This window comes from Ornithinibacillus bavariensis, assembly GCF_018333235.1.
GTDB classification, from domain to species: domain Bacteria; phylum Bacillota; class Bacilli; order Bacillales; family Amphibacillaceae; genus Ornithinibacillus; species Ornithinibacillus bavariensis.
Map to the genome: position 1 here is coordinate 173,015 of NZ_BORP01000002.1, position 57,671 is coordinate 230,685.

The 57,671-nt window shown below is 37.4% G+C and carries 49 protein-coding genes and 1 riboswitch (1 of these 50 cut by a window edge); of the genes, 36 read left to right on the forward strand and 13 right to left on the reverse strand.

The window, feature by feature from the left end:
- Positions 1-31 precede the first annotated feature (31 nt).
- The 8 genes from KI338_RS06715 (at position 32) to KI338_RS06745 (ending at position 10,550) form a co-directional block, all read left to right on the forward strand.
- Positions 32-625, forward strand: coding sequence for a superoxide dismutase family protein (locus KI338_RS06715; protein ID WP_212920238.1), 594 nt, complete (start codon positions 32-34; stop codon positions 623-625).
- Positions 626-804: 179 nt separating this feature from the next.
- On the forward strand, positions 805-1,554 hold the full coding sequence (locus tag KI338_RS06720) for a DeoR/GlpR family DNA-binding transcription regulator (protein ID WP_212920239.1): 750 nt from the start codon (positions 805-807) through the stop codon (positions 1,552-1,554).
- A 17-nt stretch (positions 1,555-1,571) separates the two neighbouring features.
- Entirely contained in the window at positions 1,572-2,870 is a 1,299-nt protein-coding gene (locus KI338_RS06725) for a four-carbon acid sugar kinase family protein (protein ID WP_212920240.1), read from the forward strand.
- On the forward strand, positions 2,867-3,883 hold the full coding sequence (gene pdxA / locus KI338_RS06730) for a 4-hydroxythreonine-4-phosphate dehydrogenase PdxA (RefSeq protein WP_212920241.1): 1,017 nt from the start codon (positions 2,867-2,869) through the stop codon (positions 3,881-3,883). Before KI338_RS06725 ends, pdxA begins: the two co-directional genes overlap by 4 nt.
- 89 nt (positions 3,884-3,972) lie before the next feature.
- Positions 3,973-5,373 (forward strand): GntP family permease, encoded by a 1,401-nt coding sequence (locus tag KI338_RS06735; RefSeq protein ID WP_212920242.1) that lies wholly within the window; start codon positions 3,973-3,975, stop codon positions 5,371-5,373.
- Between the two features lie 262 nt (positions 5,374-5,635).
- Positions 5,636-5,710, forward strand: a complete 75-nt coding sequence (locus tag KI338_RS17725) for a hypothetical protein (protein ID WP_244853483.1) — start codon at positions 5,636-5,638, stop codon at positions 5,708-5,710.
- 249 nt (positions 5,711-5,959) lie between these two features.
- Positions 5,960-7,165 carry an MFS transporter gene (locus KI338_RS06740; RefSeq protein ID WP_212920243.1) on the forward strand — a complete coding sequence of 402 codons (1,206 nt, stop codon included), beginning with the start codon at positions 5,960-5,962 and terminating at the stop codon, positions 7,163-7,165.
- 211 nt (positions 7,166-7,376) lie between these two features.
- Complete coding sequence (locus tag KI338_RS06745; protein WP_212920244.1) at positions 7,377-10,550, forward strand: DEAD/DEAH box helicase; 3,174 nt, start codon at positions 7,377-7,379, stop codon at positions 10,548-10,550.
- A gap of 59 nt (positions 10,551-10,609) precedes the next feature.
- Here the strand turns inward: KI338_RS06745 and KI338_RS06750 are convergent, their stop codons facing one another.
- Positions 10,610-11,902, reverse strand: a complete 1,293-nt coding sequence (locus tag KI338_RS06750; protein WP_212920245.1) for a hypothetical protein — start codon at positions 11,900-11,902, stop codon at positions 10,610-10,612.
- 221 nt (positions 11,903-12,123) lie between these two features.
- On the reverse strand, positions 12,124-13,743 hold the full coding sequence (locus tag KI338_RS06755; RefSeq protein WP_212920246.1) for a long-chain fatty acid--CoA ligase: 1,620 nt from the start codon (positions 13,741-13,743) through the stop codon (positions 12,124-12,126).
- A gap of 306 nt (positions 13,744-14,049) precedes the next feature.
- On the opposite strand from KI338_RS06755, the gene KI338_RS06760 reads away from it, so the two are divergent.
- The 7 genes from KI338_RS06760 to KI338_RS06790 all read left to right on the forward strand — a co-directional run bounded on the left by KI338_RS06760 (position 14,050) and on the right by KI338_RS06790 (position 21,416).
- Entirely contained in the window at positions 14,050-14,994 is a 945-nt protein-coding gene (locus KI338_RS06760; RefSeq protein WP_212920247.1) for a TAXI family TRAP transporter solute-binding subunit, read from the forward strand.
- Positions 14,995-15,086: 92 nt separating this feature from the next.
- On the forward strand, positions 15,087-15,617 hold the full coding sequence (locus KI338_RS06765; protein WP_212920248.1) for a DUF1850 domain-containing protein: 531 nt from the start codon (positions 15,087-15,089) through the stop codon (positions 15,615-15,617).
- Complete coding sequence (locus tag KI338_RS06770; RefSeq protein ID WP_212920249.1) at positions 15,610-17,625, forward strand: TRAP transporter permease; 2,016 nt, start codon at positions 15,610-15,612, stop codon at positions 17,623-17,625. Before KI338_RS06765 ends, KI338_RS06770 begins: the two co-directional genes overlap by 8 nt.
- A gap of 98 nt (positions 17,626-17,723) precedes the next feature.
- A complete protein-coding gene (locus tag KI338_RS06775; RefSeq protein WP_212920250.1) occupies positions 17,724-19,076 on the forward strand; it encodes an MATE family efflux transporter in 1,353 nt (450 codons plus the stop codon).
- 134 nt (positions 19,077-19,210) lie between these two features.
- The gene (locus KI338_RS06780) at positions 19,211-19,813 is read left to right on the forward strand and encodes a lysozyme family protein (protein ID WP_212920251.1); all 603 of its coding nucleotides are present in this window, start codon (positions 19,211-19,213) and stop codon (positions 19,811-19,813) included.
- A gap of 39 nt (positions 19,814-19,852) precedes the next feature.
- Positions 19,853-20,227 (forward strand): RidA family protein, encoded by a 375-nt coding sequence (locus KI338_RS06785; protein ID WP_212920252.1) that lies wholly within the window; start codon positions 19,853-19,855, stop codon positions 20,225-20,227.
- Between the two features lie 16 nt (positions 20,228-20,243).
- Positions 20,244-21,416: an iron-containing alcohol dehydrogenase gene (locus KI338_RS06790; protein WP_212920253.1), complete on the forward strand. Its 1,173-nt coding sequence runs from the start codon at positions 20,244-20,246 to the stop codon at positions 21,414-21,416.
- 129 nt (positions 21,417-21,545) lie between these two features.
- Here KI338_RS06790 and KI338_RS06795 read toward each other — a convergent pair whose 3' ends face one another.
- The 3 genes from KI338_RS06795 to KI338_RS06805 form a co-directional block, all read right to left on the reverse strand.
- Positions 21,546-21,743: a hypothetical protein gene (locus tag KI338_RS06795; protein WP_212920254.1), complete on the reverse strand. Its 198-nt coding sequence runs from the start codon at positions 21,741-21,743 to the stop codon at positions 21,546-21,548.
- A 94-nt stretch (positions 21,744-21,837) separates the two neighbouring features.
- Positions 21,838-22,083: a YuzB family protein gene (locus KI338_RS06800; protein WP_212920255.1), complete on the reverse strand. Its 246-nt coding sequence runs from the start codon at positions 22,081-22,083 to the stop codon at positions 21,838-21,840.
- Between the two features lie 98 nt (positions 22,084-22,181).
- Positions 22,182-23,378 (reverse strand): MFS transporter, encoded by a 1,197-nt coding sequence (locus KI338_RS06805; protein ID WP_212920256.1) that lies wholly within the window; start codon positions 23,376-23,378, stop codon positions 22,182-22,184.
- A 230-nt stretch (positions 23,379-23,608) separates the two neighbouring features.
- On the opposite strand from KI338_RS06805, the gene KI338_RS06810 reads away from it, so the two are divergent.
- The 17 genes from KI338_RS06810 to KI338_RS06890 all read left to right on the forward strand — a co-directional run bounded on the left by KI338_RS06810 (position 23,609) and on the right by KI338_RS06890 (position 44,349).
- Entirely contained in the window at positions 23,609-24,517 is a 909-nt protein-coding gene (locus tag KI338_RS06810) for a DUF1002 domain-containing protein (RefSeq protein ID WP_212920591.1), read from the forward strand.
- 299 nt (positions 24,518-24,816) lie between these two features.
- On the forward strand, positions 24,817-26,490 hold the full coding sequence (locus KI338_RS06815; RefSeq protein ID WP_212920257.1) for a peptide ABC transporter substrate-binding protein: 1,674 nt from the start codon (positions 24,817-24,819) through the stop codon (positions 26,488-26,490).
- A 319-nt stretch (positions 26,491-26,809) separates the two neighbouring features.
- The gene (locus tag KI338_RS06820) at positions 26,810-27,745 is read left to right on the forward strand and encodes an ABC transporter permease (protein ID WP_212920258.1); all 936 of its coding nucleotides are present in this window, start codon (positions 26,810-26,812) and stop codon (positions 27,743-27,745) included.
- Positions 27,745-28,668 (forward strand): ABC transporter permease, encoded by a 924-nt coding sequence (locus KI338_RS06825; protein ID WP_212920259.1) that lies wholly within the window; start codon positions 27,745-27,747, stop codon positions 28,666-28,668. Before KI338_RS06820 ends, KI338_RS06825 begins: the two co-directional genes overlap by 1 nt.
- Before the next feature lie 13 nt (positions 28,669-28,681).
- Entirely contained in the window at positions 28,682-29,710 is a 1,029-nt protein-coding gene (locus KI338_RS06830) for an ABC transporter ATP-binding protein (protein WP_212920260.1), read from the forward strand.
- Positions 29,703-30,680 (forward strand): ABC transporter ATP-binding protein, encoded by a 978-nt coding sequence (locus tag KI338_RS06835; RefSeq protein WP_212920261.1) that lies wholly within the window; start codon positions 29,703-29,705, stop codon positions 30,678-30,680. Before KI338_RS06830 ends, KI338_RS06835 begins: the two co-directional genes overlap by 8 nt.
- Before the next feature lie 516 nt (positions 30,681-31,196).
- On the forward strand, positions 31,197-32,210 hold the full coding sequence (locus KI338_RS06840) for an ABC transporter ATP-binding protein (protein ID WP_280530734.1): 1,014 nt from the start codon (positions 31,197-31,199) through the stop codon (positions 32,208-32,210).
- Positions 32,197-33,129 (forward strand): ABC transporter ATP-binding protein, encoded by a 933-nt coding sequence (locus tag KI338_RS06845; RefSeq protein ID WP_212920263.1) that lies wholly within the window; start codon positions 32,197-32,199, stop codon positions 33,127-33,129. Before KI338_RS06840 ends, KI338_RS06845 begins: the two co-directional genes overlap by 14 nt.
- A 4-nt stretch (positions 33,130-33,133) precedes the next feature.
- On the forward strand, positions 33,134-34,096 hold the full coding sequence (gene opp4B / locus KI338_RS06850; RefSeq protein WP_212920264.1) for an oligopeptide ABC transporter permease: 963 nt from the start codon (positions 33,134-33,136) through the stop codon (positions 34,094-34,096).
- 28 nt (positions 34,097-34,124) lie between these two features.
- A complete protein-coding gene (locus KI338_RS06855; RefSeq protein ID WP_212920265.1) occupies positions 34,125-35,033 on the forward strand; it encodes an ABC transporter permease in 909 nt (302 codons plus the stop codon).
- A gap of 95 nt (positions 35,034-35,128) precedes the next feature.
- Complete coding sequence (gene opp4A, locus KI338_RS06860) at positions 35,129-36,943, forward strand: oligopeptide ABC transporter substrate-binding protein (RefSeq protein ID WP_212920266.1); 1,815 nt, start codon at positions 35,129-35,131, stop codon at positions 36,941-36,943.
- 482 nt (positions 36,944-37,425) lie between these two features.
- Positions 37,426-38,442, forward strand: coding sequence for an ABC transporter ATP-binding protein (locus KI338_RS06865; RefSeq protein ID WP_212920267.1), 1,017 nt, complete (start codon positions 37,426-37,428; stop codon positions 38,440-38,442).
- Complete coding sequence (locus tag KI338_RS06870) at positions 38,429-39,361, forward strand: ABC transporter ATP-binding protein (protein ID WP_212920268.1); 933 nt, start codon at positions 38,429-38,431, stop codon at positions 39,359-39,361. The genes KI338_RS06865 and KI338_RS06870 overlap by 14 nt, the downstream gene beginning before the upstream one ends.
- Before the next feature lie 4 nt (positions 39,362-39,365).
- Positions 39,366-40,328, forward strand: coding sequence for an oligopeptide ABC transporter permease (opp4B, locus tag KI338_RS06875; RefSeq protein ID WP_212920269.1), 963 nt, complete (start codon positions 39,366-39,368; stop codon positions 40,326-40,328).
- A gap of 26 nt (positions 40,329-40,354) precedes the next feature.
- A complete protein-coding gene (locus tag KI338_RS06880) occupies positions 40,355-41,263 on the forward strand; it encodes an ABC transporter permease (protein ID WP_212920270.1) in 909 nt (302 codons plus the stop codon).
- A 218-nt stretch (positions 41,264-41,481) separates the two neighbouring features.
- The gene (gene opp4A, locus KI338_RS06885; protein WP_212920271.1) at positions 41,482-43,353 is read left to right on the forward strand and encodes an oligopeptide ABC transporter substrate-binding protein; all 1,872 of its coding nucleotides are present in this window, start codon (positions 41,482-41,484) and stop codon (positions 43,351-43,353) included.
- 279 nt (positions 43,354-43,632) lie between these two features.
- The gene (locus tag KI338_RS06890; RefSeq protein WP_212920272.1) at positions 43,633-44,349 is read left to right on the forward strand and encodes a LysM peptidoglycan-binding and 3D domain-containing protein; all 717 of its coding nucleotides are present in this window, start codon (positions 43,633-43,635) and stop codon (positions 44,347-44,349) included.
- Positions 44,350-44,410: 61 nt separating this feature from the next.
- Here the strand turns inward: KI338_RS06890 and KI338_RS17825 are convergent, their stop codons facing one another.
- Entirely contained in the window at positions 44,411-44,542 is a 132-nt protein-coding gene (locus KI338_RS17825; protein ID WP_280530735.1) for a hypothetical protein, read from the reverse strand.
- Between the two features lie 249 nt (positions 44,543-44,791).
- Here KI338_RS17825 and KI338_RS06895 point away from each other — a divergent pair, with 249 nt between their 5' ends.
- The gene (locus KI338_RS06895) at positions 44,792-45,982 is read left to right on the forward strand and encodes a glycine C-acetyltransferase (RefSeq protein ID WP_212920273.1); all 1,191 of its coding nucleotides are present in this window, start codon (positions 44,792-44,794) and stop codon (positions 45,980-45,982) included.
- Positions 45,983-46,082: 100 nt separating this feature from the next.
- Positions 46,083-47,027: an NAD-dependent epimerase/dehydratase family protein gene (locus KI338_RS06900; protein WP_212920274.1), complete on the forward strand. Its 945-nt coding sequence runs from the start codon at positions 46,083-46,085 to the stop codon at positions 47,025-47,027.
- Between the two features lie 324 nt (positions 47,028-47,351).
- Here the strand turns inward: KI338_RS06900 and KI338_RS06905 are convergent, their stop codons facing one another.
- Positions 47,352-48,977 (reverse strand): ABC-F family ATP-binding cassette domain-containing protein, encoded by a 1,626-nt coding sequence (locus KI338_RS06905; RefSeq protein ID WP_212920275.1) that lies wholly within the window; start codon positions 48,975-48,977, stop codon positions 47,352-47,354.
- 229 nt (positions 48,978-49,206) lie between these two features.
- On the opposite strand from KI338_RS06905, the gene KI338_RS06910 reads away from it, so the two are divergent.
- Positions 49,207-49,818, forward strand: coding sequence for a hypothetical protein (locus tag KI338_RS06910; protein WP_212920276.1), 612 nt, complete (start codon positions 49,207-49,209; stop codon positions 49,816-49,818).
- Positions 49,819-49,893: 75 nt separating this feature from the next.
- Here the strand turns inward: KI338_RS06910 and KI338_RS06915 are convergent, their stop codons facing one another.
- From KI338_RS06915 to rarD, 6 genes are all read right to left on the reverse strand, one after another.
- Entirely contained in the window at positions 49,894-50,523 is a 630-nt protein-coding gene (locus tag KI338_RS06915; RefSeq protein ID WP_212920277.1) for a YpmS family protein, read from the reverse strand.
- Between the two features lie 18 nt (positions 50,524-50,541).
- Positions 50,542-51,420, reverse strand: coding sequence for an SGNH/GDSL hydrolase family protein (locus KI338_RS06920; RefSeq protein WP_212920278.1), 879 nt, complete (start codon positions 51,418-51,420; stop codon positions 50,542-50,544).
- 222 nt (positions 51,421-51,642) lie between these two features.
- A complete protein-coding gene (locus KI338_RS06925; protein WP_212920279.1) occupies positions 51,643-52,653 on the reverse strand; it encodes a homoserine dehydrogenase in 1,011 nt (336 codons plus the stop codon).
- A gap of 25 nt (positions 52,654-52,678) precedes the next feature.
- On the reverse strand, positions 52,679-53,722 hold the full coding sequence (metX, locus tag KI338_RS06930) for a homoserine O-acetyltransferase MetX (RefSeq protein ID WP_306345299.1): 1,044 nt from the start codon (positions 53,720-53,722) through the stop codon (positions 52,679-52,681).
- 25 nt (positions 53,723-53,747) lie between these two features.
- Entirely contained in the window at positions 53,748-55,448 is a 1,701-nt protein-coding gene (locus KI338_RS06935; RefSeq protein WP_212920281.1) for an O-acetylhomoserine aminocarboxypropyltransferase/cysteine synthase family protein, read from the reverse strand.
- A 102-nt stretch (positions 55,449-55,550) separates the two neighbouring features.
- Positions 55,551-55,668: riboswitch (SAM riboswitch) on the reverse strand.
- A gap of 65 nt (positions 55,669-55,733) precedes the next feature.
- Complete coding sequence (gene rarD, locus KI338_RS06940) at positions 55,734-56,651, reverse strand: EamA family transporter RarD (protein WP_212920282.1); 918 nt, start codon at positions 56,649-56,651, stop codon at positions 55,734-55,736.
- Positions 56,652-56,875: 224 nt separating this feature from the next.
- Between rarD and megL the strand changes: the two genes are divergently transcribed.
- Positions 56,876-57,671: the 5' portion of a methionine gamma-lyase gene (gene megL / locus KI338_RS06945; protein WP_212920283.1), read on the forward strand. It continues 425 nt past the right edge of the window; 796 of the gene's 1,221 nt are visible here — the first part of the coding sequence; its start codon is at positions 56,876-56,878; its stop codon lies off the right edge, out of view.

A 57,671-nucleotide genomic window follows, 5' to 3' on the forward strand; every position in this document is an offset into this window, starting at 1 on the left:
AAATGATTACCATACAACTGGAGGGATTTACATGAAAAAACATTTGTTTGCTTTAATAATTATTGCTGCTGTTGTAGCGATAGCAAGCTATGGCTATTCAAAAGCAGATAATAAACGAGCTATAGACAAAGAGAACCCGAGTATTGAAACAGTAGGGCCACTTAAAGAAGAAGGTAAAAAGGTATTAGTAACCATGATTAATACAAAAGGGGAAACGATAGGTGAGGCTAGACTAGAGCAAACCCCGAATGGCGTTAGTATCAGCCTTGATGCTTCAAAACTGCCCCAAGGTACACATGGGTTTCATATTCATGAGAATGGATCCTGTGAGTTGCCAAAATTTGAATCTGCTGGTGGACACTTTAACCCAACAAATGCCAAGCATGGATTCAATAATCCAGATGGTCCGCATGCAGGAGATTTACCAAATATTGAGGTAAAGCCATATGGATTAGTTTCAACAAACGTAATTGCTGAAATGGTTACCTTGGAAAAGGGTAAAACTAATTCTTTATTAAAAGAAGGCGGAACTTCCTTAGTTATTCATTCACAGGCTGATGATTATACATCACAGCCAGCCGGCAATTCAGGTGAGCGAATAGCCTGTGGCGTAATAGCAGAGTAATGATGATAAAATGACCCTCTCAAATGAGTGGGTCATTTTATTTCTTAAGATGTTAACTTTGAACAATTTGTGATAAATATTAACAACTTTTTATTGACAAATTTGTTAACGAGTAACATAATAAGGTGGAAGACAATAAAGGTAATGTTTATCGTTAACCTATAAAAAGGATTGATGTCATGCAGCCATCTGATCGTAGAAAATGGATATTTAAAAAAATCACTACTGAAGGAAAGGTTGAAATTGACCAGTTATCAGAAGAACTCGATGTTTCTTCGATGACAATTCGGAGGGATCTTGACCAATTAGAAGGTTCAGGTCAAGTTATTCGTGTTCACGGTGGAGCAGTAGCTGCTAAATCACTCATTACTGAAACCCCTTTTACTACGAAAGAAAGTCGATATATCGTCGAGAAACGAGTTATCGCACAAAAGGCATTAGCATTTATCAAAGAGGGACAAACGATTTTGCTGGATTCCGGAACAACTACTCGCGAATTGGCAAAACTGTTAACTACATGGCAAAACCTTACTGTCATAACTAATGATATTAAAATAGCTTCCGAGCTAGTTGATAGTAAGTTGAAAGTTATTGTTACTGGTGGAGAGTTACAAAGTGAGGTTGGTGCTTTATTCGGACCGCAAACCCATCATCTACTAAAGCAAATCCATGTAGATGTATTCTTTTTAGGTGCACATGCAATTGACGTAAACGAGGGTGTAACGTCTCCGACTTTTGAAAAATCATTTGTAAAGCAATTAATGATAGGAGCAGCTGAGAAGACTTGGCTGGTCGCAGATTCAAGTAAGTTAAACCAAAGAGCTTTTTCTAAAGTATGCGATCTAAAGGAATTGAATGGTTTTATAACGGATGACTCCTTATCCGATGAGGATAGTAAAAAGTTATCAGAAGTAATTAGGATCTTCTAACAAAGAGGTGAAACATCATGAAGGTTGGCGTGGTTGCAGACGATTTAACAGGTGCCAATGCAACAGGAGTACGTCTTAGTAAGGAAGGGTTTACAGCTGCAACAGTAGTGTTCGATGGGGATATTCCAGATACCGCTGAACTCAATGCGATCTGTATAGATACTGATTCACGATATGCACCCGATCAATTAGTTGTAAGAAGGGTCAAAAAAGCAACAAAGCAACTTCGCGAATGGGGAGCAAAGGTAATTTGTAAACGGATTGACAGTACGGTTCGCGGAAAAATAGGATTGGAAATTGACACTGTTTTAGGTGAATTGGGAGAGAATAGTGTTGCAATTGTTGTCGCTGCTTTTCCTGATTCGGGACGTGTTTGCTCAGGTGGATATCTACTAGTTGATGGTATACCTGTACAGGACACGGATGTTGCAAAGGATCCTGTAATGCCTATTACCGCATCCTATGTTCCAGCAATAATTCAAGAGCAAAGTGAATTCCCTGTAGGCCATATTGGTCTAGATATTGTTTTAACAGAATCCTATCAAATTAAAGAGTCCATTGAAGCAGAAATAAAAGAAGGAAAACGGATTATTGTTATTGATGCTGTTACAGATGAGGACATTGATACAATTGCAGAGGCAATGGCATATATAAAAGGAATTAATTTAGTACCAGTTGATCCAGGACCACTGACAGCAGCATATTCAAAAGCTTATACACATCAGCATTCTGAACAAAGCAAAATTATTGTAACAGTTGGTAGTGTAACAAGCTTAACAGGTCATCAGCTCCGCTATTTAATGGATAAGACGGACTCAAAGCCAGTGTATGTTTCAGCTGAGAAGCTTGCAACAATGGGACAGAGCTGGGAAAAAGAAGTGGAGCGTGCGGTTGTAGAAGCACTTGAACAAATTAAGCGAGATGATGTTCTTATCATTACTACGCATAAAGAGGGCAATGGTCTTGTTGATTTTAAAACAATTGCAGCGACCGAAAATACAACACAAGATGCACTCGCAAAGCGGATCACAGATGGCCTTGCAAAAATCACTAGATTAGTTATGGAACAAACAAACTTCCCAATTCACGGCTGTTTCACAAGCGGTGGGGATGTAACAGCATCCTTATGCGCGCTGAGTATGGCTTCGGGAATTAAGCTAGAGGATGAAGTTTTGCCTCTTGCAGCATATGGAACCTTGATTGGCGGTCACTTTCCAGACTTACCAATTGTCACAAAAGGCGGAATGGTTGGTGACAAAAAGGCTATATTTGCGAGTGTAAAATACTTAAAAACAAAAAGGAGCAATGCAAAATGACACAACTTAGAGAAATCATTGCAATACCAATGGGAGACCCTGCAGGTATTGGCCCTGAAATAACAGCCAAATCACTAGCAAACAAAGAAATTTATGATATGTGTAAGCCAGTTGTAGTTGGTGATGCAAATGTATTCAAGAAAGCAATTGAAATTGTAGAGAAGGATTTACAAATAAACATCATCGCTTCCCCTGAGGAAGGGAAATATGAGTATGGAACAGTGGATTTAATCGATTTAAACAATATCGATATGAATGAATTACAGTATGGAGTTGTCCAAGCACAATGTGGTAAAGCAGCATTTGCCTATATTGAAACTTCTGTAAATCTTGCTAAAGAAGGAAAAGTAAAGGCATTAGCAACGACACCAATTAATAAGGAATCGTTAAAAGCAGGTGAAATTCCGTACATTGGCCACACTGAAATGCTGGAGTCACTAACTAATACACAAGATCCATTAACCATGTTCCAGGTTCGTGGCATGCGTATCTTTTTCTTAACTCGTCACTTATCTCTTAAGGATGCGATAGCCCAAATGACTAAAGAACGTGTTCGGGATTATTTAACACGTTGTGATAAGGCACTTCAGCGTCTTGGTGTTGAAAGCCGTAAGATTGCTGTTGCTGGTTTAAATCCACATAGTGGTGAGGGTGGCCTATTTGGAATGGAAGAAGTTGATGAAATTCGACCAGGAATTGAAGCAGCAATTGAGGATGGAATTGATGCGGTAGGTCCTGTTCCAGCAGACTCTGTATTTCATCAAGCATTACATGGTAAATACGATGCTGTCTTATCTTTATACCATGATCAAGGTCATATCGCGGCGAAGATGACTGACTTCCACCGCACTATTTCAATTACGAATGGCCTTCCTTTCCTAAGAACATCTGTTGATCACGGTACAGCATTTGATATTGCTGGGAAAAATATAGCTTCAAGTGTCAGCATGGAGGAATGTATCAAGCTGGCAGCTCAATACGCACCACGATTTACTGCTGAAACAATGGAATAAAGAAAAGGTTTTACTTAGCTAGGGATAATTATTCTATCCCTAGCCATTCCATAAATAATGAAAGCCATTACAAATTGGGGGGAAAGAAAATGGAAGTTTCAGGAACACAAATGATAATAGGGCTAGTTTTAGGAATTGCATTATTAATTTTCTTTGTCTTAAAAACTAAGATTCATGCTTTTCTAGCCTTATTAATTGCAGCTTCAGTAACAGGTATTGTCGGCGGAATGAAGCCGACTGATGTTGTCACGTCCATTACAGGTGGATTTGGAAGTACGCTAGCATCTATCGGTATTATCATAGGTCTAGGGGTAATGATGGGTAGAATACTTGAGGTGTCTGGTGCCGCCGAAAAACTAGCATACACCTTGGTTAAAAAGCTTGGTAAGAAAAAAGAAGAATGGGCTCTAGCGGTAGCGGGTTATATTGTTGCGATTCCAATTTTCGTTGATTCTGCATTCGTAATTTTACAGCCGCTCGTGAAAGCGTTGTCTCGAAAAACTGGTAAATCTGTAGTTGGCTTGGGTGTTGCATTAGCCATAGGTCTTGCTGCCACTCACCATGCCGTACCTCCAACTCCAGGTCCGTTAGGTGTTGCAGGAATCTTTGGTGCTGATATTGGTTTAATGATTATTGCAGGGCTATTATTTTCAATCCCAATTGTAATTGTAGGTATCCTCTATGCGAAATGGATTGGAAAACGAATAAATCAAGTACCAGAAGAAAATGGAGATGGATTTGTCAGACTAGAAGAGGGGCAAGTTTATCAAGAATTTTTGGATGCTGTTGACGAAAGAGAAAAAGCTTTACCATCGTTTATGAGGGCAATAATGCCAATTTTATTTCCGATCATCTTAATTTTCTTAAATACCACATTAGGTGCTCTAAATAGTTCAGGCATATTATCGATAAATGATACAACGCTTTCTTATGTTCAGTTCTTTGGTAACCCTGTAATCGCTGTTGCAATTGGTTTGATCGTTGCAATTTACACACTTGCAAACCATTTACGTCAATCCGAAGCATTGGAGCGTATGGAAGAAGGAATTACCTCTGCAGGAATTATACTACTAGTCACAGGTGCAGGTGGCGCATTAGGTAATGTGCTTCGTGAGAGTGGAACAGGTGACTTCATTGCCGAACAAATTGCATCCTGGTCTATTCCAGCGATATTAATCCCATTCTTTATAGCGACTTTTGTACGCTTAGTACAAGGAAGTGGAACTGTTGCAATGATAACGGCAGCATCAATTTCTGCTCCTATTATTGCAACACTAGATGTTAACCTTGTGCTAGCTTCTCAGGCAGCTGCTTTAGGTGCGATGATATTCTCTTACTTTAATGATAGCTTATTCTGGGTAGTTAATAGGATGTTAGGTATTAAAAATGTAAAAGAACAAATTATGGTGTGGTCTGTTCCGACAACAATCGCATGGGGTGTATCCCTCGTATCCTTAGTTATCGCTGACTTTGTTGTTCGTATGTTTTAATCTAAGCTCCCGAGCGTATGCTCGGGATTTTTTTTCTTTTGTTTAAAAATTATTGAATACCAAATAGGATGTTAATTATCACAAAGCGTTACTGAAAAGCTGTAATTACACTAAAGCTTTTGTTAATATGTTTAAAAATAGGAATATGTGTTCGTATAATTGGGAAGGATAAGTTATATCAACAACTAAATAATGTTCTCTTTAGGGTATTGGTTAAGCTTTGGATAGGAGGTGATGCTTCCTGAGAATGTATGAGGTTATGATGGTACTCGGAAACTTTGGTACACTACTTCTCTCACTTCTCGCTTTGGTGATTTCGATGATGAATAAAAATTAGATCCTTTCCAACTTGAACTGGCAAATAGGAAGTGACTAAACTGATAAAGCTGATATCCTTAGAGAACCGCTTATTCCTTTCCTAATGAGTTCAGTCTACAGCTGGACTCATCTCTTTTTTACGTTGCCATTAGTTTTGTTTCTAATAGTCGATAGGACTGAAGTCTATAAATATTTCCTATTATCCCATTCCCTTTCGTTATAGACTCATGTATAATGTATTTCGAGAATCGAAAGAAAGGGGAAAACAATGAGCGCACAACTCGAGGAAGAACAACAAGTTCAAATGAAGCAAGAGAAGATTTGGACACGGGACTTTATATTAATCTGTCTTGCTAATTTCTTTATCTTTTTTGGATTCCAGATGACATTGCCAACCCTTCCATTATTTGTAAAGGAATTAGGCGGTAGCGACCAAATGGTTGGTGTAATTGTAGGGATATTTACGTTTTCTGCATTGCTGCTAAGGCCATATGCTGGTCATGCCCTGGAAAATAAGGGACGACAATTCGTTTATATGCTAGGGTTAGCGATATTCGTTGTTTCTGTTGGGTCGTTTGCGTTTATAGGAAGTATCGCCTTTCTACTAATTATCCGCGTTGTTCAAGGAGTAGGCTGGGGCCTTTCTACTACAGCAACGGGAACGATTGCAACAGATATAGTACCGGCAAGTCGCCGGGGAGAAGGATTAGGTTATTTTGGGTTATCCGGTAATATAGCGTTGGCCTTTGGACCCGGTTTAGGGCTAGCTTTAGTTGGTAAAATTTCATTCCCTTCATTATTTCTTATATGCGCTGCTTTTGGACTCGTAGCTCTTCTGTTATCTACAAGAGTACATTATAAAAAAGCGGAGCAATCGCCTGATAAATCGGTAACACCACGTTTTGATATCTTTGAAAAAACGGCAATTCAACCGTCTATACTAGTCCTGTTTATAACTTTTACATTCGGTGGTATAGCGACCTTCCTGCCATTACATGCGATAGAAAGAAATGTTTCCGGTATTGAAATTTACTTTATTGTATATGCAGTCTTTCTATTAATCTCGCGAACATTTGCTGGAAGAATATATGATAAAAAAGGGCATTTATATGTATTTTTACCTGGTACTGTCATGATTTTTGTTGCCATGATGCTATTGGCTTGGCTTCCAAATACTTCTGTACTGTTAGTTGCTGCTGGTCTTTATGGTTTAGGGTTTGGTTCCGTACAGCCTGCACTCCAAGCCTGGGCAGTAGAAAAAGCTGCAGGAAATCGCAAAGGAATGGCAAATGCCACCTTCTATTCCTTTTTCGATTTAGGAATTGGATTAGGAGCATTAATTTTTGGCCAAATTGCATTTTTATTTAACTACAGTACGATTTATGCTACAGGAGCAGGGTCAATTTTGGTCTCCATGATCATTTATGTTGCATTAGTCTTACGAGCTAAGAAACTTCAAGAAGTGAACGAATAACAAATGAAGCAATATTTTGTGCTATGCTTCCCTTATGGTATACAGATTAAAAATCAGAAATCTGTTTTATCCTAGGGGATTTTTTTATGCTTTACTACGTATAATCTAAAGGAGTATAAGCCATCCTAATGATAGATTAGAAGTTTTGAAATTTGACTCAACTCATATACAATAAAAGTAAAGTCTTGTATAGAAGGCAGGTTAATAGAATTTGAGAAGACTCAGTGATATTAATATCCAAAGGCTTTTCCCTTCTTTAATCTATAAGCGGGGATTAGAATATTATAAACGTGGTCAAGTATCTGATCTTACATACGATAAAAATTACAATGTGTGGACAGCAACGGTTCATGGTACGGAGGATTATTTTGTAGAAATTAATATGAAAAACTTGGATTCGGGTTCTGTCGATACGTATTGTGATTGTCCGGCATTTGAAACATTTGGCTCTTGTAAGCATATTGTGGCTACATTAATAGGCATTATGGATCAAGAGTCACCTTCAAAGACGCAAGCCTTCTCTTCCTATGATTATGAAATGACGAATCGGTTTATCAGAGCACTTAGCAATATAAGTGGATCAGCAACAGTTACAGATATTGTTCCAGAAAAGACACCACTCCATGTAGAGTACATCTTGAAGTGGTCGTATGATAAAAATATTTTAATTGAATTAAAAGCCGGTGAAAGTAGAAGCTATGTTGTTAAGGATGCTCATCAATTTATTCAAGATGTATTGGCAGGTAATGAGCACTTTTTTACAAAGATGTTTACGTACTCACCAACTCAACATTATCTATTACCAGAAGATAGGGAAGTATTAGAAATCCTTGGATCGATACAGAAAAACGAAAAAATATATGACGGTTACCATGTTTATCATTATCGGGGGAATGTGAGTGATAAGCGTGCAATTATCATTCCACCCCTAGTTTTTGAATCCCTGTTAGAAAAGTTAATGGAGCGAAACTTTATAGTCGAAGCAAATTCAAAGACCTATTCAGAGGTAAAAATGGAAAAAGGGAATCTGCCATTTCATTTTGCATTAAATAAAAACGAGCAGAACGATTTATTATTAACGATGCATGATGTGGAGGATAGTATTTATTTTAAAAACTATGAAATTCTCTTTTACAACGGAATATTCTATTTTCCGCTAAAAGAACAAATTCCGATATTAGAGCTAATTAGTCAATTTGGGAGAGTCGATCAGCAGCTGCCTATTTCCAAAAAGCAGGCAGATGCATTTCTTTCCGAAGTACTACCATCTTTAAAGAAGGTCGGAGAAGTTACCATTGCGGATGATGTCTCCTCCGGTATAAGCCAGTTTCCTCTTCGCGCTAAAATGTATTTAGAAGCAAAGGGAGATTGGATTATTGGAAAGCTAGAATATCATTATGGTGAATATGTAGTAGATCCATTTAGCGGTCGTGAGCAGTATGAGGTAATTATTATACGTGATGTTGAAAAAGAAAAGCAGATTATGCAGCTCATTGAGCATGCTAATTTTCATTATAATGGTAGGGAATTATTTATCGATGCAGATGAAGAGGAGCTATATGAATTCCTATATAAGGTGTTACCTGTTTTAGATGAATATGTAGAGCTTTTTCTAACGCAAGAGGTCCGTAGCTTTATCATAGAAAATGAGCCAACACCTAGGACCAATGTTACCATGGAGTCCTCAACGGATTTACTGGAAATTGGCTTTGATATGGAAGGGCTAAATGATGAGGAAATCAATAGGATATTAGACGCTGTCATTGAGAGAAAACGATATTACCGACTGCAAAGTGGGGAGATTCTCTCCCTTGAGGGGGAAGCATTTACTTCCATTCAACACTTCTTTGCAGACTTAGATATTCAAAAAGATGATGTACACAACGGAAAAATTCAAATGCCAGTTTATCGAGGAACACAAATAGATGAACTGATTGAAACAAAAAAGAATTATAGTCCAGCTTTTCGTCAATTATTACACCAGCTTACAGAACCAGAGGAACAGAATTATGAGCTTCCGAGCACACTGGAGGCTTCCCTTAGAACCTATCAGCTGACAGGATACAGATGGTTTAAGTCACTTAGTCATTATCATTTGGGTGGAATATTAGCAGATGATATGGGATTAGGAAAAACCTTGCAAAGTATAGCTTATTTGGCCTCCGAGCTAGGTGAACACCCGCATCTTATTGTCGCGCCGTCATCTGTTGTATACAATTGGAAGAATGAATTTGAAAAGTTTACGCCAAGCCTTACTGTGGCAGTGATGACTGGTACACCTCAGGAACGTCATGAAAAAATTAATACATTGAAAGATGTGAATGTGTGGATCACATCGTATGCAACACTAAGACAGGATATCGAGCTTTATCGCGAATGTATCTTTAAAGTACTAATATTAGATGAAGCACAGTATATTAAAAATTATGCAACAAAAACATCCAAAGCGATTCGCCAAATTAAATCAAGCAGACGTTTTGCTTTAAGTGGTACGCCAATTGAGAATTCCATCGAGGAGCTATGGGCAATTTTTCAGGTGGTCTTACCAGGTCTAATGCCAAATCAAAAGACCTTTAAGCAGCTTTCTCATGAAAAAATTGCATCAATTACAAAGCCATTTATTCTCCGCCGTTTAAAAAAGGACGTTTTAAAAGAACTTCCTGAAAAAATTGAGACGGTAAGTGTTTCAGAGCTTACAAACCAACAGAAGGAACTATATGTCGGTTATTTAAGGCAGTTGCAGCAAGAAGCGGCTCAGTCCATCAAAGAATCTGGTTTTCAACAAAATCGAATGAAAATATTAGCAGGCTTAACACGTCTCCGCCAAATATGCTGCCACCCTTCCTTATTTATTGAGAACTATGAAGGGGAATCAGGTAAGCTAGAACTATTGATGGAGACTATCATGACAGCTTTAGCCAATGGTAAACGGATGCTAATTTTTTCCCAGTTCACAACGATGCATGAGATTATTATGCAAAAGCTTCAGGATGAGGGTATCGATTATTTTTATTTAAGTGGTAATACTCCATCTAAAGAACGAGTAGAAATGAGTGAACAATTTAATCAAGGGGAAAAAAGTATATTTTTAATTTCTTTAAAAGCAGGTGGAACGGGTCTCAATTTAACTGGTGCAGATACGGTAATCTTATATGATCTATGGTGGAATCCTGCTGTAGAGGATCAGGCTACTGGAAGGGCTCACCGTTTTGGACAAAAAAATGTTGTTCAAGTCATTCGTTTAATTACAGAAGGAACTATTGAAGAAAAAATATATGAGCTACAGCAAAAGAAACGGGAATTAATTGATAAAGTGATTCAACCAGGAGAGACAATGCTCTCAAGCCTAAGTGAAGAGGACGTTAGAGAATTACTGAATATTTAATGCTTCTTATTATTGTAAAGAATTTGAGGGGCCGCCTAAATAGCGTGCCCCTCAAAGCTCTACATATTAATTTGAAATAACTTCCTTGGCCTTCCTTTTTGGTAAGGTTTTTCCTCCCCAACTACTTTAATGACTTCCCCAACTAAGAGTTTATTTACTGTACGTTCGGCGCTTCTTTTGGTGACACGATAGTAGTTAGCAATATCATTGGAAGAAAATGGCTCATTATTACGTAGTTGAACAAAATCAATAAAATTATAGGACAGCTCATTATTAAGTTTTGCCTTATGAATAAGCGCTTGATAAAGTCTTGAAGTGTCAAAATGTTTTTTAACGCCTAACGGTCCAATGGTTTCCTGGCGATCATTCACAATATAACAGCTGCTATTTTGATTATGTAAACATGCATCCATTGCAAGCCGTGCATGATCTTCTGCCTGCTTGGCTGTTAAGCCTAAACCAAACCCGATTTCGATAGGAGTGGCTAATGCCTTCTCTATTTCCTTAATAAGTGGGAAATCGCGATAATGGTTGGTAATATGATCTAAAACTCCCCTAGTACCAAAAATGACGTATTGGTTTTCACTATTCGTCAGTACAGAAGCATATGTTTTATGGCCAAACTTTAGTAATATTTCATAAAGCTTTTGCTGTAATTCCTGTAGAAATTCTACTCCCTTTTCTTCCCTTACTTTATCTATATCCTTGATTCTAACGTAGCCAGCTACAATCTGGGCGCTTTGACTTGTGTTTAAGCGTGCAATGGACTTGCACTGGGCAATAGCGTGATCAATATTAATCTTCGGTATTACCATTAAGTAAGAGGGGATGTCTGCATCTTGAAGCCTACTTTCTACTTCCTTCAAGGAGGTTAATACATAATCAATCTTTCCTTCTGCAAATAGCTGCTTATGAAAATCTACAACGTTACTAATATTTACTTCTTTATCATTACCATAGCTTAATGTGTAAATATCATCATGATTAATTGCTAGCTCAGAAAGTACTTCGCAAACATGCTCTTCCTTTGGTACATCAATGGCTAAACGTCGAAGCTTTACTTGATGTTTGTTTTTTAAATGGTAGAAGGAAGTTAATATCATATATTCGTCAAAAGCAACTTGAACAGCTGGCAATCGCTTCTTTTTTATTTTTTGTTGAACATAAAGATACGGAAGCTCCTCTAGGAATAAATACACATCACACATAAAGGCTTTGTCAATTAGTTCAACCGTATCACTTGCTTTTGTATAAATAAATGGGACAACTTCAACATCATCATGACTTTTTAAAAATTCATCAAAGTAATCAATTAGCTCACTCCGCCCGAATATCGCAACTTTTATTTTCACTGTCTTCCCCCCTAAATGAAGTAAGTAAATTTAACTCCATGTAACTACAGATAACTGTAAAGAAAATTCTGTCTATTATATGTAAAAAATAACGTTAATTAGCGAACTAATTAACGACATGTTCGGTAATTTCTCTTAGTGTAGGTAATTTTCATAATATTGTCAAGTGGGTAAAGATTTAATATATGTTGAAGAATAACCAGTGGAAACTGGCTATTCTTCTATTCTTGAATGCTAAAACGTTCTCTTACTTGTTCACGTAACTCTCGTTTAAGAAATTTCCCTACTGATGATTTTGGTATTTCATCAAAATATAAAACATCATCTGGAAGCCACCACTTTGGAAATTGGGCTGCAAGAAAGGCTAGAATATCCTCTTTCTTTACTTTACCTTCAAAGCCTTCATGTAATACAACACAGGCAATTGGTCGTTCCTGCCATTTATCATCCGGAATGGCAACTACACAGGCTTCAAATACAGGCTCATATGCCATGATGGCGTTCTCAAGCTCAACCGAAGAAATCCATTCCCCGCCACTCTTAATCAGGTCTTTTGTACGATCAACAATTTTAATTGTACCTTCTTCGTCGACCGTGACAACATCTCCCGTATGGAACCAACCATCTTTAAATGCATCGTTACTACGTTCATCCTTGTAATATTCATTTGCTATCCATGGGCCTCTTAGTAATAGCTCTCCCATATCTTTACCATTCCATTCAACTTCTCCCTGGTCACTTATCACTTTCATTTGCAGGCCAGGAACAAGAATACCTTGTCTTGCTCGTTCTTCAAATTTCTCTTCCTGAGTAATCGTTTGTTGGTAGCTTTTTAAACGAGAAATGGTAGCTAATGGTGTGGTTTCAGTTGCCCCATAAGCGTGATAGAATGGAATGTTATGTTTTTCTTCAAAGGCCCTTATTAGTCCAATTGGAGCAGCAGATCCTCCGCATAAAACCGCTCGTAAACTGGATGTATCATAATTTCCTTGCTCCAACTCCCGCAATAATCCAAGCCATATAGTTGGTACACCTGCAGTAATCGTTACTTTAAACCGTTCAATGAATTCGGCTAGTCGCTTTGGTGTAAAGCGAGGACCGGGCATGACTTGAGTTGACCCAAACCAAGTACAAGCAAAGGGAGTACCCCAAGCATTGACATGAAACTGAGGTACAACAGGCATGGAAACATCTGATTCGGAGATAGCAGCAGTATCAGCAAGGCCTAAAGCAAAGCTGTGCAATACAATCCCACGGTGAGTATAGATTACACCTTTTGGTTTTCCAGTTGTAGCGGATGTATAACACATACCCGCAGGTTGGTTTTCATCAATATTGGCTGCAAATGCATATAACGGATCACCAGTCGAAATTAATTCCTCATAGGAGTAAAGTGGTTGGATGCTAGATTCTGGAAGGTCAGCTTTATCAGTCATTACTACAAAAGCTTCTACAGTGGTTAAATGTGTGTGTATGTGTTCAATCAGAGGTAAGATGTCTTCGTCAATAAATAAGATTTTATCTTCTGCGTGATTAATAATGTAAATGATGTCTTCCGGGGATAAGCGTATGTTTATCGTATGTAGTACTGCCCCCATCCCTGGTGCAGCAAAGTAAATCTCTAAATGGCGATGATGATTCCATGCTAACGTACCCACCCGATTTCCTTGCCGTATTCCCATTTCGTTTAAAATACTCATAAGTCTTCTAGTACGTTGACCGATTTCTCCATAATTTAATCGGTGAAGTTTATCATGTGTCTGTGAGATAACTTCCTTCTTGGGAAAAAACTGTTCAGCATGCTCCATCATTGACCCAACCGATAAAGGGATTTGCATCATACCTATTACCATCTCCTTTTATAATTTGGCTATTATTAAATAGATTATTAGATACAAATTATCATGATAGGACTAATAGCATAGGAAAATAATCTAATTAATCATAGCAAAAAGAAAGTAAGTAGCTGAGTCAATAATATCATATTATTTTGATAATTTAAAATAAAATTATAATACATCGATAAAGCCTTATTTAATAGTGTTTTCAGTAATTATAGCGCTTCCAGTTTCAACAATAGTTTGACAATTGTACGGATTGTTCAGTAGAATAATAGTCAGGTTATTAAATAAAGGGGGAGAATTTCTATGAAAAAGAAGTATATTCTTTCTTTCGCTATATTACTAGTTCTATCGTTAGCACTAGCAGCTTGTGGCGGAAGTAAGCAATTAACGATGTTAACAGGCGGTACTGGTGGTACTTATTATCCATTAGGTGGAGAAATTTCTAATATTATTTCAGATCAAACAGATACAACAGTAACACCTTCTACTTCAAATGCTTCAGCTGAGAATATTGAGGCATTAGCAGAAGGGGAGGCTGATATTGCCTTCACGCAAACAGATGTTATGTCAAATGCGGCAGATGGTATTAACGCCTTTGAAGGAAAGGCTATCGACAATGTATTAGCAATTGGTTCTTTATATCCAGAGACTATTCAAATCGTAACAACGAAGGATTCAGGGATTACCTCTGTTGAGGATTTAAAAGGTAAGGCGGTTTCTGTTGGTGCACCAGGCTCTGGTACCTATGTTAATGCAGAGCAAATCTTAGCAGCTCATGGCTTAGATATTGAAACAGATATTAAAGCACAAAAGCTAGACTTCGATGAGTCTACTGGTGGAATCCAAGATGGTAACATTGATGCTGCCTTCATTACAGCTGGTACGCCAACTGGTAGTGTAGAAGGTTTATCTGCAACGAATGAAATTACGATTGTTCCAATTGCCCAGGATAAAATCGATGAGCTAGTGAAGCAATTCCCTTACTATGCAGCAGATACAATTCCTAAAGGTACTTACGGATTGGAAAGCGATGTTACAACTGTAGCTGTTCTTGCGATGCTAGCTGTAACAGATAGCTTATCAGAAGATGATGTATATGAAATTACAAAAGCAATCTATGAAAATACAAGTAAAATTACGCATGCAAAAGGTAAGTTAATTTCTTTAGACACTGCTCTTAATGGTATTGGTATTGACTTACACCCAGGTGCAGAAAAGTACTATAAGGAAAAAGGTCTATTAGACTAAATAACTCGTAATTTAAATTTGTTGGAGGGTGGCCGGCTGCCTGCCTATTTAGGGCTTGAAGCCGGTCTGTCCATTTTTTAGGTTGTGACAGCATGCAAAAGCTTTTACAAAAACGATTCATTATTGGTTTTCTCCTACTGTTTATCCTGTCATTGACACTTTTTGTTCCATTTCGAACTGCCTTAGTATTTTACAGAGAGAATACAAGTCATGTTGAGGCATACCTTCCAATCGAGGAAGGTGACACATTTCAAGTTATTTACACTCATTCCATCCACCTAACTGATGTAGTAGAAATATACGAAGCTTTACCAGATCATTCCATCAAACAAACGGAGCTTATTTATGAACATTATGGTATTGGGATGCCTTCGGATGCTGATGAAGGTGGAACTATTATATATGAGGATGGGAAAATTCATATTAAAGATATGGACCGGGTCTTTCCTTTTATTAATTTACGGAATGGAAAAACTGTTCCCCGTCATCGATTAGTGTGGGGAGATGATTTTAGTCATATGGTGTGGTTTAAAGATTTCTTTGAGCCTGGGGCACGTTTTACGATAAAAGTTGATAAACTTTCTTTATGGCAACTTTTGAAAGGAGTGAAAATCCATGAGTAAAGAGAAAAAACTCGTGACAGAACAATTGACACTGGAAGAACAAGAGGCATTAATGCAAAAGTATGATACAGAATCCAATCAGAGAAATGTTACTGGTATTGCTGCTATTATTATATTCACGCTTCTGATATCATTTTCATTATTTCAGCTATATACAGGTTTCTTCGGTGCATATACTGCCTATATTCAACGAACGATTCACTTAGGCTTTGCCTTAGTTTTAATTTTTCTATTGTTTCCTGCAAGTAAAAAAGGAAATAAGAATCGAAATAGGATTGCATGGTATGACTATGCCTTAGCATTAATTTCTTTTATCGTTTGTTTATACTGGCCTATTTTTTATGATTCACTTGTAAAGAACATTGGATCGATTAGTACTGTTCAAGTTATCATAGGTGGCCTTGCTATATTACTTGTATTAGAGGCAACTAGACGTGCGGTCGGTCTACCGATTACGATAATAGCTGGTGTTGCATTGCTATATGCTTTACTAGGCCCGTACATGCCAGGCATGTTTGCACATAGAGGATTAAATTTGAACCAATTGGTAAAAACAATGTTCTTTACCACAGAAGGTATTCTCGGTACACCTCTTAAGGTATCATCGACATTTATTTTCCTATTCTTGTTATTTGGAGCATTCTTAGTGAAGACTGGGGTAGGAACCTATTTTAACGACCTTGCAATTTCAATAGCAGGGAGGAGGACTGGTGGCCCGGCAAAGGTTGCAATCTTCTCCAGTGCATTAAACGGAACGATATCTGGTAGCTCAGTAGCGAACACGGTAACGACTGGGGCTTACACAATTCCGTTAATGAAAAGACTAGGGTATAAAAAGGAATTCGCTGGCGCTGTTGAAGCCGCCGCGTCTACCGGCGGCCAAATTATGCCACCGATTATGGGTGCTGCAGCATTTTTAATGATTGAATTTGCTGGGGTTCCTTATTGGGAAATAGCGAAGGCAGCGATTATTCCAGCTATTTTATACTTCTCTGGTATTTGGATTATGACACATCTAGAAGCGAAGAAGACGGGATTGGTTGGACTACCGAAAGAAGAATTACCTTCAAAGAAGGAAGTATTTAAAAAAATACATTTACTAATACCGATCTTTGTCATTATTATTTTCCTATTCTTGGGTTACAGTATTGAGAGAACAGCTCTTTTAGGTATTCTCTCCGCTGTAGTGGTTAGTCTTTTCATGAAGGAAACAAGAATAACACCAAGAAAATTCGTTGACGCGCTAACTTCTGGTGCAAGAACTGCTTTAGGGGTAGCGGCAGCAACAGCCTGTGCTGGTATAATCGTTGGGGTAGTGACGAAGACTGGTCTTGGCCTTAAGCTTGGAAATGGGATAGTCGATATGGCTGGTACTCTAACAAGTAATGTGAATGTCCAGCTCTTACTGACTCTTTTATTTACGATGATTACATCGATCATTATCGGTATGGGCTCACCAACAACAGCTAATTATATTATTACATCAACAATTGCATTACCGGCAATACTAGCTTTAAATGATCAACTTGATTTTGCAATTCCAGTTTTAGCTGCGCATATGTTTGTCTTTTATTTTGGTATTGTGGCTGATATTACTCCACCGGTTGCTCTTGCAGCATTTGCGGCATCGGGTATATCTGGAGGGGAACCAATTAGAACTGGTATTAACGCCTCGAAATTGGCGATAGCTGCGTTCATAATTCCATATATGTTCGTTTTAAATCCACAAATGCTTATGATTGATGCATCATGGTTAGGTATAGTCTGGATCTTTATTACAGCATTTACAGGAATGATAGCAGTGGGTGCCGGTTTAATTGGATACTGGTATAAAGGCCTTAATTGGATAGAACGTATCTTATCTGTTATTACTGGATTATTATTGATGTATCCAGAAGGGTATTCTGATGCGATAGGATTAGTCTTATTTATTGGAATGATTGCTTACCAATTTATCTTTAAAAAAGATCAAGGTGTTGGTCAGCCTGTGGAAGCCAAGGGTGCATAAGGAAAGAGGGTAGAATCTCCCTGAAGGAGGATTCTACCCTTTTTGTTATTTCATGTTAAAATATTTATTAGATTAAATAGGAGGAAGGGTTGTTTGAAATGAAACGGCAACATGATTTTACACAAGGGAATATTTGGAGGCAGTTAATTGTCTTTTCTTGGCCAATCATGTTGGCCAATTTATTGCAAACTTCTTTCCAATTAATCGATAGTCTATGGGTTGGTAATCTTCTCGGAGCACATGCACTAGGAGCTGTTGCCGTTTCTGGGACGATAATTTTTACTGTTCTTTCGTTTATTATTGGGTTAAATAATGCAGCATTAACCATTCTATCCCAGCAAAAGGGGAAAAAGAATGAGGATGGATTGAAACGTTATTTGAATGCATTTGTTGTACTAATGTCAATAATGTCGATTGGATTAGGAATAGCAGGTTTTTTTGGTGCAAAGGGATTGCTTCAGTTACTTGGTACACCAAGAGAATTGTTACAACTAGCTACTGCTTATCTACAGATTAACTTCCTTGGGATGCTGTTTTTATTTGGCTATAATTTCATTAGTACCGTACTTCGTGCTTTGGGAGACAGTAAAACACCTCTACGGTTTGTTTTTATTGCAGTTTTAGTGAATTTAGTAATGGATCCATTGTTTATAGCTGCATTTGACTGGGGTGTAAAAGGTGCAGCATATGCTACCATTATTTCACAGGGATTTGCCTTTATGTATGGGGTTTTCTATGTGCTTCGGAACAAACTAGCACCATTTATGATACCAAGATTACCAAGCTGGAATGAAATAAAACTAATATTAAATTTAGGTATCCCATCTGGCCTTCAAATGTCTGTAATTTCGGCTGGCTCAGCTGCAATTATGAGCGTGGTTACTTCTTTTGGACCATCAGTCGTAGGAGGTTTTGGTGCTGCTGGACGATTAGATAGTATTATTATGCTCCCAGCACACGCTTTAGGTACTGCTGTCGGCAGTATGGCTGGTCAAAATATTGGTGTGCGAAACTGGGACCGTGTAGCTAAAATTGCAAAGAATGGGGTCATCTATAATTTTGCAATAATGGCTGCTATTGGGGTGCTTGTAGTTTTATTCGCTGAATATGCGGTGAAATTATTTATACAAGAGGAAGCGGCAGTTCAGTTTGCTACGAAATATTTACGAATCATCGCACTTTGCTATCCTTTTTTAGGTATTAATTTTATTTTGAATGGTGTAGTCCGGGCGGCAGGTGCTATGTATTCCGTACTGATATTAAACATTATTTCTTTCTGGATTTTAAGATATCCATTATCTTATTTGTTTTCCAAACTGTATGGAGATACAGGAATTGCAATCGGGATGGGCTTAAGCTTTATCATTAGTAGTGTTTTTGCTTTTCTATATTTTCGTTATGGAAAATGGAGAGATAAGGTGCTATTTAAGAAAAAGACACAGCATCATTAATTTATCCACATTTTGTGGATAGGTTGAGGATAACCCCAATATTTTGTATGGAAAAATAAAAAATAATACGAGATATTGACATGTTCTGTCGAAGGGATTGTGGATAACCATGTTAACAGATGGGAAGAGGGAGAATGAAAAGGAATACGAAGAAGGCATGGAAGCAGACAGTTTTATTAATGCTAACGATAACCGTGGTTTTTATAATGCTATCGGTTTTGACAAATCGTCCGAATGAACAGCCAATAGTACATCATGCAGTTCTTACCTATAAGCCCACTGTAGAAAAGTATGCGAAGGTGTATGATGTTGAGGACTATGTTGACATAATCCTGGCTATGATGATGCAAGAATCGGGAGGCAGGGGAAATGATCCAATGCAGTCTTCAGAAAGCTACTGTGGAAGCATTGGCTGTATTCAAGATCCGGAATTGTCTATCAAGCAGGGGGTATATTATTTCTCTGAAACATTAAAAGAAGCAAATTATGACTTGAAGCTTGCCATACAATCCTACAACTTTGGCAAAGGATTTATTCAATATGTTAAGGACACTGGGGAGCAATTTAATCAAGAAGTTGCAATTGAGTTTTCAAGGAAGATGTATCAGAATGCAAAAGATCCTTCCATATATAGCTGTCTACGAAAAGAAGCAAAACAGTATAATGCCTGTTATGGAGACATATATTATGTACAATCTGTGATGAGATACGCAGATGAAATGACGGAAGAAGAGTAATCTTAAAAAAAGAATAATACCTTTCAAGGAGGATAAATAATGAGAAAAGAGATTCATACAGAAAAAGCACCAGCGGCAATTGGGCCGTATTCACAAGCGATAGAAGCAGGGAATATGCTATTTATTTCAGGGCAAATTGGAATCGAACCAGCAAGTGGTCAGATTGTATCGGGTATCGAAGCGCAAACGAAGCAAGTGATGGAAAATTTAAAGCATATAATGGAAGAAGCAGGGACAGACTTTTCTAATGTAGCGAAATTTACTATTTACTTATCCTCAATGGATGACTTTGCTACTGTTAATGAAATTTATGGTAGCTATCTACAAAAACCATATCCAGCACGTGCAACCGTTGAGGTTAGTAGGTTACCGAAGGATGTTTTAGTTGAAATTGATGCGATAGTTGTTAAATAAGAAGGAGGAACACTAATTGGACAATTTTACATATTACAATCCTACAAAACTTATTTTTGGTAAAGGACAATTAGATGCCCTGCCAGATCAAGTAAAGCAATATGGAAAAAAAGTGCTTCTTGTTTATGGTGGCGGTAGCATAAAGCGGAATGGGATTTATGACAGCGTAATGGCTAAACTAGCTGAAATAAATGCAGTGGTGTTTGAGCTCCCGGGAGTTGAACCCAATCCAAGAATCTCTACTGTCCGTAAAGGAGTGGAAATTTGTAAGAACGAAGGAATTGAGATTATTCTAGCTGTTGGTGGAGGAAGTACCATTGATTGTACGAAGGCCATTGCAGTTGGTGCAAAAACAGAAATCGATATGTGGGATATCATCACTAAAAAGGAATCAGCACATGATGCACTTCCATTTGGGACTGTCCTAACTATCTCAGCAACTGGATCAGAAATGAATAGTGGCTCTGTTATTACAAATTGGGAATTAAATGAAAAGCATGGCTGGGGAATCGCCCCATATACGTTTCCTAGATTTTCTATTCTTGATCCGGTGCATACCTTTTCTGTGCCAAAGGATCAGACGATCTATGGAATTGTAGACATGATGTCTCATGTACTAGAGCATTATTTTCATCTTGAGACTAATACAAAAGTTCAGGACCGATTCTGTGAATCCATCCTGATTACAGTGATGGAAACAGCACCAAAGCTGTTAGCTGATTTAGAAAATTATGAGCTAAGAGAAACCATTATGCTATCTGGTACATTAGCACTTAACAACATGTTGAACATGGGATTCCGTGGTGACTGGGCAACCCATAATTTAGAACATGCAGTAAGTGCAGTTCACGATATCCCACACGGTGGAGGACTTGCTATTTTATTCCCTAATTGGATGAAGCATGTATTAGATGAAGAAAATGTTGGACGATTTAAGCAACTAGTAGAGCGAGTATTTAGGGTGGATGCTAATGGTAAATCTGATCATGAGGTTGCAATTGAAGGAATCAATAAACTCCGTGAATTCTGGAATAGCATCGGTGCACCATCTAAGCTCTCTGACTACGGTATCGACGAAAGTTCTATTGAATTAATGGCAGACAAAACAGTTGTTGCTAGACCAGAATATGGCGTATTTAAAAAGCTTACCAAGCAAGATTCCATAGCCATTTTTAAAGCGAGTCTATAATAAGTGTTTCGACAAATTATTTCCTAGGAAATAATTTGTCGATTTTTTGTGTGGAAAAAGATAGCCGGAATGTAGAAATGCTGTTCCGCAAATCGGCTTAGTCATGAGAAACAGTAATTAAAGCGAGGATTACCTACCGAAAATCACATCCAAGAAAAATGGTAACCAAAGCGCATATTGCTTCCCAAAAACTGGCTCAGCCATAGAAATCGGTAACCAAAGTAAGTATTGCCACCCAAAAATCAGCACAGCCAAGAGAAACGGTAACCAAAGCGCGTATTGCCACCCGAAAATCAGCCCAGCTATAAAATAAAGTAGCCAATACAATTTTATCACCTAGATTAAGACAATAAAGTGCTCTCACACCACAGGAACGAGTTGCAACAAATGATCACTAAAAAAAATCAAAAAAAGAACTAGCCTATTGATAAATGGCTAGTTCTTCTTTGATTGCTGTGCGAATTTTATCTAAACACTCTTCCGGAGTCTTTCCGAAAATACGTCTGTTATTTACGATAGCATATGGCTTTACTCGGCATAATCCACAAAAGGATAAACAGTCACTAGTAAGTACTGCAACCTCGGGAAACTCTTTTTCCAGTATTTCTTCTATATTTAATGTTGTGATCGCATTTCCATCACATACTTCGACTACGACAATACCCATATGGCATCACTTTCTTTCAGAATTAAATAGGAATAGGACTGAATCATATCATTATCATTAGATTTTATCAATTTTCATGCTTTATACATAAACTATAATCAATAACGGGTAGAAAGTGAACGTTTTTGGTCTGTATACTCATGCTTATACCAAGCAGCTAATAAAAATATACCACTCAGAATTAGTATGGCACTCGTTACAAAAAATACGGTAGATATACCATAAAATCCTGCAATTAACCCGCCAAGTGCTGGACCAATAATGTTACCTAGGAAACGTAGGCTTGTATTATAGCCTAGCACCTCTCCTTGCATGGAAAGAGGTGCTTCTTGACGAATATAGGCAATTCGTAGGGGGATAATTCCTCCGATCGATACACCTAATAAAAACCGCACGATAACTAGCTGCCAAATAGAGGTGACAAATGCACCTGGTAGGTAGACAATACCTGCCATAAATAATAACCCGATCAATATTTTAATATATCCTCGTTGATCACCTAACTTTCCCCATCTGCGAGACATGAGTAAATTACCAGCACCAGCTGCTGAGAACGCGATTCCAGAGAAAAATGCAATACTAGCTGGACCATGGATCTCCTCTACATACAAGGAAAGTATGGGTTGAACACTAAAGTGTGCAATCTGTACAAGAGTCGAAATAATCATGACCACTAGTAAAACTGGGTGCCTAATAATATGGAGTAATACTTCCTTCCGTGAATAGGATCGATGATCATTCCCTTCTGCTGTTTCTAAACGATGTTCCTTTACACCGAAGGCTACAATAAGTGCAGAAAGAATAATCGTAATCGCAGTCCATTTAAACGTAGTTGAAAAACCTAACATATCCGCTAATGCACCACCCAATAGAGGTCCCATTAACGAACCAGTTATACTACCGGTCTGCAATGTTCCTAGTACCCTCCCAGCACTTTTCCTAGGAGTTTGTGTTGCAATAAGTGCTTGAGACATAGGTATAAATCCCGTGAAAATCCCCATTAATAACCGTAGAATAAATAATTGCCAAACACTGGTAGCAAACCCCATTAAAAATACAGAAAGACCAATTCCACTAGCAAAGAAAATTAATAGTTTTTTCCTTCCGTATTTATCTCCAACCCTTCCCCATACTGGGGAAAAGAAAAATGCAGCGATAAAAGTTACTAAAAATACCCACCCTGCCCAATTTTGAATATAAACATTTGAAAAGTTTCCAAGGGAAGCAATATATAAGGATAAAAATGGGATAACCATTGTGGTGCTTCCGGAGATAAAAAAGTTTGCAAACCACATGATGACTAAATTCCGTTTGACGTCTACTTCAGTATTAATTTGTATGTCCTTCCTTCTGTAAAATTATTTCGTAACCTAAATATAACGAAAACCGAAATAAATTTAAAGTATTATACTTATAGTTTAGGAGTGTTATTTTTTTGATATTGGGTATAATCAAGATAATAAGTTAATATTTTAATAGACAAGCAAGTGAGTAAATAAAATGGAAGGAAAAGGAGCTAACGATGATGAAACAATATATAAAGCTAACAGCTCTGTTTACTTTAATAATAAGTTTGCTAACAGTGTTCGTGGTGCCAGTAAGTGCTGATGAAGGCATTAATGAAAAGCTAGGGGTACCGATTGTTGTTTATGGAGGAAATCTAACAGACGATCAGAAAACTCAGACGAAAAAACTATTAGAAGTTACAGATTCAAATATGGTGGATGAATATACAGTAACAGGGGAAGATTTGGCAAAATATATAGGGGGAAATTCCAAATCAAGGATGTTCTCTTCTGCTAAGATAACGATAGAGGAAGAAGGGAAAGGACTAAATGTATCGATTATTACCCCTGAGAATATCACTGAAGTTACGAGTGAAATGTATGCCAATGCTCTGCTTACAGCAGGGGTTGAGAATGCTAGCGTAGTTGTAGCTTCACCGGTAAAGGTATCAGGTCATTCGGCCCTAACTGGAATATATAAAGCATATGATGAAGAAGGTGCACAGCTTGATAAGGAACGGATGGCGCTTGCTAATGAAGAGCTTAATGTAGCAACGGATTTAGTTTCTAGCGCTGGCCTTAGCAAGGAACAAGTAAGTGAATTAATTACGCAGATTAAACAAGCAATTGCTGAACAAAATCCTGCAACTGTAGATGATATAGAAAGAATTGTAAAAGAACAATTAGATAAACTAGAAATCTCTTTAAGTGAAAAGGATCGTCAAATGTTGATAGATTTGTTTGAAAAAATGAGAGATTTGAATATTAATTTTGATCAAGTGAAAAGTCAATTAAATGATATTGCCTCTAAAGTCCAAAATAAAATTGAAGACTTAATTGCAGATGAAGGATTTTGGGATAATATTGGAAACTTTTTTAAACAACTATTCGATGCTATAAGTAAATTTTTTGCTAATATATTTGGGTAAATACAGTTATATACTAATGTTTTATCTTATTACTAGAAGGTCTATTTCTAAAATGCAGCCGATTAAAGGGTATATTTTGGAAATAGCCTTTTTTTCGGTAAAAGGTCCTGGGAATAAATAACTAATAATTCCACCTATCATGATTATTTAGTCATATATGAATAAATGAAATAATATTAATTAAATAAATATTTTAAAAAAACAGATGAAATATTTTATAATAGGTTGTATAATAAAAACCAAGTTCAAGTTTTGGACTGAATTGTTAGAACATTTAATTAATAGGAGGGTCTAAACACATGAATTGGAAAAAGTGGTCATTACTATTTGCTCTTATTCTTGGTCTAGGTTTAGTCTTAGCTGCTTGTGGCGGAGACAAAACTGGTGGTGAAAAGAAGAATAATAATGAGCAAAGTGAAAATTCTGGTGAGAATGAAGGAAGCGCTTCAGAAGGTGCGGAACAAGTTCTAAATGTCAATATAAAGAGTGAACCACCTTCATTGCATCCTGGTCTTGCAACAGATACTACTTCTGGTGCAGTTCTTTACCAAGTATTTGAAGGGTTAATGCGTATTAATCAGGAAGGTGTGCCTGAGCCTGCAATGGCAGTGGCAGAACCAGAAGTTTCTGATGATTTATTAACGTATACATTTACGATTCGTGATGATGCAAAGTGGTCTAACGGTGACCCAGTAACAGCTCATGATTTTGAATATGCTTGGAAATGGGTATTAGACCCAGCTAATGCAGATACAGATTACGCTTATCAATTATATGTAATTAAAGGTGCTCAAAAAGCGAAAGAAGAAGGCGGATCATTAGATGAAGTAGGGGTTAAAGCGAAAGATGACAAGACTTTGGAAGTTACACTAGAACAACCAACTCCATATTTCCTTGATCTAACAGCATTTTATACTTATTTCCCTGTTAATAAAAATGTAGTTGATGGGAACGATAAATGGGCTCTTGAAGCAAGTGATGCTTATGTATCAAACGGTCCATTCTTGTTAGAATCCTGGTCTCACAAAGATAAAATTGTACTTAAGAAGAACCCAACATATTGGGATGCTGACACTGTGAAACTTGAAACAATTAATATGTATATGATTGAAGATGAAAATACTGCTCTAGAAATGTTTAATGCTGGTGACTTGGACTGGGTTGGATCTCCAACTGATTCAGTACCACTTGCAGCTAGACCAAAGTTGAAAGAAGAGGGTAAATTAAACATCACTCCTCTTGCAGGTGTGTATTACTATGCATTTAACACGGAAGAAGCACCTTTCGACAATCCAAATATTCGTAAAGCATTTGCTCTTGCAATTAACCGTCAAGGTATTGTAGAAAACATCACAAAGTCAGAGCAAATACCAGCAATGGCGTTAGTACCACCTTCGATTTGGGAAGAAAGCAAGGAAGGATATTTCGCTGACAATGATGTAGAAAAGGCGAAGGAATACTTAGAAAAAGGCTTAGAAGAGCTAAACTTAGATAAGTTACCAAAAATTAAGCTTTCATACAACACTGATGAAGCACATGCTGTTATTGCTCAAGCGATACAAGATATGTGGAGTAAGGGCCTAGGTGTTGAAGTTGAACTGAATAACGAAGAGTGGAACGTATATCTCGACACAATGGGATCTGGTAACTTCCAGGTTGGACGTATGGGATGGTTAGCAGACTTTAACGATGCAATCAACTTCTTAGAAATATTCCAGTCTGTTGGTGGAAACAACTATACAAACTGGGAGGATGCTGAATACAAGGAGCTTTTAGCGAAATCCAGAACAGAAACAGATCCTGCTGCTCGTAAAGCTATTCTAAGAGAAGCAGAAGCAATTTTCATGGAAGCTCTGCCAATCGCACCAATTTACTTCTATACAAATGTATGGACTGCAAAAGACTATGTCAAGGGTATAGAAGTATCCGGACTTGGAGATGCACAGTACAAGTGGGGATATATCGAAAAATAGTAGCTTGATATAAAAATGCTGAAGTTAAACCAAGATAGGAAACAGATATACTGTTCTCTATCTTGGTTACTTCCATTAATAGCATAACAACCCTTTTGTAACTTGTAAGGACAAGGCTTTTCAAGAAATTTAGAGAATTATACTGAATATATGTATACATGCAAAAAGAAACAATTACTCCTTTTTAGAAATGCAAAAGAACTGTATTTTTGCATAAACACAAGGTTATTATTCTCTTTTCTTGAAATGGAAAAGGGAATGGTCAAGGGGTGGATCGTTTCACCTCTTTTTTAGGTTCACGTTACTTGGAGGTGTTATTGTGGGAAAGTATATTTTGAAGAGAATCGGTTATATTCTGCTTTCTTTGTATTTAATTATAACTGCAACCTTCGTACTAATGCGATTAGCGCCAGGAAGTCCCTTTGCATCGGAAAGAAGAATTCCACCCGCTTTAGAACAGCAAATGAATGAAGCCTATGGATTAAATGATCCAATTCATAAACAATACATTGAGTATGTTGTTAATGCATTTACATTTGACTTTGGCCCTTCCTTTAAATTTGTTGGACAAGAAGTGACAGATATTATATTTAGAAGTTTTCCTTATTCATTAGTTTTAGGACTGGAGGCAATGTTTATTGCACTTGGGATTGGTGTCCTGCTGGGTGTGATTGCGGCAATAAGACACAATAAGTTTAGTGACTATATAGCAATGGTAATAGCGGTTTTAGGTATTTCTGTCCCCAGCTTTATCATGGCATCTATCCTACAATACGTTTTTGCAATAAAGCTAGAAATGTTTTCAGTTGCAAGGATGGAGTCCTTCGCAGATACTATTTTACCAGCCGTGGCACTAGCTACAACTCCTTTAGCATTTATAGCTCGCTTAATGAGGTCTAGTATGCTAGATGTTTTAAACTCAGATTATATTAAAACTGCAAAATCAAAGGGTATGAGTCAACGCGTTGTCACCTATAAACATGGACTCAGAAATGCTATGTTACCGGTTATCTCGTACATGGGTCCATTAATAGCAAGTATTCTAACGGGTAGCTTTATCATCGAGACAATTTTTGGTATTCCTGGTCTAGGAAGTGAATTTGTAACTAGTATTACAAACAGAGACTATACCGTAATTATGGGGACGACCGTATTCTTTGGTATCTTATTACTCTTTTCTGTATTAATCGTAGATTTAATTTATGGATTAATTGACCCGAGAATTAAACTTACAGCAAAGGGTGGTGAAAAGTAATGGCACATCCACAACTTACCAGTACAGATTTCGAACCACTACTGACGAACAAGGCAGAGCTAGAAAAAATTTCTGGCAAAAGTACATCTTATTGGAAGGATGCATGGAGAAGATTCCGTAAAAATAAATTAGCCCTAGCAGGAATTTTTGTCATATTGTTACTTGGAATTATGGCTTTTAATGGCGCAAAAATGTCAGGTCATAACTTTAAAGATAATGATTTAATGGCAACAAACCAGACAATGTCAAAGGATCACTGGTTTGGAACAGATACACTAGGAAGAGATATCTTTGCTAGAACCTGGGAAGGAGCAAAAATCTCCTTATTTATCGGTTTAATGGCGGCGTTTCTAGATTTAATAATTGGTGTGATCTGGGGTGCCGTTGCTGGATATTTTGGTGGAAAAGTGGATGAGTACCTGATGCGAATAGCGGACATATTGTATGGATTACCATATTTACTTGTAGTAATTTTGTTAATGGTTTTAATGGGACAAGGAATTTGGACAATGATAATCGCAATGGTCATAACGGGATGGATCAATATGGCGAGAATTGTCCGCGGTCAGGTGATGCAGCTCCGTTCGGAAGAGTATGTACTAGCCTCCCGTTCTCTAGGCGCAAGTAATTCCAGATTACTATTCAAGCATCTTATTCCAAATACCCTAGGGCCAATTCTTGTTACGTTAACTTTAACAGTACCTAATGCCATTTTTACTGAAGCATTTTTAAGCTTTTTAGGGTTAGGTGTTCCAATGCCACATGCAAGCTGGGGAGTTATGACTAGTGATGCAATAGGAGCATTTCAATATTATCCATACCAGTTATTTTTCCCAGCATTCTTTATTTGCTTAACGATGCTGGCATTTAATGTAATTGGTGATGGTATGCGTGATGCACTTGATCCGAAAGGGCGAAAATAGGGGGAGATACGTAATGAAGAAAATACTAAGCGTTAAAAACCTTTCCGTATCATTCGATACCTATAAAGCTGAGGTAAAGGCGGTTCGTGATGTATCGTTTGATTTACATGAAGAAGAGACATTAGCTATCGTGGGGGAATCGGGCTCGGGAAAAAGTGTAACCGCACAATCGCTTATGCGCTTAATTCCAATGCCACCAGGTAAATTTGTGGGTGGATCCATTCTATTCAATGGAGAAGACATTACACAGAAGTCCGAAAAACAAATGGAAAGTATTCGCGGTAAAGAAATTGGCATGATTTTTCAAGATCCAATGACTTCACTAAACCCTACAATGACAATTGGAAAGCAGATTGCTGAGGGACTTATTAAACATCATAGCATGGCTAAAAAGGAAGCATATAACCGTGGTGTAGAACTACTTAAATTAGTAGGAATTCCAACTCCAGAAAAACGAATCAATCAGTATCCCCATGAGTTTTCTGGGGGAATGCGACAGCGTGCAATGATTGCGATTGCTCTAGCATGTAATCCGAAAATACTTATTGCGGATGAACCGACTACAGCACTTGATGTAACCATTCAAGCGCAAATCCTAGACTTAATGAAAGAATTGCAAAAGGAAACTGGAACTGCTATTATTCTCATTACTCATGACCTAGGGGTTGTTGCCAATGCAGCACATCGTGTAGCAGTTATGTACGGTGGGAAAATTGTAGAGACTGGTACAGTTGATGAAATTTTTTATAATCCTAGACATCCATATACCTGGGGACTACTCGGGTCTATGCCAAGATTAGACAATCATGATGAGGAGTTGAAGGCAATTCCTGGATCACCGCCAGATTTAGCAGATCCACCAAAGGGTTGTCCTTTTGCAGCTCGTTGTCCATATGCAATGAAGGCGTGTGGATCACATATGCCTGAATACTATGAGCTTTCAAGCACTCAAAAAACCGCATGTTGGTTATTGGATGAACGTGCTCCAAAAGTAGAACCACCAGAATTTGCAAATGTAGGAGGTTCGAAGGTAAATGGCTAAGACAAAGGAAACGCTAGTTGAGATAAAGGATTTAAAAAGACATTTTAAAGTAGATCGCAAAAATATTTTAAAGGCTGTCGACGGCTTGACCTTCGATATATATAAGGGTGAAACCTTTGGGCTCGTCGGGGAATCTGGCTGTGGTAAGTCAACTGCTGGAAGAACAATAATGGGGCTCTATCAGGCATCTGCGGGTGAGGTTCGGTTCAAGGGTGCAAGTGTACATGAGAAAAAGTCAAAAAGAGAATTAAAGAATTTAACTCGAAGTATGCAGATGATTTTTCAAGATCCGTATGCATCACTAAATCCTAGAATGACTGTAAAGGATATCATAGCTGAGGGTATTGATATACACGGTTTAGCAAAGACAAAGGAAGAGCGAACAAAGCGAGTAAATGAATTATTAGAAACAGTTGGATTAAACGCTGAACATGGTAATCGCTATCCGCATGAGTTTAGTGGTGGTCAACGTCAGCGTATAGGTATAGCAAGAGCTTTAGCGGTAGATCCGGATTTCATTGTTGCAGATGAGCCTATTTCTGCACTTGATGTTTCGATTCAAGCACAGGTTGTTAATTTAATGAAAAAGCTACAGAAGGAAAGAGGCCTAACTTATCTATTTATCGCGCATGATTTATCTATGGTGAAGCACATAAGTGATCGTGTAGGCGTAATGTATTTAGGGAACCTAGTTGAAGTGGCACCTAGTAATGAATTGTACGAAACACCTCTTCATCCATATACACAAGCATTATTAAGTGCAATACCTATAGCCAATCCGCAAATTGAGCGTACAAGAGAAAGAATTATTGTAGAAGGGGACGTACCTAGTCCGATTAATCCACCAAGCGGATGTCGTTTCCGTACGAGATGCCCTATGGCTATGGAAATTTGTTCAAAGATTGAACCTAAATTTATAGAGCATGAACCAGAGCATTGGGTGGCATGCCATCTTTATGGCAAAAACTAAAAAATAATTATAGTAGTATATGAAGAAAGTGGTTTCTTGTTTAAAAGAAGCCACTTTTTTTGTTTTCATCAAAGTTAGCAACATTGGTTAATAATTTTATAGATAGTTAGGAATAGAAAATGTTTTTCAAAACGAACAAATCATTTAAATAATTTTAAAAAACTGATATTTAGCGACACGAACATTCTGATAATTAAAGAGACGGAAATTTGAAATGGCTATAATCATTTAATGTAAGCACTAACAATCCTTATAGCGCCTGTATACTGAGAAATAAGAAATAAATACAAATAGATATTTCCGATAAATTTAAACAATTTTTTATAAAAAAATGATGCAATATAAAAATAATAGTAGTATAATAAGTTCCATCATCTTATTTATATAACACTAAATTATCAGAATAATTTAAACAATAATAAGATTATATAGTCTCATAAATACACCACGAAAAGTGTACCCTAAAAAGACTAAAGTAAGTCTTGGATCTAAATAATTTATAGGGGGATGGAAGTTGTGGCTGAGAAGCTTTTAGAAATTAAAAATTTAACTACTTCATTTCGCATTAAAGATGATTATTATGCAGCAGTGGATAATTTATCATTAACGGTTAACAAAAATGAGGTACTTGCTATTGTAGGAGAATCAGGTTGTGGAAAGAGTGCTTTAGCATTTTCTATTATGGGTCTTCATACACGTGCAAAAATTGACGGAGATATTCTATATAAGGACAAGAATATTGCAAAAATGTCTCCAGCTGAAATAAATAAAGTTCGCGGCAAGGATCTAGGAATGATTTTCCAAGACCCGCTTACTTCACTAAATCCATTAATGGAAATTGGCGATCAAATTGGAGAAACATTAATTCTTCATAATAAAAATCTATCTAAGAACAAAATTCGAGAAAAGGTGTTAGACCTTTTGAATAAAGTAGGAATTCCGCGTCCGGAATATGTTATAAATCAATTTCCGCACGAACTTTCTGGTGGTATGCGTCAGCGTGTGGTTATTGCTATGGCGATTGCGAATGAGCCCGAGCTTCTAATTGCTGATGAACCGACAACTGCTCTTGATGTTACGATTCAATCACAGATTTTAGAACTAATTAACAAGTTAAAAAACGAAATGAATTCAGGTATTATCCTTATTACCCACGATCTGGGCGTTGTTGCAGAAATGGCAGATAGAGTAGCTGTTATGTATGCAGGGCAAATTGTTGAACTTGCAGATGTGAAAACATTATTTGAAAATCCGCTACATCCTTATACTAGATCGTTATTAAATTCAGTACCTAATGCAAATGAAGAACAGGACAAGCTTCATGTTATTCAAGGTATTGTTCCTTCGCTGCAAAATCTTCCAAGAGAAGGTTGCCGCTTTAGTGCGAGAATACCTTGGGTAGATGAAACAGCTCATGAAGCTCATCCAGAACTAAAAGAAGTAACACCAGGGCATCTTGTACGTTGTACTTGCTATAAGCATTTCAGTTTCCCTGATGACTCAAAGGAGGAACAACATGTCTTATCTTGAGGTAAAGGACTTAAAAATCCACTTCCCGATTAAAGGCGGTCTTTTCAGTCGAACAGTAGGCCATATCAAAGCGGTTGATGGGGTATCTTTCTCACTAGACAAGGGTAAAACATATGGTTTAGTTGGGGAATCTGGTTCTGGAAAGACGACTACAGGAAGATCCATTATTGGATTAAACAACATTACTTCTGGTCAAGTATTATTCGATGGTGTTGATATTACGAATATCAAACGTGCGAAATCGGATGTGCGCAAAGATATCCAAATGATCTTTCAGGATCCTTATTCATCTTTAAACCCAAAGAAACGTGTTATTGATATCGTTTCTGAACCATTACGAAACTTTGAAAATCTTACTAGAAAAGAAGAACGTAAAAGAGTTCAAGAGTTAATGGAGCTTGTAGGCCTAAGTCCAGAGAGTATTTTAAAATACCCACATGAGTTCTCTGGTGGACAACGTCAGCGTATTGGTATTGCTAGAGCAATTGCATTAAAACCGAAGCTAATTATTGCAGATGAGCCAGTATCAGCCTTGGACGTATCTGTACAAGCACAAGTGCTTAACTTTATGAAGGATATTCAAAAAGAACTTGATTTAACATACTTATTTATCAGTCACGACTTAGGAGTAATCAAACACATGTGTGATCAAATTGGGATTATGTATAAAGGTCGTTATGTGGAAGAAGGGACAGCAGATGATATCTTTTTCAACCCACAACATATTTATACAAAGCGCCTTGTGGCAGCAATACCAGATATTGATCCAAACAAACGTGAGGAAAAACGTAAATTCCGTGAAGAAGTGAAAGCGGAATATGAAAAGTCCTATAATGATTACTTTGACGAAGAAGGTTTAGCCTATAAATTGCAGCCAGTTTCTGATACTCATCTAGTGGCTTTACCAGAGAAAGGTTGATAATATGTGGAAATTTTCAGTACGACGTACATTAATTATGATTCCGCAATTAATATTGCTTAGTATCATCATTTTTGTTCTTGCACAATTAATGCCTGGTGATGCATTATCTGGACAAATTGGTCCGGACGTTGACCCGGCAAGACTTGACGAGATTCGTGAAGAGATGGGTTGGAATGACCCTTGGTATGAACAATATGGAAGATGGGTTGGCGGTGTTGTTAAAGGTGACTTCGGAGATTCATTCCGATTTAAAATGCCAGTTTCTGAATTAATTGGACAACGTATTATGAATACGGTTTGGTTATCGATAGTCACACTAATCCTAACCTATTTGATAGCAATTCCATTAGGTATAGTAAGTGGTCGTTACAATGACACTTGGAAGGACCAACTAGTTACTGGTTATACCTATGTTGGATTTGCGACACCATTATTTATCTTTGCACTGGTGATGCTTTGGTTATTTGGCTTTAAATTAGGATGGTTCCCTACGAGTGGTAGTGTGACTCCGGGGCTGGTATCTGGAACATTTGAACACTTCATGAGTAAAGTTTATCACTTAATTTTACCTGCATTTTCTATGGCACTTATAACTACGTATAGTACAATTCAATATTTACGAAATGAAATTGTAGATACAAAGCAAAAAGATTTTATTATTACAGCAAGAGCAAAAGGTGCTTCAGAGAAAAGAGTTTATAACCGTCATATCTTAAGAAACTCACTTTTACCGATTGCAGCATTTTTTGGATATGAGATTACCGGATTAATTGGTGGTTCTATCTTTATTGAGAATATTTTCGGTTTTCCAGGCATGGGACAATTATTAGTAGAATCGATCACATTACGTGATTACAGCGTCTTAACGGCAACTACATTATTATTCGGTGTTGCATCTATAGTAGGTGCATTAATCTCAGATATCATTTTAAGTATTGTTGATCCAAGAATTCGAATTAAATAAAAAGTAGGTAAACAGTGAGGTGATTAAATTGGGAAAGAAAACAGAAGCAGGAGCATTACAAGCACAAACTCCAATTAAAAGTCCCTCAGGCTTTAGCATAATTTGGAGAGAGCTTGTTCGAGATAAAGTTGCGTTAATTTCATTAATATTTTTAATTCTAATTGTTTCGTTTGTATATGGGATTTCACTTATATTAGACCAGGATGAAATTGTAAAGGTAGATTTGTTATCGATTTATCAACCACCAAATGATCAATTTATTCTAGGAACAGATTATGGCGGCCGTGATATCTTTGGACAATTAATTATTGGTACTAGAAACTCATTGTCGATAGCAATACTTGTTACGTTAATGACTGGAATAATTGGAATAGCATATGGTCTAATCTCAGGCTATTTTGGCGGACACATCGATAACATGATGATGCGTGTTTTAGACTTCTTTAACATTCTTCCATTTACAATGATTGTTATTGCATTCGTTGCAATTGTTCCGAAATATAGTGTTACGACGTTTTCACTTATTATGACCGGATTTCTATGGATGGGTATTGCCAGATTGATTCGTTCAAAAGCATTGCAAGAAAAGGAATTAGACTATATACAGGCTTCCAAGACACTTGGTAGCTCAAATTTCAAAATTATTTTTACACAGCTTTTACCTAACTGTAGTTCATTAATCATTGTAACGATGACGCTGAACCTAGCTGCTAATATCGGACTTGAATCAGGGCTATCCTTCTTAGGATTCGGTTTCCCTGAAAGTACACCAAGTCTAGGAACACTTTTAAGCTATGCAACGAATCCACAAACTCTAGAATTTAGATGGTGGATTTGGGTACCTGCTTCGATTCTAATCCTACTTCTAATGTTATCAATCAATAACGTGGGACAAGCATTGAAGCGTGCAACAGACGCAAGACAAAGAAGAGGTTAAGTACTGGCATCTAAGATGTTTAGTGCATAGCTTGGCCGCGCCTATAGAATGGCCAAGGAAAAAAGATAATACAGACAATAGGGAGGCAAACAAAGATGAGAAAGACAAGCAAATGGCTATTATCGCTTATGCTGGTTTTATTGCTTGCACTTGCTGCTTGCGGCGGTGGAGATGATAATAAATCTGATAAGAAATCAGATAATAAGGCAAGCGAAAACAAAGCAAGTGAAGATGGAACCTTCAATATTGAAGACTTCAGCATGACAACTTCAAACGACGGTAAACCAATTGAAAATGGAAATCTAACATATGGTGTCGTATCGGATACTGTGTTTGAAGGAACGTTTAACTTTAACTTCTATCAAGCTGCTCCTGACTATGAAGTAATTGCATGGTTTGATGAGCCACTTTTCGACAATGACGAAAACTATGCTTACACACAAACTGGTGCTGCTACTTGGGAAGTTGATGACTCAGGTAAAGTTTACACGTTAAAAATTAAAGATGGTGTAAACTGGCAAGATGGCGAGCCAGTTACTGCTGAGGACTGGGCTTTCGCTTATGAAGTTATTGGCAACAAAGCATATAAAGGTATTCGCTATGGCTCTGACTTTGAAAATGTTGTTGGTATGAAAGAATACCATGAAGGTAAAGCTGATTCCATTTCTGGTATCAAAGTTATGGATGAGAAAACACTTCAAATTACCTTCCAAGAAGGTGGTCCTTCTCTAATTACTGGAGGAATATGGCCTTATGCATTACCAAAACATATCTTTGGCGATATGGATATTGCTAAAATGGCAGAATCTGATGTAGTCCGTAAGAATCCTATTGGTATAGGACCTTATAAAGTTGAATCCATTGTTCCTGGTGAATCTGTAACATTAGTGAAAAATGAAAACTATTGGCGCGGTGAACCAGCATTAGAAAAAGTGACAGTGAAGGTCGTTTCACCTTCCACTGTAGTTCAAGAATTGAAAACTGGTGGAGTTGATATGGTAGACAGCTTCCCAACAGATCAATTTGTTGATAATGCGAACATGTCAAACGTTGAATTCTTAGGACAAGTTGAGAATTCTTACACTTATATTGGCTTTAAGCTTGGTAAATGGGATGCGAAAAAAGGTGAGGTTGTTGTAGATCCGAATGCTAAAATGGCTGACGTAAACCTACGTCGTGCTATGTGGTATGCGGTTGACAACGATGCAGTAGGAAAGAAATTCTACAATGGTCTTCGTTGGAATGCAACAACGCTAATTATTCCATTCTTCCCAGAGTATCATAATCCAGATATTGAAACACCTACCTTTGATCCAGAAAAAGCTAAGCAAATCTTAGATGAAGCTGGATATAAAGATGTTGATGGAGATGGATTACGTGAAAATCCAAAAGGTGAAGAATTAGTTATTAATTTTGCATCAATGTCTGGTGGAGACACAGCTGAGCCACTTGCGCAATATTATATCCAATCTTGGAAAAACGTTGGCTTAAATGTTCAGCTAGTTGATGGCAGACTAATTGAGTTCAATACATTCTATGATCGTCTAGAAGCAGATGACCCTGCATATGATATTTATCAAGGTGCTTGGGGAACTGGTACTGACGTGAACCCTTCTGGAATTTTTGCTGGTAATTCATCAGCAAACTATCCACGTTGGACAAATGAAGAAAATGAAAAGCTACTTAAAGACGGTGCTTCTATGAAGGCTATGGATCCAGCGTACCGTAAAGAAGTTTATGACCAATGGCAACAATTAATGGTTGACAATATTCCATTGTTCCCAACACTTTATCGTGCTGTGATTGTTCCAGTTAATGATCGTGTTGTAAACTTTACACTTGATCCTGCATCTGATCTTCGCCGTTACCAAATTGGTGTAACAGCAGAAAAACCAGCTGTAGAAAAATAATAGATGTGAGTAGGAAGAGGTTCTTGAGGGCCTCTTCTTTTCTTGTACCTAAATCGAACAAAATAGGTTATATGCTTTGGTTGGAAAATAACAGCTCCAATTGCCATTGTTCAACTCTCAATGACTAAATTTCTTCCTCTCCACTACACGAAGTCCCCTATATAAGTAAAGCTTGAAAACCCTGTGTAATTACAAAATTATCGAAACAATTTAAATAAAAAATTTAAAAAAAGCTTGTTAAAAATCTGAAAATAATATATACTTTAAAAAAATCAATTCAATATTACAAGTTTGTTACGGATATATAATTTATTCAACAAATAATTAACGGAAAATTAAAACAAATAGATGATAATAGGGCAGACACAGACAAAAAACGACAGCATGAAAACTCTGCTCTTTAATATGTTTTAAAAGTTTTTATTAGGAAAGGAAGCTTACTATAGAGGAAATATTCGCAATATTTAGTTAGGGGGATTAATTTGGCAGAAAAGTTACTAGAAATCAAAAATCTGAAGACATCCTTTCGAATAAGAGATGATTATTATGCCGCAGTAGATAATGTGTCATTAACGGTTAATAAGAACGAGGTTCTTGCTATTGTTGGAGAATCAGGTTGTGGTAAGAGTGCACTTGCATTTTCCATTATGGGTCTACATAGTCGCGCAAAGATAGACGGAAATATTTATTTTAAAAATGAGGACATAGCTAATATTTCCACTTCTAAGCTTAATAAGTTACGTGGAAAGCATATGGGGATGATATTCCAAGATCCTTTAACTGCTCTTAATCCACTAATGATAATTGGTGAACAAATTGGAGAAACATTACTGCTACACAATAAAGATATGACCAAATCGGCACGCAAGGAAAAGGTTATTAATTTATTAGAAAAAGTGGGAATTCCGCGTCCAGAGCATGTATATGAGCAATTCCCACATGAATTATCAGGTGGAATGAGACAACGGGTTGTCATTGCTACTGCTATTGCTAATGAGCCAGATTTACTTATTGCTGACGAACCAACTACAGCTCTAGACGTTACAATACAGTCTCAAATTCTCGACTTAATTAAGGATCTAAAAGAAGACATGAACTCAGGTATCGTACTAATCACACATGATTTAGGTGTTGTAGCAGAGATGGCTGATCGAGTAGCGGTAATGTATGCAGGACAGGTTGTTGAAATCGCAGATGTCCACACATTATTTGAAAACCCACTTCATCCATACACTAGATCATTATTTAACTCAGTACCAAATGCAAATGAGGAGCAGGATCAGCTACACGTTATACAAGGGATTGTACCTTCGCTGCAAAATCTACCACGGGAAGGGTGTAGATTTGCCGCTAGAATACCTTGGATAGATGCTTCTGCTCACGAGACAAATCCTGAACTACATGAGGTTCAACCAGGGCATTTTGTACGTTGTACTTGCTATAAGCATTTTAACTTCCCGGAAGAAAGTAAGGAGGAACAGCAACATGGGGTTTCTTAAAGTAGAAGACTTAAAAGTACACTTTCCTATTAAGGGAGGATTTTTCGGAAGAACACTTGGATATGTAAAAGCGGTTGATGGTGTATCGTTTAATTTAGAAAAGGGAAAAACTTATGGACTTGTTGGTGAATCTGGTTCAGGAAAATCTACAACAGGTCGAGCTATTATTGGTCTAAACCATATTACCGATGGAAAGATCGAATTTGAAGATAAGGAAATTACCAAAATACATCGTGCTAAAGCAGAAATTCGCAAGGATATTCAAATGATTTTCCAAGATCCTTATTCTTCCTTGAATCCGAAAAAACGTGTCCTTGATATTGTTGCTGAACCATTACGAAACTTTGAAAGGCTAAGTAGAAAAGAAGAAAGATTTAAGGTTCAAGAATTATTAGAATTAGTAGGGCTTAGTCCTGAAAGTATATTGAAATACCCACATGAATTCTCTGGGGGTCAACGTCAACGTATCGGCATTGCGAGAGCTGTTGCATTAAAGCCAAAGCTTATAATTGCTGATGAACCGGTATCGGCGCTTGACGTTTCCGTACAAGCACAGGTTCTAAACTTTATGAAAGAAATTCAAAGGGAATTAGACCTAACATATTTATTCATCAGTCACGATTTAGGTGTAATAAGACATATGTGTGACCATATCGGAATTATGTATAAAGGACGATTTGTAGAGGAAGGTACGGCTAACGAAATATTTAACGAGCCGCAGCATATTTATACAAAACGTCTAATTGCAGCAATTCCAGATATTGATCCTAATAAACGTGAAGAATTAAAGAGGTTTAGAGCAGAGGTAAGTACGGAATATGAACAAGCCTACAATGACTACTTTGACGAAGAAGGTTTAGCCTATGGTTTAAAACCAATTTCTGAAACGCATCTAGTGGCTTTACCAGAGAAAGGTTGATACTATGTGGAAATTTAGTTTAAGACGAATACTCATAATGATCCCTCAACTATTCGCACTTAGTTTACTAATTTTTATACTTGCAAAAATGATGCCGGGTGATGCGCTATCTGGAAAAATTGATCCTAATATTGATCCAGCACGTATTGAAGAGCTACGTGAAGAAATGGGATGGAATGACCCTTGGCATGAGCAGTATGCTAGGTGGGTTGGCGGAGTTGTTAAAGGTGACTTTGGTCAGTCCTTTCGATTTAAAATGCCTGTAACAGAAATAATAGGGCAACGAATTGTGAACTCATTTTGGTTATCTTTGGTTACATTAATCCTAACCTATTTAATTGCAATACCATTAGGAATTACCAGTGGAAGATTTAATGACACCCTTAGGGATCATTTAATTACCGGCTACTCCTATATCGGATTTGCTACACCTTTATTTATATTCGCACTAGTTATGCTTTGGGTATTTGGATTCCAGTTACAATGGTTTCCAACGAGCGGTAGTGTGGCCCCTGGACTGGAGCCAGGAACATTTGATTACGTAGCAAGTAAATTGTATCATCTGTTATTACCTGCTTTTTCCATGGCATTAATTCAGACGTATAGTACAATTCAATATTTACGTAATGAGATTGTTGATACGAAACAAAGAGACTTTATCATTACAGCAAGGGCAAAAGGAGCTTCAGAAACAAGAGTTTATAACAATCATATATTGCGAAACTCACTATTACCAATTGCAGCATTTTTTGGGTATGAAATTACACTATTAATCGGAGGATCCATATTTGTGGAAAACATTTTTGGATACCCTGGTATGGGACAATTGTTAGTTGAGTCCATTACCCTACGTGACTATAGTGTGGTAACTGCTACAACCTTATTATTTGGAGTAGCTTCAGTACTCGGTGCATTACTCTCAGATATTATCCTGAGCATCATTGACCCAAGAATTCGGATTAAATAATTTTGGCATAGTGAGGTGAACAATAAATGGTAGAAAATTCCGCAACTGCGGCAGTAAAAACAAAGGAAATGATTAAAACACCATCTGGTTTTAATATAATATGGCGCGAACTTATGCGAGATAAACTAGCATTAATCTCTCTTATTTGTTTGATTGGTATAGCGGCGTTTGTTTATGGAGTCTCATTAGTACTGGATCAAGAGGAGATTGTAAGGGTTGATCTATTCGCTATCTATCAGTCACCAGGAGAAGACTTTATTTTAGGAACTGATTATGGTGGAAGGGACGTTTTTGGACAGCTAATAATTGGTACGAAAAACTCCTTATCAATTGCAATAATAGTAACACTAATGACAGGATTTATTGGTGTTGTATTTGGATTGGTAGCTGGGTACTTTGGCGGACATATCGATAATATGCTAATGCGTATCCTGGATTTCTTTAATATATTACCTTTCACGATGATTGTAATAGCATTTGTAGCTATTGTCCCAACCTATAGTGTCTTGACCTTCTCGATAATTATGGCAGCCTTCTTATGGATGGGAATTGCGAGATTAATTCGTTCGAAGGCTCTACAAGAAAAAGAATTAGATTATATACAAGCGGCGAGGACATTAGGCACTTCAAACTTTAAAATAATCTTTAAACATCTTTTACCGAATTGTAGTTCACTTATTATCGTAACAATGACACTGAATCTAGCTGCAAATATAGGGTTGGAGTCAGGTCTCTCATTCTTAGGGTTCGGTTTCCCTGAGGATACACCAAGCTTAGGTACATTATTAAGCTATGCTAGAAACCCACAAACCCTTGAGTATAGGTGGTGGATCTGGGTACCAGCATCTGTCTTAATCCTAATCTTAATGCTGTGCATTAATAACGTAGGTCAAGCGTTAAAACGTGCTACAGATGCTAGACAAAGAAGAGGATAAATTATCTATACAATTTTTGTATAATTCGAAATTTCAATGGATAACTAGCCTAGTATTCTAGAAGAAAAATTACACTTTAGGGAGGTGAGGCTGGTTATAGATAGAAAAATGATTAGGTTACCATCATTGATGCCTTAAGGGTATGAATGTTGAGTATATAAGTCGATTTATTCGACGATAGGACCAAGGTTCTTTTTAAAAAAGGGAGGGTAATAAGCATGAGAAAGACAAACTTAATGAAATTGCTATTTGCTCTAATGCTTTCTGTTTTATTAGTATTAGCTGCATGTAGCAAAGACTCATCTAGCGACCCAAAGGGTAATGACACAAAAACTGAGGGTAATGCTGGAAAGGATAAAGAAAAGGATAAAGGGGAGATTCTATTCTCTCAGGACGACTTTGAGATGACTACCTCAAATAGTGGGGAGCCTATCGGAGGCACACTAAATTTCGGTTTAGTATCTGACTCTGTTTTTGAAGGTACTCTAAACTGGAACTTCTATGACGGTGATCCAGACTCTCAAGTAATTAAATGGTTTGATGAATCATTACTTGATATGGATGCTAACTTTACTTACACACAAGATGGTGCTGCAACATTTAAAACAGAACCATACGAAACAGAGGAATATCCAAATGGGGTTACAATTGAATTCACAATTCGTGACAATGTAAATTGGCATGATGGTGAGCCTGTAAAAGCTGAAGACTGGGCTTATTCATTTGAGGTAATTGGACATCCAGAGTACACTGGTGTTCGTTACGGTCCTGACTTCTCGGATATTGTTGGTATGGATGAATACCATGCAGGAAAAGCAGACACAATTTCTGGTATTGAAATTGTTGATGAAAAGACACTAAAAGTTACTTATAAGCAATCTAACCCATCATTATTAACAGGTGGTATCTGGCCATATGCAATGCCAAAGCATATTTTCAAAGATATTCCTGTAGCGAAAATGGCAGAATCTGATGCAGTACGTAAGAATCCTATTGGTATGGGACCTTACAAAGTTGAAAGCATTGTTGCTGGTGAATCAGTTGTTTACTCGAAAAATGCTGACTACTGGCGTGGAGAGCCTGCTTTAGACAAAGTTGTTCTAAAAGTAGTTAATCCGAAAACTGTTGTACAAGAATTAGAAACTGGTGGCGTTGACATGATTAACGCATTCCCTGGTGACCAATTCGTAGATAATGCTGATATGTCTAACGTAGAATTCTTAGCAAACATTGATTTGTACTATGCTTATATTGGATTTAAATTAGGTACATGGGATGCAGAAAAGAAGAGAGTCAAAATGGATCCTAATGCAAAAATGGCTGACGTAAACCTACGTAAAGCGATGGCACATGCTGTAGATACAGACTCTATTGGTAAGAAGTTCTATAATGGTCTTCGTTGGAAGGCGACTACTTTAATTCCACCTTCACATCCAGAATATCATGATGCTGATAACCCAGGATTAGTATATGACCCTGAGTTAGCGAAGAAGATTCTTGATGATGCTGGCTACAAAGATGTTGATGGTGATGGATTCCGTGAAGATCCAAATGGTGAGCAATTAGTAATCAACTATGCTGGTCAATCTGGTAGTGATGTTGCTGAACCAATGGCGAAATACTTTATCCAAGCATGGGAAAATGTTGGTCTAAAAGTACAATTGCTTGATGGACGTCTACATGAATTCAATACATTCTATGATCGCGTAGGTCAATCTGGTGAAGATGATCCTGCAGTAGATGTCTACGGTGGAGGTTGGGGCGTAGGCTCTGACGTTAACCCTTATGGTTTATATGGTCCAGACCAAATGTTTAACTTCCCACGTTATGAAAGTGAAAAGAATAGCGAGCTACTAGCAAAAGGTGTTTCTATGGAAGCATTTGATGTAGAATATCGTAAGCAGGTTTACAAAGAGTGGCAACAACTTATGACTGAGGAAGTTCCTGTATTCCCAACTCTATATGCTCTTGAACTTGTTCCGGTTAACAAGCGTGTTGTAAACTACACACTTGATCGTAATGTTAATTCACTATACGAAGTTGGCGTTACTCAAGAAGAACCATTTAAAGCAGAAAAGAAGAAAAAATAAATGAATTGATAAAGGGGTCACATCATAGTGGCCTCTTTATTTTTTTGGCAAGGCAGTAATTTGTTCACAAGTTACTCTCTTACCCATGGTCAATAATAGGTAATAGAATTAGTAGCGAAGCACAAATATCCGACTTTTTACTCAAATCTACTAAGCTTGTTATAAATCATAGTGGTTTTGGTAATCCTTGTAACAGACTTTTAAGAGTCTTGTAACGGCACAGTCTAGTAACCTATGTTAGAGTAGGCATTGTGTCCGGAAAAATAAGGAGGGACTACTATGAAGAATTTAGTAGCTATGTTAGCTACAGGAATTGTGCTCATGAGCCCAACAATGAGTGCTTCTGCTCTAGAATATGAGGTTGTTAAAGGAGATACCTTATGGGAAATTGCACAGGAACACGACACATCAGTAGAATCTTTACTTGAAATAAATGATCTGCAATCAGATATGATTTTTCCTAAACAAAAACTAGAAGTCTATGAAAAGCATCTCGTAGAAAAAGGAGATACATTATATGCTATTTCTAAAAAATATGGTGTCCGTGTAGAAGAATTAAAAACTTGGAATGAATTGGATTCTGACCTTATTCTAGTAGGACAAGAACTAGAAATTAGAGAGGAACAGGTCGAAGAAGTAGCGGCAACACAGGCTATTAAAACGACAGATTCTAGTACAGTGACTAATAAAGTTGAAAAACCAGAAGGTAGGACATTAACGGTTGTAGCTACGGCATACACCGCAGAATGTGAAGGGTGTTCAGGAATTACTTATACGGGAATAAATCTAAATAAAGATCGAAATGCAAAGGTAATTGCAGTTGATCCAACTGTTATTCCCCTGGGCTCAAAGGTTTATGTAGAAGGGTATGGATATGCAATTGCTGGTGATATTGGCGGAGCAATAAAAGGAAATCGAATTGATATCCACTTACCGACAGAACAGGAAGCACTCAATTGGGGTGTAAAAGAAGTTAAGGTTACTATTGTGGAGTAACTATAATATAAGGGAAGCTGTTGTCATTATGACAATGCTTCCCTTTATTATATTGAAAATTCTATGATTGAATATCTATCGTATTAGGTGAATCTGGTGTAATAACTTCAGATTCATTTGTTGCATGGGTCACTCCGATAACTCCGAAGCCTACAATTAGCATAAGGAAAACAACAATTAAGGCCTTTCTCACGGTTATTCCTCCACAAATTAATATCACTAAAAATAGTATAATAATAGAAGTACTAGTAAACAATGATAAACTTACAATATTAGTAGGTAATTTTTTCAAAAGTATGTAGTAGAAGGAAGAGCAGGAAGAATGATAGAAAACAAATATAGTATGTTAGTAAACATTTCCGCTACATTATGATAAACTATAAATGATTAACTACTTGGTAACGCTTTCAAAGTGAGAAAAGATCATGAGGAGGTACGAGTGATGTCAAGTAAAGTATTAGATGTGTTTTTAAATGAGAACTTAGCGGAATTGAAGGCTAATGGATTATACAATGAGATTGAACCTGTACAGGGACCAAATGGGCCAATTATTGATATAAATGGGAAAAAACTTATTAACCTATCATCCAATAATTATTTAGGACTTGCAACAGATGAGAGATTGAAAAAGGTAGCAAAAGAAGCCGTGGATACTCATGGTGTAGGTGCTGGTGCGGTTCGAACTATTAATGGAACGTTAAATCTGCATATTGAACTAGAAAAAAAACTTGCTGAATTTAAAGGAACTGAGGCTGTTATTTCATATCAATCAGGATTTAATTGTAATATGGCAGCAATCTCAGCTGTCATGGATAAAAATGATGCCATTTTATCTGATGAACTAAACCATGCTTCAATAATCGATGGCTGCCGTTTATCTAAGGCAAAAATTATTCGTTTTGGACATTCCGACATGGATGACTTGCGCAAAAAGGCGAAAGAAGCCGTAGATTCTGGACTTTATAATAAAATCATGGTTATCACAGATGGTGTATTTTCCATGGATGGTGATATAGCTAAGCTTCCAGAAATTGTAGAAATTGCCGAGGAATTTGATTTAATTACTTATGTTGATGATGCACATGGATCAGGTGTATTAGGAAAAGGTGCTGGAACAGTAAAGCATTTTGGACTTCAAGATAAAGTGGATTTCCAAATGGGTACTCTTTCTAAAGCAATAGGCGTTATCGGTGGATATGTTGCGGGAAAGGCAAATCTTATTGAATGGTTAAAGGTAAGATCACGCCCATTTTTATTCTCTACAGCTGTATCACCTGCAGATGCGGTGGCAAGTAGACGTGCGGTAGAAATATTAATGGAAAGTACCGAACTACATGATAAGCTATGGGAAAACGGGAACTATTTGAAGGCAGGCTTGAAGCAACTAGGATTTAATATTGGGAACAGTGAAACACCAATAACACCATGTATTATTGGTGAAGAAAAAGCTGCACAGGAATTTAGCAGACGATTATTGGAAGCTGGAGTATACGCAAAATCAATTGTTTTTCCAACTGTACCAAAGGGTACTGGTCGTGTGAGAAATATGCCAACTGCTGCCCACACGAAGGAAATGCTAGACCAAGCTATACAAGCATATGAAAAAGTTGGTAAAGAGATGGGATTGATCTAATAGATTACGTGTTTTACTGCAAAATCATCACAATGACATTCGCTAGACCTAAAGCGATGATAATTACTTATTAATGAATATTACGTAAGAGGGGAACAGTATGAAAAAAATACTCATTACTGGAGCTTTAGGCCAAATTGGTTCAGAGCTAATCACGAAATTGCGAACAGAATACGGCGAATCTAATATCGTAGCTACAGATATACGTTTTTCTGAAGAAGAGGCACAAAAGGGTCCCTTTGAAGTGGTTGATGTAACTAATCCTGATCGTATTTATCAAGTTGCAAAAGCTCATCAGGTAGACACCATTATGCATTTGGCCGCACTTTTATCTGCAACAGCGGAAAAAATGCCAAAAACAGCTTGGGATATTAACATGGGTGGGTTAATGAATGCACTGGAGGTAGCGCGTGAATTAAATTTACAGTTTTTCACGCCAAGTTCAATTGGAGCCTTTGGGCCATCAACTCCAAAGGACAGCACACCTCAAGACACATTACAACGACCAACAACAATGTATGGTGTTAATAAAGTAGCAGGTGAATTACTCTGTGATTACTACTTCCAACGTTTTGGTGTTGATACTCGTGGTGTTCGTTTCCCTGGATTAATCTCATATGTAACACCACCAGGTGGTGGAACAACAGATTATGCGGTTGAAATCTATTATGAAGCTATTAAAAGTAAAGCATACACCTCCTACATTGCAGAAGGAACCTATATGGATATGATGTATATGCCAGATGCTCTTCATGCAATCGTTCAACTAATGGAGGCAGATCCTGCTAAGCTCGAACATCGAAATGCCTTTAACATCTCAGCAATTTCAGCAGAGCCTATGGACTTTGCGAAAGCAATACAAAGACATATTCCAGATTTTAAATTATCATTTCATGTTGATCCAGTACGTCAAAAAATTGCTGACAGCTGGCCAAATAGCATTGATTCCTCAGCAGCAGAGGCAGAATGGGGATTTAAAGCAAAGTATGATATTGATGCGATGACAAAAGAAATGCTAGATAGACTCGAGTTAAAATTAAAATAAAAGAATGATAGACACTCTCATGCAATGTGAGAGTGTCTTTTATAGTTGTAACTGGATAAATTTGTAAGAGTACGAATATGTGAAGAGCATGGCTCGCTATCCTGAAGATGCGACTTTTAAAGGAAGGAATAGCCCGCCCACTGAAATGAGAAATATTCACCCGTTATCTGAGACTGTACCCCGAAAAATGAAAGAATGTTCCCACCGTCAAGGACTATGCGTCCAAAAAAGAAAAGTATGCACCCGTCCTTCGTCTATCAAGGTTCTTAGAACTATAGCCATCCAACAAAATTACCCCTTGCAGAAGCAAGGGGCACCATAATATTAACTAGCAGAATACATTTCGCGAATACGTTTTTGTAGTTCCTTATCTCGAACATATTCATCATAACGCATTTCCTTATCGATAATCCCGTTCGGTGTAATTTCGATAAGACGATTTGCAATACTATCAATGAATTGATGATCATGTGATGTAAATAGAATAGATCCTTTAAATTTGATTAATCCATTGTTCAATGATTGAATGGATTCTAAATCGAGATGGTTTGTTGGTTCATCTAGAAGTAGTACATTGGCATTGCTTAACATCATTTTAGAGAGCATGCAACGTACCTTTTCACCACCCGATAGTACATTGGCCTTTTTTAATGCCTCTTCACCGGAGAATAGCATTCTGCCTAGAAATCCTCGTAAAAATGTTTCTGTTTCATCCTCTGGAGAGAATTGGCGTAACCAATCGACGAGAGTTAAATTACCATTTTCAAAGAATTCACTATTATCCTTTGGAAAATAGGATTGAGAAGTAGTAATCCCCCATTTAAAGCTTCCAGAGTCTGGTTTCATTTCACCCATAAGAATTTTAAACAAAGTTGTCTTAGCAATATCATTTTTCCCAACAAATGCAATCTTGTCATCCTTATTCATTATAAAGCTAACATTATCTAGTACCTTTTCACCACCGATTGTTTTCGAAAGACCTTCAACTCGAAGTAGATCATTACCAATCTCACGTTCAGGTGTAAAAGCGATATAAGGATATTTTCTAGAGGATGGTTTGATATCATCTAATGTAATATTTTCAAGAAGCTTTTTACGAGATGTTGCTTGTCTCGATTTAGAAGCATTGGCACTGAATCTCGCTATGAATGCCTGTAATTCTTTAATTTTTTCTTCTTTTTTCTTGTTTGCTTCCTGGGCCATTTTCGAAGCTAGCTGACTTGATTCATACCAGAAGTCATAATTTCCGATATAAATTTGTATTTTTCCATAGTCAACATCTGCTATATGCGTACATACTTTATTTAAAAAGTGACGGTCATGGGAAACTACAATAACTGTATTTTCAAAGTTAATGAGAAACTCCTCTAGCCATTGAATAGCTTGGATGTCAAGGCCGTTTGTAGGCTCGTCTAACAGTAAAATATCTGGATTACCAAATAGAGCTTGAGCTAATAATACCTTAACCTTTTCATCACCAGTTAGTTCGGACATTAGCTTCGTATGAAGCTCTTCTTCAATACCAAGACCTTTTAATAGGATTGCTGCATCAGATTCAGCTTCCCAACCATTCATTTCAGCAAACTCGCCTTCTAGCTCTGCTGCACGCATTCCGTCCTCTTCTGTGAAATCAGCTTTCATATATATTTGGTCTTTTTCTTGTTTTACTGCATATAGTCTGTCATGTCCCATTAAAACCGTTTCTAAAACAGGAAACGCTTCATAGGCAAAATGATCCTGTTTCAGTACAGCAAGTCGCTCACCAGGTGATAAGGAAACATTACCTGTTTGAGGCTCTATTTCTCCTGAGAGAATCTTAAGGAACGTCGATTTACCCGCTCCATTTGCTCCAATAACACCATAACAGTTACCAGGGGTGAATTTTAGGTTAACATCTTCAAAAAGTTTTTTATCGCCATAACGTAAGCTTACATTAGTTACTGTGATCATTTAATAGATTTTCCTCCATCATTATATACTCAACGTTAGCTTACGGGATTTAAGCACTTTCGTCAATGTAAAACCTTGATTTTATCGATATTTGAATAATTTATTCAAATCTTTTTGAAAAATAGTCTTGTATATTTCTTGTTTTTTCGGTAAAGTTTTGTTATATCCGTTTACCGAGAAAGAAGATAGAAAGAAACTCGGTTTTGTTAGTTTGAGTGGAGGGGAAAACATGAGAGAAAGGACGATCTACTTTATCTTCACAGATACAGGGACATACCTTTCAAGACTTATAAACTTTTTTACCCATAAGCCCTTGAATCATGTTTCAATTGGTTTTGACCATGAATTAAAAGAGGTTTATAGCTTTGGTCGCGTTAATCCGAAGAACCCGTTTAGTGGCGGTTTTGTTCGTGAAGATATTAGAGGAGACTTTCTGAAGGATTCCAATAGTGCTGTATATACACTGAATATTACAGAACAGGAATACATCCTAATACGACATCATATCAAAGAAATTGAGAAAAGAGCTTCTGACTATAAGTACAATTTTATTGGATTATTAGGAATCTTATTTAAGATTGATATACGTAGAAAGAATGCATTCTTTTGCTCACAATTTGTAGCGACTGTATTACAGGATACGGAGTCTTTTAAGATATCAAAACCATCTAACTTTGTAACACCTGCTGACATCCGAGAACGTTCAGAATTACAATTAATATTCCAAGGTAGATTAGGTGACTATCCAAAACATCAGCTCGCAGAGGAAGTTTTGGATCTACCAAAGAAATCTTTTTTCTATTTACTTTCGAAAAAGGTAAAACAGTTTGTTGTACGATAATATGTCATTAAAAAGGTCCTTCCCCCTATTAAGTTACAAGTGATAGTAATTAATAGGAGGAAGGACCCTTTTGTTTTATTTACGCAGCAATGTTTCTATCCCGAGTGATTCATACGGCACCTTTATTTTAAACGCGAGATTATTGCCCTCTAAGTCCAACCGTTCTACACTAACATGGAAGTTACTTTTAATATCCATATCTGTTACTGCTATATAGATTTCTTCCCCATCAGGATTAATCGTAATCCAATTAGGAGTCGGTAAATATTTTTCCATATATTCCATTACCTTTTGGTTAGGTAATTTTAATAAACCAAGTGAAATGGACTTTTGCTTTAAAATTACATCTCCGTTTTTCTGGACAAATGGCTCGAAGTGGATGGAGATAGGGACCGTTGTAGAAAATACTGGCAATTCCCCTGTTAGTTCTACATCCTCCTCCAGCAACACTCTAAATTGATGCTCCGAATCCTTCAAGTATTCATACATATAAGCATTCACAAGCTCATTTAAGTTCTTTTTAGTCGTTCGTATAATAAATTCAGAGCTTTCCGTTGTGAAATGTTCCTGTGTCATGGGAAGTTCTCGATGCTCTACCGGCCAGAAAATTAGTGCAATGAGTATAAGAAGAATAGCTATATTGATGAAAAGGATGGCAAAGAAGGATATTTTCCATATCGCCTTATGCTGTTTATTGTTTTCCATTCTTTTCACCTTCTACTGTTATTCAATAACTAAATATTTTAGTATTCTCTCAGCCATTAATTGGTATCCATTTTCATTGGGATGAAAATGATCATCAGCAAATAAGTTATTATTGGTATTTATGAATAAGTCTTTTGTTGGGATAAAGGTTACACCATAATCCTCGGCAACCTTCTTACTAGTATTATTCCAATCATCGACAATCATATCGAGTTCTTTAATATGTTGAAAATATTGCTGGAACGGATTGTAGAAGCCGATGAGATAGATAGAAGCATTTGGATTTAGCGCGTTCATTTTTGAAAAAATTTCACGTAGGCGTTTTTCATAATATACACGTTCGTCAGAAAAGGCCTTATAGGTAATATTCATGAAGTTTTCCTCTAGAACTTTCATGATATCATTTGCACCGATAGTGATCAGAATAATGTCTGCATTTTGTATAGATTCCTTTATAGCCGGTTCATTCAATCGATTGATTAACTGATCTGTTCGGTTACCACGTAACCCTAGGTTCTCAAATGTGGCTATTTTCTTATCACGATTAATATACGTATCTAATATACCGACATACCCCCCCTGACCTGTATTGTCTCCAACACCTTGAGTCAAGGAATCACCAATGGCGACTATTCGTAGATTTTTTCCTGACAAGTAATGTATCGTACGTTTAATGGTAGTGAAAAATTCCTTCGATAAAAAATCAGCGGGTGTACTGGTTTCTCCTTTGCTTACATTTTCATTTATTTTCTTTTGTATATTAACGTCATCTTCATTTACCTCCTTCGTTTTAGAAGGTAGTAAATTGGTGTCTTCCTGCTGCTCACGTATCGTAATCCCAATTCCTACAAACAAAATTAGGAGTGTAATTAAAATCATCGTTGTCTTTTTTTTCATGATTAACACACCTATAATAGAACAAATTTTGTAACAAATATCGTAAATACTGTTACATTACTTTATGTAATTGCAAAACATTACTCTACTGAAATACCTTCAAAATAAAGATGGTTAGCCCACAATTTCAAGCTTTACTTTATATGTATACCCAAAACTATCCACTTTTAAAAGTAAAGGAGAACTTTGTCATCAAAAAGAAAAAAACGCCGAAGAGGCGTATTAGGTAGTACTATTTATCAATTCCTGACTTACTGTGATGGTACTTTGGTGTAGAGAGCGAAGAATAATGGCTAAATCCTCCAGCATGGCACTTGCTGTTGGAAATGCTCCTGCTCCTGGACCAGCTAAGATTATCCTCCCGACTAAATCAGTTTCAAGAACGATTCCATTATCAACCCCTTCAATCGAATATAGCGGGTGAGTAGCGGGTATGCTTACCGGTATGATGCTGGCGCGGATTTGTTCATCTATAAGCTGTAAGGAGGCGAGATGTTTTATTCGTTTACCGCATTCTTGCTGTTCCAATAACTCTCGCAGTGTAATATCTTTAATCCCTATCCGATCAACATTACTCCAGGCAGGCTGCTCATGAAAGATGAGTTCACTTAAAATCATTAGCTTAAAAAAAGCATCGAATCCTTCGATATCATTTGTCGGGTCTAATTCTGCATATCCTAATTGCTGTGCTTGATAAAGTGCTTGTTTAAAAGGAATCTTCTTCTCACGCATTTCCGTTAGTATATAATTAGAGGTACCATTTAAAATGGCTGTAACTTGCCGTATCTGATTGACGTGTAGGAGCTTACGGATGGTTTGGATAATCGGGATTCCGCCTGCGGTCGTAGCTTCAAAGCCAACCTGAACATGGTAATCTTCAGCAAGTGCAAGTAATTCTTTTCCATGATGGGCAAACATCGCTTTATTGGCAGTTATGACATGCTTTTTAGCCTTAATACTTTTTGCTAAATACGAATAGGCCGGTTCAACACCAACAATTGCCTCCAAAACAAGTTTTATTTCTGGATTATCGAGTATATGTTGAAAATCGGTCGTAATGAGATGGTTACCCTCGAAATTCCTATGTTTTTCAGGGTGTTTTACTAATATGGTCGTAACCTCGATGGATACACCTAGCTTTTCCTCTATACGTTTGTTGAGTTTTTGCAAGGTTCGATAAACACCTTTTCCAACAGTTCCCAGCCCAAGAAGGGCGACTTGAATTTTTTCCACACCATCACTCCTAATAAGTTCTTAATTAGTCAAGAAACGTTTTGACAGCCTTTCCCCATTTTGGATATTCTGTTAGAAAGCCATCGTGACCGAAAGACGTTTGAACAAGGTGATAGCTGCAGTTTGGTGTATAGCTAGCAAATTCACGAATGACTTTTGGTTCATAGATTAAATCATGCTCATAGCCAATGGCTAGAATATCACATTGAAAGGACTCACAGGTTTTCCTCAAATTGCCACGGCTTCTTCTAATATCGTGTGAATTCATCGCTTGAAGTAGAGTTATATAACTATTTGCATCAAAGCGTTTAGCAAGCTTTTCTCCTTGGTAGTTCAAATAAGATGCAATTTCGAAAAGCTCGCCGTCTTTTAAGCGTTTAAAACGCTCTTCAAATAGAACGGGGCTTCGGTAGGTTACCATTCCAATCATCCTAGCAATCTCTAACCCTCGTATGTTCTCCGAAAATGAGTAATTCCCTCTATTCCAATTAGGATCTGCCTTAATAGCCTCCTCAGCAATATGATTATAGGCGATTCCATAGTTAGATAGGGTAGGAGTTACTGCTAGGACAATTAGCTTCTCCATAAAACACGGATAAAGAAGCCCCCATTCTAATGCCTGCATTCCTCCAAGTGAACCCCCAATGATAGCATATAGCTTTTTAACTCCTAAATTCTGTAGAGCGAGGTACTGAGCATGAACCATATCTCGAATAGTAATTTTGGGAAAAGCGGCACGATATTGTTTTCTGGTTGTTGGATTGATACTCGTTGGTCCTGTTGAACCATTACAACCACCAAGAACATTAAAGGTAATGACTTGATAATAATCTGTATCCACTGATTGACCTGTACCAATCAGTCCATTCCACCACCCAGGCTCTTCCGGGTTTCCTACGGTTATATGATTGCCCGTTAATGCGTGGCAGACTAGAATGACGGGGGCATCGGCTGGACCTACCCATTCATATGCTAAGACTGCCTGTGTTAGGGTTTCACCAGATTCTAATTGGATTGGACCAATAGCTACAGTTCCTGTAGTAGTTTGGTAGTTTGTTTGCTTAGACATCGACATACCCACTCCTCAAGAAGGGTTAACTCATTTGTATTTGTTGTTTCTTTATCCCGCGAATTTTTAGTAGCTCTTCCAATAAAGAACGATTTGTTATCACCTTTATGCCTATGGCCTCCAAGTGATGAAGAATGGTGTCGTTCGCATTTGACTTTTCAACCCATAGTATTTTTACTTGTTTATTAACAAGTTCTTCAATTGCAGAAGGGGGAAGGTTGTCATCACTCACAATTACGGCATCTACACAAGCAGCGTCACTGAGGTTTTGGACATCAAAGCCATATAGCTTCAGTTTTTCTATATTGGTACTAACCACTTGTGATATTGAATTTTCCGGAAAAGCAATTACCTTTTTATGAATGCCGTCAGTTCTATCAAATGGTGAGTGGAGAAGCCAATGAATAATCAGATCTTCGTCCGTATTTGTATTCTCTTCTTGATTCGTTGCTATTGCAATCGCTTGGTTTAAATCCTGGATAATATCTTCAATTGCTTCAATTCCGACAGATAGGCGAATTAATTCCTCACTGACGCCACTCTTCTTCAAATCCTCTCTACTTAATTGCTGATGTGTTGTGGATGCAGGATGAATAATTAGTGATTTAGCATCACCGACATTTGCAACATGGGACCAAAGCCTTATCGAATCAATCAGTTTACGTCCAGCTTCTCTGCCGCCTGCAATACCAAAGGTAATCATCGAACCAAAGCCACCTCGTAAATATTTTTTTGCGAGCTCATGGGATGAATGGCTTGGTAAGCCAGGATAGTTTACCCATTCGACCTGGGGATGACTTTCTAAATATGCGGCAACCTGCTCAGCATTTATACAGTGGCGTTCCATTCGTAAATGTAATGTTTCCAATCCCTGTAGTAATAAAAAAGCATTTTGTGGACTTAAACAGGCACCGATATCACGGAGAAGCTGTACTCTTAATTTGGTTGCATATGCAAGGGGGCCAAGGTCTGCATAGCGAATACCATGATAGCTTTCATCTGGCTGTGTGAATTCTGTAAAACGCGTATTATTCCAGTCAAATCTCCCTCCGTCTACAACAACTCCACCAATTGAAGTACCGTGACCGCCAATCCATTTTGTCGCAGAATGCACAACGATATCTGCACCCCATGTTAAGGGCTTAGAAAGTATCGGTGTACCAAAGGTATTATCGATGATGAGTGGAATATGATGCTGATGGCAAATACTCGCAGCTCTTTCTATATCAAATACATTCAAGCTTGGGTTGGTAATTATTTCAGCAAAAACAGCCTTGGTTTTATCTGTAATTTCTTTACTGATTTCCTCAGGATTTGTTCCATCAACAAACTTTACTGTGATGCCATACTTTGGTAACGTCTTAGCAAATAGATTGTATGTACCGCCGTATAAATTACTATCAGCGATAATTTCATCACCTGCACCAGCTAGATTCAGTATAGCTAATGTAATTGCTGCCATCCCAGAGGACGTTGCTACTGCCTGTGTACCATCCTCAAGAATGGCTACTCGCTTTTCAAATGCATCAACTGTAGGGTTCATAATCCTTGTATAAATATTCCCAGGTTCTTTTAAGGCAAATAAATTTTGCGCATGCTCTGTGTCGCGGAAAACATATGAAGTAGTTTGATAGATTGGAAGTGCTCTTGAACCAGTTGCCAGATCAGGAATCTGGCCACCATGTAATAGAGTAGTTTCAGGTTGTTCAACATGAAAATTGGTCATTATTAAATTCCTCCTTATTTTTTGGTTGTCTGGAGGAAGAGAGAGGAAATAAAAAAGCCCTCTTCCTAAGAAGAGGGCGCATAAATTACAGTGCCGTTCCTCCTCTTATCTTCCAGATCTGTTTGACCTGTAGGATTTAGCACCTTTTAAGGAAAGTTGTCTTTCGCCTAAGGTTGCCGGGCTTCATAGGGCCTATTCCCTCCACCGCTCTTGATAAGAGATTAAAATGTATATTGAATAATATATTATAGACATTAAAATAATATGTCAATACTTATTTTATAATTATTTTTGTTGGTCCAAACTTTTCATTTTCTTTACAGGGAACCGATAAACGGAACCTAAATAGATGAGTAGGGCAAGCCATATAAATCCAAAGGAAATAAGGTGCTCTGTCTGGAACGTTTCATGATACACAAAAACGCCAATGATTAACATAATAGTTGGAGCAATATATTGCAAAAATCCCACCATAGCTAGTGGAATACGTTTAGTACCACTTGCAAACATTAGTAACGGTATTGCAGTTGCGATCCCTGCCCCCATTAGAAATAGGTTATCCTGTGTAGACCCGGCTGAAAAAGAGAATGCATTTTCCGGTAGTGTTAATAAATAGATGAGTGCAATAGGTGTCACAATCATCGTTTCAATGGTTAATCCGAACATGGCTGGAATGTCTACTACCTTTTTAAACAATCCATATAATGCAAAGGTTACCGCTAGAAAAATAGATACCCATGGGAAAACACCATAGCTGAAGGTGAGGTATAATACCCCTACTCCGGCTAATATCACGGATAGCGTTTGACTTCTTGTCAGTTTTTCCTTCAAAACTATAATAGCAAGTAGAATACTGACTAATGGGTTGATATAGTAGCCAAGGCTTGCCTGGATAACATGATCACTATTGACTGCCCAAATATAGGTAAGCCAGTTTAAACTAATAACGATTGACGCTAGTGTTATACTTATAAGCTTCTTTTTATCGTGAAGAATGGCCTTACACTCGTCAATAAACCCTGACCATTTCCTTGCAAAAAGCACAACTAAAACCATAAAAACAAAAGACCAAATAATACGATGAGCTAAAATTTCACCAGCTGAGATATGGTCAATTAGCTTCCAATAAATTGGTAGAAAGCCCCATAATATGTAAGCAAAAGTAGCATACAAAACACCAATCTTATCCGTATTCCGTTCCATTTCTAAAACCTTCTTTTTCTTAAATTTCTTATAAATAAACTCATTTTAAATTTAATTAATTGAAAAGGCAATGAAAAGGCATTGCATAAGACAGACAGCTAGCCTGTTCGAAGCTGTTTCTGGGAATCATTGAAATGTCTAATGAAACAATAAAGAAAACGCTTTCATAAATTGGGATTATAGAATATGATATTACTAGATACAAAAAAGAGGAGGAGAAATTTATGGCAAGACATTATAAACATATGGAAACATCTGTTATTCATGAAGGCTACGATTCAAAGGACATGTTAGGAAGCCTATCAACACCATTGTTTCAAACCTCTACCTACACATTTGCAACAGCAGAACAAGGGGAAAGACGATTTGCTGGAGAAGAAGATGGTTATATTTATTCACGTTTAGGAAATCCAACAGTAAAGGTATTAGAAGATAGAATTGCAGCACTAGAAAATGGCGAAAGAGGTCTAGCTTTTGGTTCTGGGATGGCGGCGGTATCTGCAGTTCTTATTGCGTTAACAAAAGCAAATGATCATATTCTTTGTTCATCGGGATTGTATGGCTGCACATTCGGATTGTTAACCATGATGAAAGAAAAATATAATATCTCGCATGATTTTTCCCAAATGGAGACAGAGGAAGATATCCGCTCCAAAATTAGGCCTGAAACAGCATGCATTTATGTAGAGACACCTATTAATCCAACGATGAAGCTAATCGATCTCGAGCTGGTGGTACGTGTTGCTAAGGAATACGGAATTCCTGTAGTTGTTGATAATACCTTCGCTTCTCCTTATCTACAAAATCCACTAGATTTAGGCTGTGATGTGGTGCTTCATAGTGCGACTAAATATATTGGTGGACATGGAGATGTGATTGCAGGACTTGTCGTAGGAAAAAAGGAATTTTTAGATGAGGTCGCCATGACGACTTTGAAGGATATCGGTGGAGTCATATCCCCATTTGATGCGTGGCTCTTATTACGTGGGCTAAAAACACTTCCTGTTAGGATGGATCGGC

Excerpts from the sequence above, each read along its gene's own strand:
- KI338_RS06830 (WP_212920260.1), top strand. The coding sequence starts at position 28,682 with ATGAAGAAAATACTAAGCGTTAAAAACCTTTCCGTATCATTCGATACC.
- KI338_RS06805 (WP_212920256.1), bottom strand. The coding sequence starts at position 23,378 with ATGTGGTTTGCAAACTTTTTTATCTCCGGAAGCACCACAATGGTTATC.
- KI338_RS06715 (WP_212920238.1), top strand. The coding sequence starts at position 32 with ATGAAAAAACATTTGTTTGCTTTAATAATTATTGCTGCTGTTGTAGCG.
- KI338_RS06720 (WP_212920239.1), top strand. The coding sequence starts at position 805 with ATGCAGCCATCTGATCGTAGAAAATGGATATTTAAAAAAATCACTACT.
- KI338_RS06815 (WP_212920257.1), top strand. The coding sequence starts at position 24,817 with ATGAATTGGAAAAAGTGGTCATTACTATTTGCTCTTATTCTTGGTCTA.
- KI338_RS06845 (WP_212920263.1), top strand. The coding sequence starts at position 32,197 with ATGTCTTATCTTGAGGTAAAGGACTTAAAAATCCACTTCCCGATTAAA.
- KI338_RS06890 (WP_212920272.1), top strand. The coding sequence starts at position 43,633 with ATGAAGAATTTAGTAGCTATGTTAGCTACAGGAATTGTGCTCATGAGC.
- KI338_RS06770 (WP_212920249.1), top strand. The coding sequence starts at position 15,610 with ATGAGTAAAGAGAAAAAACTCGTGACAGAACAATTGACACTGGAAGAA.
- KI338_RS06870 (WP_212920268.1), top strand. The coding sequence starts at position 38,429 with ATGGGGTTTCTTAAAGTAGAAGACTTAAAAGTACACTTTCCTATTAAG.
- KI338_RS06725 (WP_212920240.1), top strand. The coding sequence starts at position 1,572 with ATGAAGGTTGGCGTGGTTGCAGACGATTTAACAGGTGCCAATGCAACA.
- KI338_RS06895 (WP_212920273.1), top strand. The coding sequence starts at position 44,792 with ATGTCAAGTAAAGTATTAGATGTGTTTTTAAATGAGAACTTAGCGGAA.
- rarD (WP_212920282.1), bottom strand. The coding sequence starts at position 56,651 with ATGGAACGGAATACGGATAAGATTGGTGTTTTGTATGCTACTTTTGCT.
- KI338_RS06765 (WP_212920248.1), top strand. The coding sequence starts at position 15,087 with ATGCAAAAGCTTTTACAAAAACGATTCATTATTGGTTTTCTCCTACTG.
- opp4B (WP_212920264.1), top strand. The coding sequence starts at position 33,134 with ATGTGGAAATTTTCAGTACGACGTACATTAATTATGATTCCGCAATTA.
- KI338_RS06835 (WP_212920261.1), top strand. The coding sequence starts at position 29,703 with ATGGCTAAGACAAAGGAAACGCTAGTTGAGATAAAGGATTTAAAAAGA.
- pdxA (WP_212920241.1), top strand. The coding sequence starts at position 2,867 with ATGACACAACTTAGAGAAATCATTGCAATACCAATGGGAGACCCTGCA.
- KI338_RS06780 (WP_212920251.1), top strand. The coding sequence starts at position 19,211 with ATGAAAAGGAATACGAAGAAGGCATGGAAGCAGACAGTTTTATTAATG.
- KI338_RS06915 (WP_212920277.1), bottom strand. The coding sequence starts at position 50,523 with ATGGAAAACAATAAACAGCATAAGGCGATATGGAAAATATCCTTCTTT.
- KI338_RS06775 (WP_212920250.1), top strand. The coding sequence starts at position 17,724 with ATGAAACGGCAACATGATTTTACACAAGGGAATATTTGGAGGCAGTTA.
- KI338_RS06785 (WP_212920252.1), top strand. The coding sequence starts at position 19,853 with ATGAGAAAAGAGATTCATACAGAAAAAGCACCAGCGGCAATTGGGCCG.
- KI338_RS06880 (WP_212920270.1), top strand. The coding sequence starts at position 40,355 with ATGGTAGAAAATTCCGCAACTGCGGCAGTAAAAACAAAGGAAATGATT.
- opp4B (WP_212920269.1), top strand. The coding sequence starts at position 39,366 with ATGTGGAAATTTAGTTTAAGACGAATACTCATAATGATCCCTCAACTA.
- KI338_RS06810 (WP_212920591.1), top strand. The coding sequence starts at position 23,609 with ATGAAACAATATATAAAGCTAACAGCTCTGTTTACTTTAATAATAAGT.
- opp4A (WP_212920266.1), top strand. The coding sequence starts at position 35,129 with ATGAGAAAGACAAGCAAATGGCTATTATCGCTTATGCTGGTTTTATTG.
- KI338_RS06800 (WP_212920255.1), bottom strand. The coding sequence starts at position 22,083 with ATGGGTATTGTCGTAGTCGAAGTATGTGATGGAAATGCGATCACAACA.
- KI338_RS06920 (WP_212920278.1), bottom strand. The coding sequence starts at position 51,420 with ATGAAAAAAAAGACAACGATGATTTTAATTACACTCCTAATTTTGTTT.
- KI338_RS06910 (WP_212920276.1), top strand. The coding sequence starts at position 49,207 with ATGAGAGAAAGGACGATCTACTTTATCTTCACAGATACAGGGACATAC.
- KI338_RS06735 (WP_212920242.1), top strand. The coding sequence starts at position 3,973 with ATGGAAGTTTCAGGAACACAAATGATAATAGGGCTAGTTTTAGGAATT.
- metX (WP_306345299.1), bottom strand. The coding sequence starts at position 53,722 with ATGTCTAAGCAAACAAACTACCAAACTACTACAGGAACTGTAGCTATT.
- opp4A (WP_212920271.1), top strand. The coding sequence starts at position 41,482 with ATGAGAAAGACAAACTTAATGAAATTGCTATTTGCTCTAATGCTTTCT.
- KI338_RS06935 (WP_212920281.1), bottom strand. The coding sequence starts at position 55,448 with ATGACCAATTTTCATGTTGAACAACCTGAAACTACTCTATTACATGGT.
- KI338_RS06740 (WP_212920243.1), top strand. The coding sequence starts at position 5,960 with ATGAGCGCACAACTCGAGGAAGAACAACAAGTTCAAATGAAGCAAGAG.
- KI338_RS06760 (WP_212920247.1), top strand. The coding sequence starts at position 14,050 with ATGAAAAAGAAGTATATTCTTTCTTTCGCTATATTACTAGTTCTATCG.
- KI338_RS06905 (WP_212920275.1), bottom strand. The coding sequence starts at position 48,977 with ATGATCACAGTAACTAATGTAAGCTTACGTTATGGCGATAAAAAACTT.
- KI338_RS06900 (WP_212920274.1), top strand. The coding sequence starts at position 46,083 with ATGAAAAAAATACTCATTACTGGAGCTTTAGGCCAAATTGGTTCAGAG.
- KI338_RS06825 (WP_212920259.1), top strand. The coding sequence starts at position 27,745 with ATGGCACATCCACAACTTACCAGTACAGATTTCGAACCACTACTGACG.
- KI338_RS06755 (WP_212920246.1), bottom strand. The coding sequence starts at position 13,743 with ATGATGCAAATCCCTTTATCGGTTGGGTCAATGATGGAGCATGCTGAA.